The 57,671-nt window shown below is 37.1% G+C and carries 40 protein-coding genes and 1 pseudogene; 4 read left to right on the forward strand and 37 right to left on the reverse strand.

Going from position 1 to position 57,671, the window contains the following annotated elements; translation table 11 throughout:
* Positions 1–270 precede the first annotated feature (270 nt).
* From rho to QME45_01290, 28 genes are all read right to left on the reverse strand, one after another.
* Positions 271–1,755, reverse strand: a complete 1,485-nt coding sequence (gene rho / locus QME45_01155) for a transcription termination factor Rho (protein ID MDI6617267.1) — start codon at positions 1,753–1,755, stop codon at positions 271–273.
* Between the two features lie 154 nt (positions 1,756–1,909).
* On the reverse strand, positions 1,910–3,067 hold the full coding sequence (locus QME45_01160; GenBank protein ID MDI6617268.1) for a hypothetical protein: 1,158 nt from the start codon (positions 3,065–3,067) through the stop codon (positions 1,910–1,912).
* A 421-nt stretch (positions 3,068–3,488) separates the two neighbouring features.
* A complete protein-coding gene (locus QME45_01165; protein MDI6617269.1) occupies positions 3,489–5,114 on the reverse strand; it encodes a CTP synthase in 1,626 nt (541 codons plus the stop codon).
* A 504-nt stretch (positions 5,115–5,618) separates the two neighbouring features.
* On the reverse strand, positions 5,619–6,257 hold the full coding sequence (locus tag QME45_01170) for an MBL fold metallo-hydrolase (protein ID MDI6617270.1): 639 nt from the start codon (positions 6,255–6,257) through the stop codon (positions 5,619–5,621).
* An 88-nt stretch (positions 6,258–6,345) separates the two neighbouring features.
* Positions 6,346–8,019 (reverse strand): hypothetical protein, encoded by a 1,674-nt coding sequence (locus QME45_01175; protein MDI6617271.1) that lies wholly within the window; start codon positions 8,017–8,019, stop codon positions 6,346–6,348.
* On the reverse strand, positions 8,016–8,741 hold the full coding sequence (locus QME45_01180; protein MDI6617272.1) for an ABC transporter ATP-binding protein: 726 nt from the start codon (positions 8,739–8,741) through the stop codon (positions 8,016–8,018). Before QME45_01180 ends, QME45_01175 begins: the two co-directional genes overlap by 4 nt.
* Before the next feature lie 170 nt (positions 8,742–8,911).
* Positions 8,912–10,069 (reverse strand): hypothetical protein, encoded by a 1,158-nt coding sequence (locus tag QME45_01185; GenBank protein ID MDI6617273.1) that lies wholly within the window; start codon positions 10,067–10,069, stop codon positions 8,912–8,914.
* 165 nt (positions 10,070–10,234) lie between these two features.
* Positions 10,235–11,923 carry an arginine--tRNA ligase gene (argS, locus tag QME45_01190; protein MDI6617274.1) on the reverse strand — a complete coding sequence of 563 codons (1,689 nt, stop codon included), beginning with the start codon at positions 11,921–11,923 and terminating at the stop codon, positions 10,235–10,237.
* A gap of 12 nt (positions 11,924–11,935) precedes the next feature.
* Positions 11,936–12,358, reverse strand: a complete 423-nt coding sequence (locus tag QME45_01195; protein ID MDI6617275.1) for a DUF1934 domain-containing protein — start codon at positions 12,356–12,358, stop codon at positions 11,936–11,938.
* A 59-nt stretch (positions 12,359–12,417) separates the two neighbouring features.
* Complete coding sequence (murI, locus tag QME45_01200) at positions 12,418–13,224, reverse strand: glutamate racemase (protein ID MDI6617276.1); 807 nt, start codon at positions 13,222–13,224, stop codon at positions 12,418–12,420.
* A 14-nt stretch (positions 13,225–13,238) separates the two neighbouring features.
* Positions 13,239–14,219 (reverse strand): tRNA 4-thiouridine(8) synthase ThiI, encoded by a 981-nt coding sequence (locus QME45_01205; protein MDI6617277.1) that lies wholly within the window; start codon positions 14,217–14,219, stop codon positions 13,239–13,241.
* 148 nt (positions 14,220–14,367) lie between these two features.
* A complete protein-coding gene (locus QME45_01210; GenBank protein ID MDI6617278.1) occupies positions 14,368–15,552 on the reverse strand; it encodes a D-alanine--D-alanine ligase family protein in 1,185 nt (394 codons plus the stop codon).
* Positions 15,553–15,589: 37 nt separating this feature from the next.
* Entirely contained in the window at positions 15,590–17,206 is a 1,617-nt protein-coding gene (gene murF / locus QME45_01215; protein MDI6617279.1) for a UDP-N-acetylmuramoyl-tripeptide--D-alanyl-D-alanine ligase, read from the reverse strand.
* A gap of 1 nt (position 17,207) precedes the next feature.
* Positions 17,208–17,972 (reverse strand): alpha/beta hydrolase, encoded by a 765-nt coding sequence (locus tag QME45_01220; GenBank protein MDI6617280.1) that lies wholly within the window; start codon positions 17,970–17,972, stop codon positions 17,208–17,210.
* A gap of 170 nt (positions 17,973–18,142) precedes the next feature.
* Positions 18,143–19,297: a DUF2264 domain-containing protein gene (locus QME45_01225; GenBank protein ID MDI6617281.1), complete on the reverse strand. Its 1,155-nt coding sequence runs from the start codon at positions 19,295–19,297 to the stop codon at positions 18,143–18,145.
* A gap of 55 nt (positions 19,298–19,352) precedes the next feature.
* Positions 19,353–21,320 carry a glycoside hydrolase family 127 protein gene (locus QME45_01230; protein MDI6617282.1) on the reverse strand — a complete coding sequence of 656 codons (1,968 nt, stop codon included), beginning with the start codon at positions 21,318–21,320 and terminating at the stop codon, positions 19,353–19,355.
* An 85-nt stretch (positions 21,321–21,405) separates the two neighbouring features.
* Entirely contained in the window at positions 21,406–22,680 is a 1,275-nt protein-coding gene (locus QME45_01235; GenBank protein ID MDI6617283.1) for a glycoside hydrolase family 27 protein, read from the reverse strand.
* Between the two features lie 72 nt (positions 22,681–22,752).
* Positions 22,753–24,651, reverse strand: coding sequence for a hypothetical protein (locus QME45_01240; protein MDI6617284.1), 1,899 nt, complete (start codon positions 24,649–24,651; stop codon positions 22,753–22,755).
* Positions 24,652–24,814: 163 nt separating this feature from the next.
* Complete coding sequence (locus QME45_01245; protein MDI6617285.1) at positions 24,815–28,102, reverse strand: DUF5107 domain-containing protein; 3,288 nt, start codon at positions 28,100–28,102, stop codon at positions 24,815–24,817.
* Between the two features lie 204 nt (positions 28,103–28,306).
* Positions 28,307–29,680 carry a right-handed parallel beta-helix repeat-containing protein gene (locus QME45_01250; GenBank protein ID MDI6617286.1) on the reverse strand — a complete coding sequence of 458 codons (1,374 nt, stop codon included), beginning with the start codon at positions 29,678–29,680 and terminating at the stop codon, positions 28,307–28,309.
* A gap of 166 nt (positions 29,681–29,846) precedes the next feature.
* Positions 29,847–30,752: a carbohydrate ABC transporter permease gene (locus QME45_01255; protein ID MDI6617287.1), complete on the reverse strand. Its 906-nt coding sequence runs from the start codon at positions 30,750–30,752 to the stop codon at positions 29,847–29,849.
* A 26-nt stretch (positions 30,753–30,778) separates the two neighbouring features.
* The gene (locus tag QME45_01260) at positions 30,779–31,726 is read right to left on the reverse strand and encodes an ABC transporter permease subunit (GenBank protein MDI6617288.1); all 948 of its coding nucleotides are present in this window, start codon (positions 31,724–31,726) and stop codon (positions 30,779–30,781) included.
* A gap of 94 nt (positions 31,727–31,820) precedes the next feature.
* The gene (locus QME45_01265; protein ID MDI6617289.1) at positions 31,821–33,494 is read right to left on the reverse strand and encodes a hypothetical protein; all 1,674 of its coding nucleotides are present in this window, start codon (positions 33,492–33,494) and stop codon (positions 31,821–31,823) included.
* A 288-nt stretch (positions 33,495–33,782) separates the two neighbouring features.
* Complete coding sequence (locus QME45_01270; GenBank protein ID MDI6617290.1) at positions 33,783–34,511, reverse strand: response regulator; 729 nt, start codon at positions 34,509–34,511, stop codon at positions 33,783–33,785.
* A gap of 22 nt (positions 34,512–34,533) precedes the next feature.
* Positions 34,534–36,255, reverse strand: a complete 1,722-nt coding sequence (locus QME45_01275; GenBank protein ID MDI6617291.1) for a histidine kinase — start codon at positions 36,253–36,255, stop codon at positions 34,534–34,536.
* A gap of 85 nt (positions 36,256–36,340) precedes the next feature.
* Positions 36,341–37,696 (reverse strand): sn-glycerol-1-phosphate dehydrogenase, encoded by a 1,356-nt coding sequence (locus tag QME45_01280; GenBank protein ID MDI6617292.1) that lies wholly within the window; start codon positions 37,694–37,696, stop codon positions 36,341–36,343.
* Between the two features lie 195 nt (positions 37,697–37,891).
* Complete coding sequence (locus QME45_01285) at positions 37,892–38,158, reverse strand: DUF6171 family protein (protein MDI6617293.1); 267 nt, start codon at positions 38,156–38,158, stop codon at positions 37,892–37,894.
* Positions 38,159–38,160: 2 nt separating this feature from the next.
* Positions 38,161–39,645 carry an alpha-N-arabinofuranosidase gene (locus QME45_01290; protein ID MDI6617294.1) on the reverse strand — a complete coding sequence of 495 codons (1,485 nt, stop codon included), beginning with the start codon at positions 39,643–39,645 and terminating at the stop codon, positions 38,161–38,163.
* Between the two features lie 246 nt (positions 39,646–39,891).
* On the opposite strand from QME45_01290, the gene QME45_01295 reads away from it, so the two are divergent.
* From QME45_01295 to araD, 3 genes are read left to right on the forward strand one after another with little or no spacing between them, the layout of a single operon-like run.
* Positions 39,892–40,986, forward strand: coding sequence for a GntR family transcriptional regulator (locus QME45_01295; GenBank protein ID MDI6617295.1), 1,095 nt, complete (start codon positions 39,892–39,894; stop codon positions 40,984–40,986).
* 3 nt (positions 40,987–40,989) lie between these two features.
* Positions 40,990–42,669, forward strand: a complete 1,680-nt coding sequence (araB, locus tag QME45_01300; GenBank protein MDI6617296.1) for a ribulokinase — start codon at positions 40,990–40,992, stop codon at positions 42,667–42,669.
* A 22-nt stretch (positions 42,670–42,691) separates the two neighbouring features.
* Positions 42,692–43,384 carry an L-ribulose-5-phosphate 4-epimerase gene (araD, locus tag QME45_01305; GenBank protein ID MDI6617297.1) on the forward strand — a complete coding sequence of 231 codons (693 nt, stop codon included), beginning with the start codon at positions 42,692–42,694 and terminating at the stop codon, positions 43,382–43,384.
* A gap of 110 nt (positions 43,385–43,494) precedes the next feature.
* On the opposite strand, the gene QME45_01310 is transcribed toward araD, so the two are convergent.
* From QME45_01310 to QME45_01325, 4 genes are all read right to left on the reverse strand, one after another.
* Positions 43,495–45,381, reverse strand: a complete 1,887-nt coding sequence (locus tag QME45_01310; protein MDI6617298.1) for a heparinase II/III family protein — start codon at positions 45,379–45,381, stop codon at positions 43,495–43,497.
* A 95-nt stretch (positions 45,382–45,476) separates the two neighbouring features.
* The gene (locus QME45_01315; protein MDI6617299.1) at positions 45,477–47,039 is read right to left on the reverse strand and encodes an extracellular solute-binding protein; all 1,563 of its coding nucleotides are present in this window, start codon (positions 47,037–47,039) and stop codon (positions 45,477–45,479) included.
* A 74-nt stretch (positions 47,040–47,113) separates the two neighbouring features.
* Positions 47,114–48,067, reverse strand: coding sequence for an ABC transporter permease subunit (locus QME45_01320; protein MDI6617300.1), 954 nt, complete (start codon positions 48,065–48,067; stop codon positions 47,114–47,116).
* Between the two features lie 40 nt (positions 48,068–48,107).
* Positions 48,108–49,010, reverse strand: a complete 903-nt coding sequence (locus QME45_01325) for a carbohydrate ABC transporter permease (protein MDI6617301.1) — start codon at positions 49,008–49,010, stop codon at positions 48,108–48,110.
* A 576-nt stretch (positions 49,011–49,586) separates the two neighbouring features.
* Between QME45_01325 and QME45_01330 the strand changes: the two are divergent.
* A pseudogene (locus tag QME45_01330) lies at positions 49,587–50,875 on the forward strand (IS110 family transposase).
* Between the two features lie 842 nt (positions 50,876–51,717).
* On the opposite strand, the gene QME45_01335 reads toward QME45_01330, so the two are convergent.
* The 5 genes from QME45_01335 to QME45_01355 all read right to left on the reverse strand — a co-directional run bounded on the left by QME45_01335 (position 51,718) and on the right by QME45_01355 (position 57,593).
* Entirely contained in the window at positions 51,718–51,858 is a 141-nt protein-coding gene (locus QME45_01335; protein ID MDI6617302.1) for a hypothetical protein, read from the reverse strand.
* 566 nt (positions 51,859–52,424) lie between these two features.
* Entirely contained in the window at positions 52,425–53,420 is a 996-nt protein-coding gene (locus QME45_01340; protein MDI6617303.1) for a carbohydrate ABC transporter permease, read from the reverse strand.
* Positions 53,413–54,333 (reverse strand): sugar ABC transporter permease, encoded by a 921-nt coding sequence (locus QME45_01345; GenBank protein MDI6617304.1) that lies wholly within the window; start codon positions 54,331–54,333, stop codon positions 53,413–53,415. The genes QME45_01340 and QME45_01345 overlap by 8 nt, the downstream gene beginning before the upstream one ends.
* Positions 54,334–54,346: 13 nt before the next feature.
* Positions 54,347–56,800, reverse strand: coding sequence for a DUF5696 domain-containing protein (locus tag QME45_01350; protein MDI6617305.1), 2,454 nt, complete (start codon positions 56,798–56,800; stop codon positions 54,347–54,349).
* A gap of 178 nt (positions 56,801–56,978) precedes the next feature.
* Entirely contained in the window at positions 56,979–57,593 is a 615-nt protein-coding gene (locus QME45_01355) for a YIP1 family protein (protein ID MDI6617306.1), read from the reverse strand.
* Between the last annotated feature and the right edge of the window lie 78 nt (positions 57,594–57,671).

The following is a 57,671-nucleotide window of genomic DNA, read 5'->3' on the forward strand; positions in this document are numbered from 1 at the left end:
ACTTTCATAATGCTCATTCGTTGATCAAAATAACATAATTCTATTTATGGCTGATTTCAAATTACGAATTGAAGTAAATTATTTCTTCGATTCGACGGACCTAAAGATTCGTCAAACTCCGGGTTTGTCAAATCTTCAGTTTGTGACATGAACTGTATTATTTTGGGCGCCTATATCACAGCTGATTTTATTATTTAAAAGCATACTTGTACTAAAAAAATTAATTTGTAACAACAGGATTTAAAATTACAAATTACGAATTGATGTTGGTTAAGCTCTATTAAAAAGCTCTATAAATTCAGAATTTGTCTTTGTTTTCATCAGCCTGTTCAATAAAAGTTCTGTAACTTCGTAAGCAGGAGCTTCATTGAGCTGTTTTCTCACAGAAAGTGAAGCTTCAAATTCCCTAGGAGTAAGCAGAAGATCGTCTCTTCTTGTACCCGACTTGTTTATATCTATTGCAGGGAATACTCTTCTTTCTTGAAGTTTTCTATCAAGATGAATTTCCATATTTCCGGTGCCCTTAAACTCTTCAAATATAACATCATCCATTCTGCTTCCTGTTTCTATTAATGCAGTTGCAAGTATGGTAAGGCTGCCTCCCCCTTCGATGTTTCTCGCAGCTCCGAAAAATTTCTTCGGCATATGGAGTGCCCCGGGATCAAGTCCACCTGAAAGAGTCCTGCCTGTAGGCGGTATTGTAAGGTTATAAGCTCTAGCAAGTCTTGTTATGCTATCCATTAGTATAACAACATCTCTTTTTTGCTCTACTAACCTTTTCGCCCTCTCAAGCACCATTTCAGCAACCCTTGTGTGATGCTCGGGCTCCTCGTCAAATGTCGAATAGACGACTTCACCCTTTATTGATCTTTGCATATCCGTAACTTCTTCAGGCCTTTCATCTATTAAAAGTACTATTAAATGAACATGGGGATGATTTATAGACATAGCATTAGCGATCTTTTTTAATAGCACTGTTTTCCCTGCCTTAGGCGCCGCAACTATTAAACCTCTTTGCCCTTTTCCCATAGGAGCAAGGAAATCTATTATTCTCGTTGCCAGCTCATTCGGGGTGGTTTCAAGTGTTAACCTTTCGTGCGGATATATTGGAGTAAGATTTTCAAAAGGAATTCTCTTGATTGCCCTATCGGGCTCTTCATCATTTATAGCTTGAACATAAAGAAGTGCCTGAAATTTTTCACTTTCTTTAGGAGTTCTTACTTTCCCTCGTATTTTGTCTCCTGTTTTTAAATTGAACCTTCTTATTTGAGATGGTGAAACATAAATATCTCTCTGACTTGGAAGATAATTCTCTAATCTTAAAAAACCATATCCTGTATTCTCGATAAGTTCGAGTATCCCTTCAGCTGTTTCAGAACCCTGCAATATTTCTTGAAGTCTTTCCCTTTTTTCAACATTTACATCTGAAAGATCCATATGACCATGACCTGTAGTTCGGTCTGTTTTTTCAGTATTAATCATTTCAGGTTTAGGTTTTTCATACTTTCTTCTCTCTTTAAGTTTTTCATCCTGTACTTTAGATTCCTCTACCTCTTCTGTTTTATCTGATTCTTCGGGAGTTTCAACTTCAACCTTCTCTTTATCCTTCTCTTTTTCTTCTTTTACAGCACTTTTTTGCACTAGCTTTTCTATAAGCTCGCTTTTTCTGTATTTTGTAACGCTTTTTATCCCTGCTTCCTTCGCAAGATCCCGAAGTTTAAACAGCGTCAACTTTTTTAATTCCTCAAATTCCAACCTATCACCTCCTGCATAGTTTTGAACGAGGACTCAATATATTATAACTTAATATAACAATAATAGCAACAATAGCAAAAATAAAAGTTGGGAAATGGCGGATTCTTTATATAATTTAGTCTTATCCATATTTCAACAGTTTTATACAATTATGCTATTTTTTTATTTCCTGCCTGTAATTTACCTGCTGTGTTGAAAAAATTTTTAAATTTTCCTGTTCATTGGTAATAAAATATTTCCACGAGATATACTGGTTCTGTTCAAGCACTTTTTCCCCATTTGCCTGGAATATCATGTTCTGGCCTGTTATCACCTCTTTTAAGTGCCATGTCTCGTCTACAGAATAGCATGCTGTTTTTTCATCCGTAAAAGATAAATCTTTAAAGTTGACTTTAAAATCGCTTATCTGATATTTGCTCCCATTGAACCTTTCGGTATCTTTCATATATTCTTTATATAATTTATCGCTCAGATATTGTTTTATATAATCAGATTTTTGCGTCATACAATAATCCGACCATCCTTTGCAAAAATTAAATATCAATTTCTGAGCACTGCTCTTAAAGTCTTCATCAGGCGTCAAATCTATATTTATTTCATATTCAGGCTTTTCTATATCATATGCCGTATCTGTTTCTTTGTTTGAAGCCATATTTGAAAGGTTAGCTTTAATATCATGTATTCCGAATATGACACCGTTTATATTCAAGCTGCCCGCCTTTACAGTTCCTGCGTAAGTCCCGTCGATGTATATTTCCGTCCCGTCAATAGAATTTATACAAAGATTGCTTAGCTTAAACGGGAATATAACCTTCCACTCCCTCTTCAATCCCAAAAAGCTGCTTTTGGTATTATACAGCGTGATTTTATCCATGGATGGAGCTTCTTTCCCGGGCAATACGATATCTATATTTTTTGTTCCGCTACCGCTTCCATCCGTTATTTTTTTTATAGCAGCATTTGAAGTATTATCATACTTTTGCTTTAGTACGTTTATTATATCGTTTTCCTTGACCATCATGCCATATGGAATATCTATATAATATTTTATTGCTTCCCGGTAATCCCTTTTGTTCAATAGCTCAATATATTTCCCGGCAGTAAAAGCAGGTGTCGATGGTATTATGACTTTGATAATAAATAAATCGGCGGCTGCTAAAATAATCATCGATGATAAAACTACAGCAAAAATCTTTTTAAATGATCTGCTTTTTATCATCTGCAATAACCTTTTGAAAATATTCTCGGCCATATTCGCTATCTTATTTGATTTCCTTATGTGAATCGCCGTAATGTTTGTTTTACCTCTCAAAATATCGTATCCTTCTTTCATAAAGTTTTATATTAAAGAATATTCATTTTGTGGATATAAAAGAATATATGTTTTTATCACTTCTCAAGCTCTTATATAAAAATTCCGGCTATCCCTGCCGACAATAATCTGTATACACCTGGAGCCGGCAACATCAAACTGCTTTTTTGAGTATATCCAGATACATCGTTTCCTATAACCTCGATTCGTAATATGAAATCAGTCATAAATATAATTATGTTATTTTGAACAACGAATGAGCATTATAAAAATTTTGATAAGTTCTTGGCTTTGCTGCCATAGGGAATCGAAGTCCCTATAACCTTATACTTGAATTTGTAAACAAAACACCACAGTTCATATTGCGGAAATGGAAAGAAGATGGGCTTATTTATTTTCGGGCAAAAAAATAAAACAGCCTTTAAAGGCTGCTTTGCTGTTTATTTTTTCTGTTCTCAAGCGATGCCCGTATAAAATCTTTGAATAAAGGATGAGGCCTGTTTGGTCTCGATTTAAATTCAGGGTGGAACTGTACCCCGATAAACCATGGCTGATCCTTGAGCTCAACTATTTCTACAAGTCTGCCGTCAGGTGATATGCCCGACAATTCCATGCCATGTGATACAAACTCGTCCCTGTATTGATTATTAAATTCATACCTGTGCCTGTGCCTTTCATATATGAGTTCATCATTATAGCACTTCTTCGCAAGGCTGTTTTCCTTCAGTTTGCATGGATATAAACCAAGCCTCATCGTGCCGCCCTTTTCATCGATATCCCTTTGTTCCGGCATCAGATCGATTACAGGATACGGTGTGTCCGCATCTATCTCTGAACTGTGCGCTCCTTTTAGACCCAATACATCCCTTGCGAATTCAATAACGGCACACTGCATTCCAAGGCATATTCCGAAAAACGGCACCTTATTTTCCCTTGCATACCTTGCCGCCAGTATCTTTCCTTCAATACCTCTGTCTCCAAATCCTCCGGGAACCAGTATCCCATCGGCATCCTTCAACAATTCTCCCATATTGTCCACAGTAACGTCACATGCATTCACCCAGTCTATCGTGACATCGCAGTCGTTGTAAAATCCGCCGTGCTTCAGTGCCTCTACGACAGACAGATATGCGTCATGCAATTCCACATATTTACCTACAAGGGCTATCTTAACTTTATGTTTTAAATTTTTAATCCTATTTACAAGTGCACGCCACTCATCCATATCATCAGGCTTGCATTTCAATCCAAGCTTTTTGCATACCATCTCGTCCAAGCCTTCATCTTTTAGAAGAAGTGGTACTTCATATATGTTTTCCACATCCACATTCTGAATAACAGAGTTGCTGTCGACATTACAGAACAAACCGATTTTATCCTTCAAATCCCTCGATAGCGGTTTTTCCGTCCTACATACTATAATATCCGGTTGTATGCCGATACTTCTCAATTCCTTGACGCTGTGCTGTGTCGGCTTGGTCTTAAGCTCTCCGGTTTTCTTGAGATAAGGAACCAGTGTCACATGGACAAAAAGTACATTCTCCATCCCAACCTCATATTTAATTTGCCTTATGGCCTCAAGAAATGGAAGGCTTTCTATATCTCCCACTGTGCCGCCTATTTCAGTTATAACAATATCGACACTGCCTTCCTTTGCCACTCTGTAAACCCTCTGCTTAATCTCATTTGTTATATGAGGGATTACCTGTACAGTACCGCCGAGGAAGTCTCCCTTTCTCTCTTTTGAAATAACCGACCAGTATACTTTTCCTGTAGTAACATTGCTGTTTTTACTCAAATTCTCATCGATAAATCTTTCATAATGCCCAAGATCCAAATCTGTTTCAGCCCCATCATCTGTTACAAATACCTCGCCATGCTGATATGGACTCATAGTACCGGGATCTATATTAATATATGGATCAAATTTCTGTATCGAAACCTTAAGACCGCGATCCTTAAGGAGCCTTCCCAGGGATGCGGCTGTAATGCCCTTACCGAGTGAAGAAACGACTCCACCTGTTACAAATATATATTTAGTGGCCAATTTTACCCCCTCCTCATTTTAACTTTAACCTTTATATTTTACATTATATAAAAGATTAATTCAACAATTTATGCTAAAATAATTATGTGTCATGCTGAACATTTATGAGTGCAATGTATATATATCTTCGATTTGTAAATTTAGCTTATGTTATTTTGAACGCTCATTCGCCAGATTCAATCTTTGTAAGTTCTAAGACCTGATTTCAAATTGCGAATTGAAAGTATATATATTTCTTCGAATATAAAATATGCACTTACACCCGGCATTTATTCGCTATTTTAAATTTAGAAGGAGAGTGGATTTATTGGCCAGCTTTTTTACAGACGCTCCGCAATATATACTTCAACTTGTCGACCTATTTTACAAAATATCGTTAATAATAGCACTCTTTTATGCAACAAGGGCATTAAGAATCTATATCGATAAAAACCAGAAAAAATAAACTTTATAAATGCCCAAGGGGCTGCAAATTTTATGTTTTGCAGTCCCTTGGGCATTTCTTTATTCGTATCTTAAAATGTACACTTTTTTCGATCCCTTAAGATCATCCTTTTTGATCTCTATGGTGCGCTTATCGCTTTTCTCCGCATTGCCCATCATTTCAATAAATTTGTCAGCCGTATCAATAGGCATCTGAACCATAGGAGTTTTATAGTGCATGGGGATTACTATAGCTGGGTTCAACTGAGATACAACCTTCACAGCTGTCTTTGCATCTATTGTGAAATTACCTCCCACAGGAATGAACAAAACATCTATTTTCCCTATCGAATTCAATTGCCTGGCATCAAGTATATGCCCGAGATCACCTAAATGGCATACATTCATCCCATCAATGCCAAAGACATATATTATATTGCTTCCTCTCTTTTCACCGTTTACATTATCATGGAAAGATGCAATACCTTTTATATTTATATCCTTGACCTGAAAGTTTCCCACTTTTTTTATTACCTTGAAATCACCCTTTACCGCATGGATATAATTATGATCAAAATGATCATGGCTTACGGTAACTATATCCGCCCTTGTATCCGGCAACCTGTATCCCACGCTGCTGTCAAAAGGGTCCGTTACGATTGTCACGCCATCAGTACCGTGGATTTCAAAGCATGAATGCCCAAACCATTTTATTCTCATATAATCATCTCCATCAATATTATAAACTTTATTGCAGGCGTATAAAGACTATTGGAATAATATTCTTCAAATATAAATATGCACCACTTTATGGCTCAATTTTTACATAACGCCTTGAAGCATAATTTATAAGAAGCGGATACAAAAATGCCCCGAGTACCGCATATACAGCGACCAGCAGCAGATATCCCAATGTGATATTCCTAAGCCATTTTACTACGATGAAAATAAGGACACCGTTCCATAACAGATTGAAAAATCCGCTGACTAATCCGTTCATGTTCTGCTTTACCGCCTTTTGCGGGTCATCCCATACTAAAAGGGGCCTGAAAACATCTATAAAGATCCCTATCTCGGTCACACATACAGATGAAAGAGTCGATATTACAAATATGGTAAAAATATTTATAAAAGAAAGCTTTGCAATGGCACCCAATGCAACTGTACAAAATATATTGCCAACGATCATAAGAACCAGAGAATGTACCATTTTGCCCTGTATCTGCTCTTTTGGGGTAACCGGTATGTACTTGGATATATAAAAATCAGAGCCCTCCCTTGAAAGCGATGTGGGGGGAGTCATATTAAAAACTACAGAAAACAGTGTGATACAAAGAACGACTATGCTTGAAATATAGCTCCCGTTTACATTGCTTATCAAATTCTCATTATTATTCATCGCAAGCCTTCCTGTAAAAAGGTAAGTCAATATGAATATGGAAGGCACAAGCACTATTGGCAGGACATTGTTTATAAAAAATGCGGGCACTCTCAGCAAAATCCAGAATTCCCTCCAGAATATCGCCATAACCTTGCTTTTAGTTTTTATTTCGCCATTAAGCTCAGCTTCGTTTATTTTCTTCCTCTTTGATGCCGTTTCGCTGGATCCTATATATCCGCCGAAATAAAGCATCTCGCCTAGGTACAAAAACAGGCAGACAAATGCAATGGATGCTGCGACAAATAATATCATATACAAAAATCCCTCTGCGACGCCGCTTTTGACTAAGGATAAGCTTATCCAGGCTGAGGGGGGAAATATTGAGGACATTTGATTTATCAGACCGTTTTCCGCAAATATCTTTTTCATGATTTCCTGTGGATTTTCGCTTATTGACATCTTTTGAATATAAAACTCTACGCCGAGTATTGCGAATATCGAAATTATCATCCCTATAATCCTGAAAAGATCTCTCCTTTTCCCTATGTTGGTCGCTTTCATGACAAGAATCGAAAGTATCGATGCAATCGAAAGCGGTATTAACGGCATAAGGGCAATATCCATCACGGAATAGATCCAGAATAATACGCCTGCTTTGCTGTTTATGCCATATACTATTACCGGAGGCAGTACAAGCGGAATCTCAAACAGATATTCAGCCAATAGCACTATCGAAAATTTTGCTCCCAGTATATATGAAGGCTTCAGCGGCAGTGAAACAAGATACTCGGTATCATTTGTAAAATAAAATATGCTTATGACATAAAAAAAACCAAAAAACAATATTATAACGCATGATGTGGCAACCCCTAATGTTATAATGGCACCGCCCTGTCCGTTAATCTCTGATAACATCTCATATGCTTTTGCCATGAAGAAGGAATACCCTGCTATTATGGGAGAAAAAGAAATAATCAATATGGCTATAATACCTGCGAATTTAAAAATTTCTTTTCTGTCTTTTTTTGCTTTATATTTTAGTGAGGATATACCATATGCAGTATTGAATAATATTTTGAACAATGATACGGCCTTATTCATTTTTCAGTCATCTCCAGGAATATATTCTCTAAGGATTCGTCACCCTTCGCATATTCTCTTATCTCATCCATGCTGCCGCAGAATATAAGTTTCCCTTTGTTTATAATTCCTATCCTGTCACATAACTTTTCTGCGACTTCAAGTACATGGGTGGAAAAGAATACCGTTTTCCCCTGAAGGGTATGTTCGCGCATCATTTCCTTCAGCGTAAAAGATGACTTGGGATCAAGACCTGTCATGGGCTCGTCGAGTATCCATACAGAAGGATTATGGAGCAGCGCTCCGATAACGATGATTTTTTGCTTCATGCCGTGAGAATAGCTCTGCAACAGATCATATACGGCATCCGACAGTTCAAACCTTTCAAGCAACGATGTCATTCTCTCTTTCCTTAAGTTTAAAGAGACTTCATACACATCAGCCATAAAATTCAGATATTCTATGCCCTTTAGTTTATTATACATATCCGGGTTATCCGGAACATATCCAAACTGCATCTTGGCTTTTATAGTATCTTTTGCAATATCATACCCGTTTATCTTTATGCTGCCGCTGTCAGGATTCAATATTCCTGTCATCATTTTGATCGTTGTCGTCTTTCCCGCGCCATTCGGCCCTAAAAATCCGAATATCTCCCCATCCTCTATATTGAGGTCAAGGCCATCTACGGCCTTCGTTTCGCTTCCTCCATAACTTTTTGAAACATCTTCTATTTGTATCATTCTTTCATCCCCCACTTTTCTTGTACGCATTTATCCAAACATAATCTTCAACTAATATATTACCATATTTAGTTAGATACATCTATAATAGATATACCTTTCTTCGATTCGTAATTTGAGCTTATGTTATTTTGAGCACTCATTCGCCAGATTCAAGTTTTGTAAATCAATTACCTTAAGATGATGTATCTGTTTGTTTCGGATATAGTTTTGCCGGTTTTGGGGGTAAGAAAATGATCCGTATAAAGAAGCGTCTTGCCGAACAGTTTTATATTTATAAGGTTGTTGTTGGCATCGCTTGTATTCTGGCTTTTTTTCAGATCATATATTTTATCCTTTAAAATATCGTATACTGTAACGGAATCCAGATAACTATTGTTCCATGTTATATAGCCATTACCCGCAAAATAGTCATGGACTTCTTTCTCTGGAAACTTTGTATAATCAGATTTGGCTATAGTCTTTTTCTTGCCTGTAACCGTATTCAAAATTACTATGGATGAACCGTCGATATCGTTGGATAAGCATATTACATAGGTTTCCCATATAATCGGACTGCTCAAGTTATCATCTTCAGTCAATTTTACAAAGCCACCGGATTTTATACTGTATATATAAACATCGCTTTTTTGATTCTTTTCATCATTTATGTCCTTGCTTACGCTCCATACCACATAATTGCCGTTTATATAAGGATCGCTTATGCCGATATCGCTATTATCAGCTTGAGTAAAGATCGTTTTGGCGCCATCATTCTTTATATCATAAAGTTTTATGAGATACCCTTGTTTGTCGACCCCGGGAATAACATCGTGTATTCTATATACGAGATAATCCCTTGAGGCTGACATTCCTTGAGGAGACATGGCGATCCCTTTATTTTCCGCCGCTGTATCTCCATCAATTTTAATTATCTGGCTGCCTTTTTTGATATATAAACCCCAGTTTGTCATATCTTCGCTCTCATCATCGTTGTCCTCTTCCCATATATAGCAGTCATTAGATATTGTAAAAAAGTTTATTTTGTTACCTGGCTGCAGCGCATCCATGATTGTTTCCGATTTACCCGAAGGGATGTCGTAAACTTGTATGCTTTTCTTATCGCTGTATTTTGTATAATATATTTTTTTATCTTGCGCATATTCATAACTTATATTCCCGGTGAAAGTCCCCTCTTCAATTATCGGACTTATCGTGCTGTTATCCTTGGATGCCATAATGTCAACCTTTTTAAGGCTAAGTGTCGATCTTCTACCATAAATATAAGCGGCAGTACAAATCGATGCCGTGACAGCCAAAACTATGACGCATAAATACCACTTTTTCAAAATAACACCTCGCTTTACCTTTGAAAATATAAAACAACAGACCTTTTCTCCATGTTTGTCCATTATTATTATTTCCTTATTTAGCCAGTTTAAACATTAAAAAAGAATCTTCCCTTAAAAACTCAGGAAGATTCTTTTTAACAACTTAATAATCAACCGGCCAAATTACATTCTCTCCGGTGCGCTGACGCCGAGTATACTTAAACAATTTTCAATAACAATCCTTACGGAATCGATAAGCACCATCCTCGCATACATCAAATTTTCATCTGCACCCTTCACTCTGCAGCTGTTATAAAATGTATGAAAACAGGACGCAAGATCTATAACATATTTCGTTATCCTGCTCGGATCCAGCGTGTTTGCCGACTGAGCCAGCTCATCCGGAAACTCTGCAAGCTTTTTAATGAGCTCAATCTCATTGTTTTCCTTCAACAAATCAAATTTTACGGAAGATATTTCAGGGAAAGCGATATGTTCATCATCAAGCTGTTTTAATATGCTGCAGATTCTGGCATGAGCATATTGGACATAGTATACTGGATTCTCGTTGGATTTTTCAACTGCAAGATCCAGATCAAACTCAAGATGGGTATCTGCAGACCTCAAATCGAAGAAAAACCTTGCAGCATCCTTCCCGACTTCTTCAATAAGGTCCGACAGCGTAAATATCTGGCCTCTTCTCTTCGACATCCTTGTAACCTTGCCGTTTCTTATAAGCCTTACAAGCTGCATTATAATAACCTCAAGGGATCCGCTTTTAACGCCCAATGCTGCCATGGCACCCTTCATCCTTGGTACGTGGCCATAATGATCCGCGCCCAATATGTCTATAACCTTGTCAAACTTCCTTACAATAAATTTATTCCGGTGATATGCAACGTCCCCGGCAAAATATGTAGGAATTCCATTTGTCCTTACTAAAACTTCATCCTTCTCGACTCCGAAATCGGTAGCCTTAAACCAAACAGCATCATCTTTTTCATAAGTATTCCCCGATTCCTTGAAAAATTTTATAGTATCTTCTATATCACCGTTATCATAAAGACTCTTCTCAGAAAACCATACATCGAATTTGACACCGAAAGCTTCCAGATCCTTCTTCATCCTGTCGATATTTATCTTTAAGGCATAATCCACAAGAGCCTTTCGCCTTTCGTCAGGCTTTGCATTCAGATACTTATCCCCATTTATCTCTTTGAATCTTTTAGCATGTTCCATTATGTCCTCACCCTGATACCCGTCTTCCGGAATTTTTGCCTCAATTCCAAAAAGCTGTAGATATCTTGCTTCAAGGGACCTTCCGAATTTCTCTATCTGATTTCCGGCATCATTTACGTAAAACTCTTTCTCCACATCGTATCCTGCCCATTTCAAAACTTCCGCCAGAATATCGCCTATGGCTCCTCCCCTTGCATTCCCGATATGCATCGGTCCTGTGGGATTTGCACTTACAAATTCCACCTGTATCCTTTTGCCATTGCCTATATTGCACTTTCCATAATTATCTCTTTCACGCTGTATTATTTTAAGCCCTTCATACAGCCAGTCATCCTTCAATTTAAAATTAATAAAACCCGGGCCCGCGATTTCGATGTTTTTTATATACGTATTATCGATATCTATATTCTTCAGTATTGTTTCAGCGATCACCCTCGGAGGTTTCTTCGCCTGCTTTGAAAGAAGCATAGCGATATTAGTCGCAAGATCGCCATGTTCTTTCTGCCTGGGAACCTCGAGCATTATTTCAGGTATATCCGTAATATTGATTTCTCCCTTTTTAATCGATTCTTTAAGGGAATCCATTACCGCGCCCTGTACGTTTTCCCTTACGATACCCGTTATATCAGCCATTAAATTCACTCCTTAATTGCTTTTTTGAATTTTTATATATAATTCATTTGAACTCGCATTGTATCCACACATTTCAAGCTCATATAAGAGCTTTACTTCTCCCCCTTCATCCCCCACATTTATATCAACTAAAGAAGGGTTTATAACAAGCTCTGTTATTCCAAACGGTGTCTTGTACAAGCTTATATCCTTTTTACCTTTTTTAAAACCCAATTTTGCACTTATCGTGCCAAATCTTATAAGGTCAACTTGATCATCATCTATTTTAACAGTCGTTGTAGTCCCTTCCATACCGGATATTTCGGTCTCATCGTATACGACAAAATATGAACTTTCCTTTTTATAAAATTTACCTGTCGTTATCAGCTCGATTTTTTCGTCTTCGCCATCTATAACTTGTTTGCTTTTTACATTTACAATGACCTTTTTATTCAAGCATAACCCTTCTTTGAGGTGTATTTTTTATATACACTCTTCTTTGGCATTTTTATAAGTCAATATTTCTCTATATCTATTTTCTCTATATTATCAATTTTTCTTTCAAGAAATCGTGCACCGACCTTCACAAACTTTTCAGGATCATCACTTACATAATATCTGTATACAGGTGAACCTTTATCCTCTCTTGCAAGATTGTATCCCTTCAAAAGCTTTATAAATTCTTTTGCGGTCTCGCAGGCAGGATCTATAAGCGTAACCTTATTCCCAGCTATATCGCCTACAACCTTTTTAAGAAGGGGATAATGAGTACACCCCATCACCAATGTATCGACATTTTTTGAAAGCACAGGCTTCAAATATTCTCTTGCCACAATAGAAGCCACTTCCGTTTCGGACCAGCCTTCCTCGACAAGAGGCACAAACAGGGGACATGAGTTTGAAATTATCTCCTTGGAGCCGTCAACTTTTTCGATGGCATCCTTGTATGCTCCGCTCTCTATCGTAGCAGGCGTACCTATAACGCCGATCCTGCCGTTTCTATTTGCTGAAACGGCTGCGGCCGCCCCAGGGCCTATAACTCCTATAACAGGCAGCAAAAAGTGCCTTTTGACTTCCGGCATAGCGATTGCGGATGCCGTATTGCAGGCTATGACCAACGCCTTGATATTTTTTGAAAGCAAAAATCTTATAGATTGAAAAGTATATTTTATTATAATGTCCCTCGATCTCGTACCATAAGGAACCCTGGCGGTATCCCCAAAATACACTATATTCTCATTTGGAAGACCCCGTATCAACTCCTTTAGCACTGTAAGCCCCCCTATGCCGGAGTCAAACACTCCTATAGGTCTATTATCCACTTAAAAACCCCCAATCATAACATAAACGCTGCAATATTTTTATCTGAAGCAGGTTTTACGTCTATAACTTTAAAATTTTGATCGTTTTTTAATCCATATCTTACTTCCACACAATCCATCATGTTTCCCTTGCTGTACCTTGCTGCAATTTCCGCAGCCAGCAAAATACCTTTTTCATCTGGCACTCCTCTTAATATTACAGTTGAACCGCTGTATTTTACAGCATCGAATATAAGGTCGTCCTCTTTTTGAAGACTTTCCAGCAACTTATATTCATCTGCATTTCTTGTGGATATCAATTTAATAAGAGGGGATATCCTGAAATGTCTGCCTATTTTTAGCACCTCTATATCCTTTAAATCAAAATCCTTTTCATAAGTGAATAGGTCTTTCAGCCTTCTTGAAAATTCTATCTCAGTTAGCTTGCATCCACCAGCCGGTGATGGATAATCGTTAATGCCAAGCTTTTTTGCAAGATCCATCTGCGCCTTCCTTGATCTGCCTTTTATGTCAAGCAGCCTTTCTCTGTCGACCAGCCCCTGTTTTTCCATTTCGGTAGGAGGCAGGTTTTTTGCACATAACGGACGCAGTATTTTAGATGCGTAACCTGATTCATTCTTTACAATATTAAGAGACTGCAGATTTTGTGACATCGGCCTCTCATTCAGCACCTCACCTGTCAATAAAAAATCCGCGCCGACATTTTCCATGAGCTCCCCTGCCTTTTTCAGCATAAGGGCATGGCAGTCGATGCATGGGTTCATGTTTTTGCCATACCCATGCTTAGGATTCCTTACCATTTTGATATGCTCTTCTGTAAAATCTATTACTTTTAAAGGTATATCTATAGTCTTAGCCATCCTTACGGCATTTTTAGACCCAAAAAAAGCGGATTTAAAACAAACTCCCAGGACATCTATCCCCTGATCCTTGATAATCTTGGCTGCGATTGTGCTGTCAAGGCCCCCTGACATCAGCGCTATAGCCTTTACCATAATATAACCTCCCGTATTTATAATGTTAACCTGTTGTTCAAAATAGCACGACTCTATTTATATGTGATTTCATATTACAAGCCAAAATTATATAGAACAAGGAAACGGGCAAATAAATATGCCCGTTCCCCCTTTTATTTGCTTTTTACTATTTGCTTCCCTTTACTCCACCCAAACTTGCCTTTTCCAAAAGCTTGGTATCGTAGGTATAAATATTCTCATTCATTTCATCATATCTCTTCAGCGAATACTGTATAAGCCTGTCTGTAAGATCTTTAAAGCTTATGCCAAGAGGTTCCCACAGATAAAAAGCAAATGATCCGGGTATGGTATTGATTTCATTTACATAAACTTTCAGCGAAGATTTTTCCATAAGAAAATCTATTCTCGATACACCTGAACAATCCAGCGCCTTAAAAACCTCGGCAGATAATTTTTTTATCTCTTCAGATTTCTCTTTTGGAATAGGTGCCGGTATTTTCCTTGAAGCGCTTTTCATTCCCTTGGAACTTCCCTGGCGCATGTATTTATCATCAAAGCTTAAAAATTCCTCCCATGATACGGGCATCTCGCATACGGAAGTTAAAACTTCGTCATCCATCCCAAGACACGAACAGTTTATCTCGACAGGATCCAAAACTCCTTCCTCCACGATAATCTTTCTGTCATATCTTATGGCAATCTCTATCGCATCCACAAGACCCGCCCTGTCCTTTGCCTTGCTTATCCCTATACTTGAGCCAAGATTGGCAGGTTTTACGAACATGGGATATTTGACTTTGCCCTCCACTTTGTTTAAAACAGACTCCCTGTCCCTTTCATAATCTTTTCTTAAGAACCACGTATAATTCACAATAGGAATTCCATTTGCCTTAAATATATCCTTCATTATAATCTTATCCATTCCGACTGCCGAGCCTGTAACCGCACTACCTACATAGGGAATATTCGCAAGCTCGAAGAGTCCTTGCATTGTCCCATCTTCGCCGTGCATGCCATGAAGTGCAGGAAAGGCAACATCCACCTTGATCGATTCAGCTTCCTTTTTGAAAAGCCCCGCTTTAAACGGATAAAAGTACAGACATTTCATGGATGGCACAGGCGGCAGGAACACCTTTTTTACACTGCTTAATAGTCTTTTGATATCTTTATAATTCTTAATATTTAAAAGCTCTTCACCTGTATACCAATCTCCATCTTTGCTCACATAAACAGGCACCACATTATATTTTGACCTGTCTATATTGTCCATCACCTGAAGTCCTGTAATAATTGATACCTCATGTTCTACAGAACGTCCGCCAAACATAACGGCAACATTTAGTTTAGGCATTTTTTAATACTCTCCCTTAAATATAAATTTACTTCGATTACTTTTCATTATAATTATCCGGAAGATCATTTTCAAATAAAACAACATCATTTACCTTTACTATCTGCCCTATCTTCTTTTGAGCCTCATTCAAATCAGGCACGACTATTATCTTATCTTCCGGGAAATTCCCCATTTTGAGCCCTTCTATGATGGGTTTCGATCTTTTTATTCCAACAAGTATAGCAAGATCACAACACTTAGACATTACCTTGCCAAACTTTTTATTTTCCTCATATTCAATGGAGCCAAGCTCCACCATGCCCGGCGTCACGACTATCCTGCTGCCGTCGGTAAATTCCTTTATAGCTTCCAGCGCTTCTCTTGAACCAACAGGATTTGAATTGAATGCATCGTCTATTACAGTAACACCGTTATTTGTCTTGAGTATTTCCAATCTGTGAGGGACAGGTTCTATTTTCGATATTCCCCTCTTTATCTCATCTGGTGTAAGACCGAGTTTGAGGGCTGCACAAATTGCTGCCAGCAAGTTGCTTACATTATGCTTCCCCAGAAGCCTCGTCTGACATTCAAACTCTATTCCATCCTGGCTCTTAACCTTGAATCTCAATCCTTCCTTTGAAATTTTTATACCCTCGGCAGTTAAAAATATATCGCTGTCGCCGCCTTTTATGCTGTATATAAGCGTTTCAATGCCTGTTTTCCTCGCAAGGTTCAAGCAGTATGAATTATCTCCGTTAAATATGGCCGTTCCATAATAAGGCAAGGCCTGTATAAGTTCGTACTTTGTCTTAACGATATTTGCAAGAGATTTAAATGTTTCAAGATGCTGCGGCCCTATGGATGTTAAAATGCCGACAGTAGGATTTACCAATTTACATAGCGTTTTTATATCTCCAACATTCCTTGCGCCCATCTCACAGACAAATACTTCATGATTATCTTTCAACTGTTCTCTTATTACCCTTGTTATACCCATCGGAGTATTGTAACTTTCCGGAGTCATAAGCGTATTGTATTTTTCAGACAGTATTGTCTTCAAAAAATACTTCGTACTTGTCTTCCCATAACTTCCGGTAATACCTATAACCTTTAGGTTTTTCATTCCTGCGATTTTAAGCTGGGCTATCCTGTAATATCTATAATGCACCAGCATTTCAAATGGGTATATTAAAAAAGTCGATAGAGCCATATTCAAAGGATGAAGAAATTTTATTAAAGACAGATACAGTATAAAAAATATTATATTCTTGGCTAAAAAGCAAGCCGCACCCGTCCATAACAATAAAAGCAGCAGGTTAGTTATAAAAAGCCTTATGGCTCTGGGTGTGAACCTTAAAGGTTTTTTAGCCTTTCTTTTAACGGACATGTTTTTATAAATCATATAGACGTTTACAAAAGCCCATACGATAAAAGCGCTGTAGCCCAATAAAACTTCGTTCTTGGTTACATAATACAAAGCCAGAAAAAGTCCGGCAACAGCAAGCACAATAAGCTCCTTTAAAAACAAAGAACATATATTGTTGGTTATCCACCGTAAATACTGGGTAGGTTTGTATCCTTCAAGCTGTGCCATATGCAGCTGCCTGATACTCAGAAGGTATACAGCCCAAGCGAATATTGAAGCGGATAAAATATATAATATTACAGTCATTCTATTCATTCCCTTCAAAATATTTGGAAACAATTATATTGAAATCATTTATCTTATCCAGATATGAAAAATGTCCGGCTCCTTTGAATACTACAAGCCCTGCATCAGGTATTTCCCTTTCCATTATCTTTGCGTTATTAAGCGGTGTATCCTTATCGTTTTCACCCCATATCAGAAGAACAGGGGCTTTGATATTCTTAAGATACCCTTTTAAATCCTGGTTTACCACTTTTACAAAGGTTCCTCGCAGATTCGCCGATTCTCTATAATCTTTTGAACCATACTTTTTATAAAATTTTTCTAATTTGGCATTTTTATCTCTTTCAGGCGTAAACATAATATATAACTTTTTCATAATCTTAAATCTATAAACCCTAAAATAATATTTTATAGTCCTCTTCGGAAGTATTCCCGCACTGTCCACCAGGACCACCTTATCCACTTTTTGCGGATACAGTGCCGCAAACATTATGGATACCCTTCCTCCAAAGGAGTGCCCTATGATATTTGCTTTTTCGATTTTAAGTTCCTCAAAAAATCTAACGAGCATTCTGGTATAATCGTCCACACCCCACGGTCTGTCTGGCAATGTCGATTGTCCAAACCCTGGAAAATCCAGAGCGTAAACTTTGAACTTTTGCGACAGATAGTTAAAAACAGGCAAAAAACTATCCGCTCTGCCCCCCCAGCCATGAAGAAGCACAACATTCTGACCATGGCCAGCCTCTTTATAATATATATCCATATTATCTATTTTTAAATACATCAAACTCGACCTTTCAAGCAGCCGCGCTTTAAACGCACAGCCCACCATAATATGATATGTATGAATACTACTCTATATTATATATAAAGACAGGTTAAATTGAAAGAGAATTAGAAAAAGGTGCATGTTTTATATTCGAATATAAAACATGCACCTTTCCATATGGATATTCAAGATTCAGCATGATCGGAGGCTATGTCTTCCCCGCTCCATATTTTCTGCTGGGTCCATTTTTCATCCTCATCTGTCCAGAATTCATCTTTATAAGAAAGGCCCAGCGGGAGGAACACTGTTGAGCATAAATAAAGGCTTCCTGTTGAGATATATCCCTCTCCCAATCCGGGCTGTCTCCCATACAACCCTATTTTAAGCCAGCCATTTTCATCAAACGTGCCAGGCGCTTCAAAACACTTTTTTATAACTGCCTGCAGTGCACATCTGACCTGCGCAGGCAGCAATCCATCAGGCAATTCCCTTTTTAATGCCATTTGCGCAAGAAGCTGAAAAGCACCGCACCTGTATGTAATCGATCTTCCTAGAGGTGGAAAAGTACCATCTGGGGAAATCAGCCTTTCCAGTACAGCAGAGTATCTTCTTGCCCTGTTTAGAATTTTTTTCTTTAATTCATCTGGAAAATTCATCTCTTTGTACATATTCGCTTTTATCAGAATAATATCCACAAGCATCGGCTGTATGACATAACTATTATAATAATTCCAGACGAATTTCGGCCCATCGCCATATACTCCATCGCCCTTATACCATTGCTCATGCTCTTTTATTGCATAATCTATCCTGACCTCATCACATTCGCCTGTCATTATATAAAGGGCAGTTTCGACCATCGCTGAAAAAAGCAGCCAGTTGCAGTAAGGCGGACGTATTTTCCGTGTCGATTTAAGAGCCCGCACAAGATTGTCCTTAACCCTACCTTCAAGTTTTTCCCACAGTTCCCGGGGAGCCCTTACAATAGCATTTGAAAGGAACCCGGTATCAACTAAATATTGTGAAAATACCCTTTCGTTCCCGTCAAAGGTGCAAAAGTCGGATGAAGATGGATCCGTTGCCGCATCGATAGCTTCTCTCGCAAGTTGGGCATATTTTGACCTTAACTCTTCCTCTTCCCCCTCGCATAGATCCGATTCAAGCCAGGGTGCAATTCCTGTCAATGTGCGTCCCAATGCCTCGAGATATGTATATTTTTCTCTGCCATCTACCTTCATCTCGACGGGCATCCGAGCCTTAAGATTCCTCCTTGACATATTCTCAAGTACAGGATCAATAATTTTTATCATCATATCTAGCCAGTATTTCCTATTGTCCATTTATTGCTTCCTCCCCTTATAACAATTTGTAAGGAATTCATTTAAACTTTAGATGTCATTTTTCATTTACCCAGACAGTCATTTCCCCTGTTCCACGATTGGCCCAGGCGAAATATGGAATAAATTTAATATTTTCCTTATAGACCTCAGCCGAAGTATTTGCTTTATACAATTGGTCACCCCAGTTATTGTTTACCCGTTCAGCTTCAGCGGCAATAACAGGGATCCCGCCTAAAAGGTCATTATCAAATTCAACTCTTAATTGAGATTCTTTAGGGAGTATGATTTCATGTAAGTTTGCCCCATTATCCGCCTCTTCAAGGCAATACACAACAGGTCCTCTTTGTACGGCAACCTTCCCCATATCTTCCCTGACTTTAGGATTTGCCCTAACGCGAAGTGCAGGCATTGTAAATAGCAACTCTATAGTATCTCCATCTTTCCACGTCCTGCTTATTGTTGCATAACCGTCTACGATTTTACTATAAAGCTGTATATTTTTTCCGTTTACATTTACCGACGCATTACTGCACCATCCCGGAACGCGCAATGCTAAATCAAAGTCCTTTTCTTCCTTTAGCGAAATTTTCATGATAATCTTACCATCCCACGGATATTGAGTATCTTCAGATATTTTTATTTTACTTCCATTTAATTCAGTTTCCACTTCCCCGCCCACATATAAATTTATGTAAATAGTTGAATCATTTTTGCTGTAAATATAATATCCAAGAGATGTAAGAAGCCTTGCTATATTAGGGGGACAGCAAGCGCAGCCGAACCACTTTTGCCTTTCGGGCTTAACATGGAATTTTGTCTGATTTTTTTTACAGGCCTCAGGTACTACTTCCAGCGGATTTACATAAAAAAATCTTTTCCCATCCCTGGACATTGCACTTATTATTATGTTGTATAAAGCCCTTTCCATAACATCTGCGTAAATGCCCTTGGGTTCTATATGCATCATCCTATTGGCAAAAAACATTAAACCGACAGATGCGCAGGTTTCAGCATATACTGTATCGTTAGGAAGATCATAATCAAAGGAGAAAGCCTCGCCATACGCCTGCGAACCTATACCCCCGGTTATGTACATTCTCTTTGACACTATATTGTTCCATAGTCTCCTGCAAGCATTTAAAAGCTCTGCATCCCCTGTTTCAGCCGCCACATCGGCCATTCCCGAGTACATATATACCGCTCTAACTGCATGTCCGACTGCGGCAGATTGCTCTCTTACGGGCAAATGCGTTTGATTGTACTCGCTATTCTTGCTCGGCCTATTGGAAATCCTGCCGGTCCAGTTAGATATCCTCCCGCGCTTTTCCCACTCGATATCAAAATAATATGGCTTGTTTCCACGTTCATCAATAAAATATTTGCCGAGTTTAAGATATTTTTCTTCATCTGTAGCATGATATAATTTTACCAGCGCAAGTTCAATCTCTTGATGTCCTGGGTACCCTCTTTTCTTCCCAATTTCAGGCCCGAAAACCGAATCTATATGATCTGCAAGTTTACATGCCACATTAAGCAGCTTTTTTTTGCCTGTCGCCTCATAATATGCCACGGCGGCTTCAATCATATGGCCGGCACAATATAGCTCATGGCATTCGCAAAGGTTAGTCCATCTATTCTCCGGCTCTTTGATAATGAAATATGTATCGAGGTATCCGTCTTTTTGTTGGGCTTTCTCGATTATATCTATCACCCCATCGGCTGTTTTTTCAAGCTCGCTATCCGGATGCGTCTCAAGACTGTAAGCAACAGCTTCCAACCATTTTGCCACATCGCTGTCTTGAAAAACCATACCATAAAATTCGCCTTGTTCCATTCCTGCTGCGATTTTGAAATTTTTTATGGCATGGCTGGGGTCTGCACCGGGTATTCTATCGTTGAGCGCATCCCACTGATAAGGCAATACCACATCACGAACCAAATCGATATACTTCGACCAAAAACCATCATTGATCTTTACATTTTTTAGAGGTAGCGATACCGAGTTCTTAAATTTCGCCTGCATCTTTATTTTCCCCTTTCCATAGGTTCATTTTTTATATTGAAAATATTATAAAAAGCCCTTAGAGTCTGCATGCACCTATTTTCCATTATTTGATTTTCGTCAGTTTAAATAATTTCGAACTATGAGGTTTGAATTCAAATCTTACATCTGAATTAACCATGCCTGAATTTTGATGACTCCAGAGATTTCTAAGCATATATTCCCCATGTAGCCCAAGATCGGAAAATTTAATACTTATATCCTGAACCGATTCGTTTAAATTAAACAAAGCAACATAAATTTCGTCATTATCGCCTGCAGCCGTCCATACAACTTTATCATCTTTTCTATATAGTTGCCTGTTTGAATTGGAATTTTTCAGTATAGATAATACTTCCTCATTTGTTATAAGATCCAGTGTCCACTTATCATTATGAGTCATCTCTCCTCCGAACATTAGAGGTGAACGAGCAATGCACCACAGGGACATCAATGTTACCTGCTCATCCTTGGTAAAGCCGCTCCATTTTCCCTTGCCGCCAAAAGAAGCTTCTCTCAAGCAAATATGTCCGAGGGGAAGCATATCTGCATCCGGCCAGCGGCCTGGTCCCATATGTTCATTCCAGTCAGCCAAAAGTTTAAACTGCTTATAGAGCTGTTCCCAGTTATCCCAGAAGTCTCCTGAAATACGCCACATGTTTGCATGTGCTTTCAAATGCTCGGCAAATTCCAACGGAGCAGGCCCCGGTGAAAGGCTGAGTACTATATCTCTGCTGCAATTCGATATCGCATTCTGAACTAGCTCGACTTCTCCAGCGGAATATGGGGAACAGATATCATCGACTTTAATAAAATCGATTCCCCACCCGGCGTACATGTTGATTATAGAATTATAATATTCCTGTGCGCCTTCTTTAGACGCATCTATTCCGTACATATCGGTATTCCATGAACATACAGAGTTGATATTTGCAATGTCTGCTGCATGTTTATCCGAGCCTAATACAGGCGTATTGGCCTTAACCGCTTGCCTGGGTATGCCTCTTAATATATGTATCCCAAACTTAAGCCCCAATGAGTGTACATAATCGGCCAGTTTTGCAAAACCCTTTCCATCCTTTGCACAGGGAAATCTATTTGCTGAAGGAATCAATCTGCCATACCCATCCATATCAAGATGAGCATATGGATGGTACTGAGTCGAGTCTGCCGTAGGCTCATACCATTGTATATCCACAACTATATATTCCCAGCCAAACTTTTTGAGCTTCTCCGCCATATAACCAGCATTTCCACGCACTTCCCTCTCGCAGACACTTGCTCCATAGCAATCCCAACTGTTCCACCCCATCGGTGGGGTTAGTGCTAAATTTTTATTCATTTATTTTCGCCTCTATATATTTAATATTATATCTAGATAAAAAGTATTTTCCTCTATTCAGCTTTTTTATTACTATATGCGCTTTAAACATAAAAAGCTCAATGGAGGTATACTGATTTTCGTATCTTCCAGCTTAACCATGCATTTTGTTATACAGCTTGTTTCGCTTGTTTCATGCACCATGCGCCCTTTTCCTCTTAAACCATCCTCACAGATCCAATCTTTAGAAGGAAGAAGTGCTTCAAATTCTTTACCTGAATGATTAATGATAAATAATTGCTCTTTTCCCATTATAGTTTTGGTCGCCAGAGCAAATACTCTGCTATCCCCTGTATCTACCTTTGCTGAAAAGCAAGGTTCAAACACTCTTGCAAACATGGCAAAAATCTGTCCCATACAGGATAGATAACAAGTTTCCTTTGTAGCTTCAATAATATTCTGTCCCCATGTATTGCACATATTATTGAAATTCGCCAGTGCAAATTCCCCGCCATAACTCATATAATCCAAAAGTCTGTGGGCTCCGTTCAATGCATAATTCCAGCTTATCTGCTGTGTGGAAAAAATATTAGCATAATCGTTGGTAATCTTGCCACTCCATACAAAATCCAAAGGCATATGTGGATCCTCAAAAGGCTCTATGCTATGACAAGACGGCAACCATTCCGTATTAACAAGTTTTAAGTTTGTCTTGTTTTTTAGGTTATATTCTCTTATTACCGGAAGTATCTTTTCTACAAATTCCGGATTGCCATTCCTATAAATCACATAATTGATGTCTCTGCCAGCAATCTCAAGCATTTTGGGAAGCAACTCAGGGGCATATGAATATGCCGCCATCATTAATTCAATAGAACAATCTGCCAAGCGCATTTCTCTGGCAAATCTGACACATTCTTTTGCATACTGTTCTGCCGTCCATTTTCTTCCAGGTTCATTATCCATTTCAAACAGTTTAACACCATAAGGCTCTAAATGCTCATTCAGCATACGGAGACGTCCCATACCCATATCAGCATCAGCATTTAGATATTCCACCATCTGTCTTGCCTTAAAAGGTATAGATGTCATCATATTAAAACATATCTGCGGTTCAAAACCAACCAGTTGCGACAGGTGTAAAAATTCATCCAACCCTACATCGTTTTCTTCCAGTCCTCCCCAATAAAAACTCGGCTGTGATTCACGGACATTCCTATCACCCACAGAACTCTCCCAATTATAAAAGCTTGTGAAACATCCTCCTGGAAAACGTACCACACTTGGTGCCGCTTTCTTTAACTTTTCCACTACATCCTTTCTCCATCCATCCATATTATCTGCAGGCATTAAAGAAGCGAAAGAAAGTATCATGGTCCCCTTAAACGAAAATGTAATGCGGATATCAGCTATCATGCTCTCTTTTACTTTAAATATCCAATCATAATTCCTTGAAACAGTAGTTAGCCCAAATACAATTTCCTGGCTACCTATCTGCACCCTCACTTCATGTTTCTGAGTGCTATGTATTGTATCACCGAATCCATTCAGTCCGGCCGCAGCAATATCTCCCTGTACCCCTGCAAATAATTTAAAGCAGTATTCTCTCCCCTTCTGCAGATGAATCTCCTTTTGGACCAATCCGCAAAGCTTACCCTCTACCTCATTCATTAAGGTACAAGCAGTTATCCCTTTGTATGTGTGAGTACCGCATGTATGTCCTATTTTAGGCTTTCCAAAGGGTTCCCAGTCAAACTCCTCATAACCGCTGTGCCAAAATGGCGCTCTGCTATCATAATGTTCTTTATCCAGTCCCAGCCATTCCCATGTTGGGCTCTTGTATTCCGGCACAATGCGGAAAGAACGATTATAGAGCATTTCGCTCCACATGCCGTTTACCTGTCTGCCAAAACCGGACTCTATAAAATTACCGAAAATCCTTCTATCAACAGGAGTCTTGGTCCATTCTGACAAAATCTTCAACTGAATCATCCCATTCAACCTTCCATTTCAATTTTTTTATTTCTTTTATTCCACTAATGAAAACCTTAAGCAAGAATTTTTACATTTTATATTTTTAAACTTTTTAATCAAAAAATAGCCACAAAAAGACATTAATATAAAAAGTTATCATCCCTAGAATAACTTTCTATATTTAATACATTCCACTTACTATAATTTTAGGCCATGGCAGTTCATCAGTAATCTCCAATAATTTATTATACTTCTCCGTAACTTTATTCTTATTGCCAAGTCCTACATAACCATATAATGCACCAACAGTATATTTTATTTGATTTAATCGTCGCATATCCTGTTCAAAGGGTAAACCTACTGGAAAAGCTTCAAAATATTTATAACGGCAACTACTCCTAAGTTCATTCTCACAAATATCAATCATTTTCATATAGACTTTCTGTGCTTCTGTTTCCTCTCCTAACTTCCGATATGCCAGACCTTTAAAATATTCTGCTTCATCAATATCAGATGTCTCATTTATTATTTTTTGCAAACATGCTTTATAGTTATCAATATCGCCTATCGATTCATATACAGATGCAATATAATAGTACACATGGCCTTCACGAGCATGATATTTACGACCTTCATTGTAATTTGATGGATAATCTAGGGCCTTTTTAAATATAGATAATGCTTCCTTATATCTATTGCATCTAAAAGCTTTATATCCAAGAATAACATAAGAAAGAATATGCAGTTTGGGTAGTATTCCCTCTCCACCTTCATACGGATGAAATATATGGTTTTTTAGCTTTTCTACCGCACCTTGCACATTGCCCGTAGATATTAAAAGTGTAATATATTGAGTATACAAATCATCTCTTTCATCCACCAGGTTTATATTATCCTCAAGCAATTTCAATCTGGTTTCAAAAGAACATTTTGCAACTTTATAAACTTGCAGAAGTTCTAAAAGAAATCTTGAATTGCAACCATCCAATTTAAAAGCTTTTTCCATCTCTGAAACTGCACCTATTACATCATTTCTTTTTTCAAAATAAGCAATAGCTAAATTTCTATGAACTATAGCGATTTTACAATCAATTTTTTTCGCATTTTCCCAGCATTTAATTCCTTTGTCAACGTTGCCACGAGCATAATACATATTTCCAAGATAATAATACGCTCTTGAACTTTCAGGCGCAAATTTTATTGCACTTCTCAGTATAGTAAATTCTATGATTTTATTTGGGAAGCAATAGTCCATACAAAGTCTATCTGCTATTTCAAATTCATTTAAAGATTTTTCAATAGAATTTTGTATCCTATAAATATAACCTAAATAATAATGCTTCATCGGGAAATCATTATTACATTTTTCAAGTACACTCTGGGCTTCACTGTAAAAACCTGCGTTTATATAATCTGCTGCTAACCCGATATATGAAGAAATCTTCCCGTTTAAAATGAACTTTAAATTTTCAAGAGTATCCTCAGCCTTTTTTGTTTCATTTAATGCACATTGTATTAAATACAGTTCATATCTTGAGCCATAATCCAATTTATCATATGAATTTGTTTCCTTACATAATTCTAATGCCTCCGAAAATCTGCCTAGTCTTCTAAGCACCGCTGATTTTAGATCCCTTGACTTAACGCTCCATATATTAGTATTCAAACAAATCTCTATATAATTCAATGCTAAATTATAGTTGCCATATCTCGCCTCAATCTCTGCCGACTGATGCATAGCAGCTGACCGCCAGCAATAATTCCATGAAGCTTTTTGAAACGCATTAAGCGCGGCATTATCCTCTCCTAACTGTCTTAACGTTATGCCTAAATTGTAATATGGTTCCCCATCATATGGATTATAATTCCTCATAATTAATCGATTTATAGACTTTTGAAAATATTCTTTTGCAAGATAAAAATTTGCTCTTTTATATTCCCTAATACCCATAGCATTATTACAGCGATAATCACCAGGATCACGTTTTAATCCCTCAAGATAATATGGATCTGGATCATAAGTAGGATGCTTATACTGTTCAATATGTAGACCATTTAAATATAGTTCATCTACTGTTTTAATTTGTTCTGGATCTTTTGCTGCTTCAGTAGCTTTAGGAGGTTGCTTATCTTCGAAGAATTTCGGTAATTTCTTATACGAAATAATTTCTTTACCTGAACTGTTATATAATCCGATAAATAAATCATCCCATGATATCTCTTTATGTAAATCTATATCATATTTGAATGGCATCTCAGGGGATATGTCAAATGTTCCTTCTCTAATAACATGATCTTTATTTTTTAAGACAAAATGAACATCTTTTCTTTCACATGTGGAATTAAATGCTAATTTTACTATAGTTCCATCAATATCAATACTTACAGCACCTTCTATATTAGCATTCTTAAGATAAGGCATATCTTTTAATGGATACCAATAGTCATTAAATGTCTTTGTTTCATATGGTTGTAACCATGAAAAATCAGGCTGATTATCTGTATATTGACCAGTCATTATCTCTATATATGGACCATCTTTATCTGTAAGGTTTTTCTGCCAGACATCGCCAAACTCACCATTACCCCATGTAAAAAACTTTTTTCCTGGTGATGTGTTTCTATCAGCAATGTGTACAGTACCAGAATTTTTTGAGTAATCATATCCCGCCATAAAATCATAATTGGAGTTAAAAATAAAAAACGAAGCAGGAGCGTGAATATTTTTATACCAGGTAATATCAGTGCCACTACCAAAATCAATCCCTGCGAATATACCTTTTACCTCTGGGAACTCTGACACGTTAAGCTTGTTATGATAAGTTATATAATCTATATCAGAAGGAAAGATAACTCTATAGTCATCATTCACATGTACTGCAAGATTTGACCACCAATGAAAGGTCTGTACATAAGGAGTTCTATTATAAATTTTAATTTTTGCCTGTAAATAGGATCTATCTGGATATATTGTAATACCTGCCATACCCTTTGTCCCATATAATGGTTCTATTTCGCCAACCCAAACTGTTTTACTTCCATCAGGGTTTTGCTCTATTGTCGAATCTACAGGCATAAACGTTGTAGGCCTATGATGCTGAGGCCAATTAAATTCAATTCCACCCGAAATCCATGGACCACATAGCCCTATTAATTGTGGTTTTATCACATTATTATGATATACAAAATTATAATTATTTACTTTATCAAATCCCTCATAAATTCTTCCTCCAAGTTCTGGGAGCACTATAGTTTTTATATATTTATTCTCAATTTTAATTGCATCATAAGTTTTAACAACTTTTTCATCTGTTATTTTATCGGTCATTGGAAGTGGATAAATATTTCCTCTAGTTCCTTGATTATTTCTTAACTCAAAAAACATCGGCATCTTTTCGGGTTTATCTACTAAATATGTTGGTATTTTAAGTTGTTCCCTATATGCATCAACACAATTTTTACTTCTCATATCTGACAACCCATATTCCCTCCAATACAATTGACATATATTAAATTTTAGAAAATCTCCTGAAGAGCCATGTAAATCTGCTCTTTTATATCATAAACACAGTAAAGCTCAACTTTGTTGCATATTTTAAAATATAAAAGCCGAATTTTATCATTTTTATTTGATGAAAGCAATAAATAAATATATATTTAGCCACTTAAACAGTCATATAGTCCTTTGGCTATTTTGTACCGGTTTTGTCAAATTACACAGTTTACCCCATACAGACCCACACCATTCCATTCCATCTTTTGGACTGACATCTTCTATGGAAAACGGCAACTTTCTTATGGCTAACGGATCGTAAGGCAAGTTTTTCATATTTCCGTACCAATTCCCATTAAAATGCGAACTCTGCCATCCTTTTACCGGACTTTCCTTAAATGCAAAAATATTTTCATGAAAATAATGGGACTCTCCATCTTTATGGCAACATATTTGAAGAGCACTTTTATTATTTACAAAAAGATTTCCATAGAATTCGGCGACAATTTTTTGATCATCCTGTACTAAGCACCTTTTATCATCGATACTAATATTATAACGCAGAATTGTTGAACTACAATTTTTGTTATAATTAAGTCCCATACAATCAAGCCAGAAACCTCCTTGATTATCATGGCTATAATTATACTGAAAGATAGTATCCCCACTAGTTCCCCAATCGGTATCAAATGCCGTTCCATCATTTTCAAATAGCCTTGTTCTAGCTACTTCATTATACTGAATCAAAGCATTTTCAGTGGCACATACCCAAATACCCGCAATAAGGTGCGTATCTTCCAAAGTGCCCAAAGCACCTGCATCAAGGCAACGGTTCCCATCAATTAACGGGGAAATAGAATTAGCCACGATTATTCCATCACTTCCAGTTCTTTCAATCAGGTTATTCCGTATTACCACATGCGTATGATGTATATCATTTATGAAGTCCTCCTGCTGGTTTACCCTAATTCCACTAGTTAGCACATCATGTACATAATTATTGCTTATGATAATATCATGCAAATGGTTTGTACTTGAAGACCTTCCATCCATTGTTATATAGATCCCCGAATTCCAATACATATTCCTATATACTCCCAGGTTTCTCCTATTTTCTCCTGTTACATTACTTATTTCACAGCTTTCGATCAAAATTCCCTGAGTAATTCCAGTAGCACTACCGCATATGCAGATACCCTGACGAATAGTACGCTCATTACTGTGATTTGTAAAGGATAATCCCTGGACGATCCAGTAACTTATTCCCTTTAAAAGAAGTGCAGCATATGTACCTTCTCCATTTATTACCGGCTTATTCCCATCTCCATAGGACTCCATAATTATTGGATTATATTTTTCTCCCGAACCTTTAGGAGCTAACATCCCATACCATGCTCCGCCAGATCGAAATCTTATTATGTCTCCAGGCAAAAATGTATAACTATTTACGTTATTTAGGCTTTTCCATGCTTGTTCTTTAGAAAGTCCTATATTGAAATCATTTCCATTCCTATCATCTATATAGAAGCATCTTCCCTTATCATATCCCATCATAGCCATTCTCCCTTTGAGACAGATTTTATACTATTCACTTTTATAACCATTCTCTCTTAACATCAAATTCAGATGTTTATTTTTTCTCTCAGATTTCCAGATTGTTTTTTCCATTCGGTCTTATGTGTCTTTTCTTCATCTTTTAAATAAAATCCTAGGTTTCCTTTCACCCTTTTATAGAACCGATCATAACACCTTTTTCAAAAAATTTTTGCGCAAACGGATATGCCACGATCAAGGGAATGGCCGAAAGTACCATGCATGCAAGCTCAATAGTTTTGTAGTTAGCAGCACTATTAGAAAGCGTTGTCAATATAGAAGATGTCCCACTTGACAGAGTACTGCCCAGCTTTGCAGCAAATTCGCTTGATTTTGTAATTGAAAGCGTATAATAAGATAACGTCTGTATTGCCGTCGACTTAGTATAATATAAGGTCTGCGTATAATCATTCCACATAAATACTGCCGTAAAGATTCCAAGAGCACTGATTACGGGTTTGGAAAGAGGGATCACTATTTTAAAGAATATAAAATATTCTCCTGCCCCATCCATCTTCGCAGATTCGAATAAGGCATTGGGTATCGTCTTGAAATTAGCATTAAAGATAATGACATTATAAAATCCTCCGAATAGGCAGGGAATGATATAAACCCAAAAAGAATTATAAATATGCAGCGCATTAAACAGGATAAAATAAGCAATCACTCCTCCATTTAGATACATGCTGATAAATCCAATTATGGTATAAAATTTTTTGCCTACCAAATTACTCCTTGAAAATCCATAGGCAAACATGGCCGTAATCAATGTCTGCATAACCGTAACAATGACAGTCCTTGCACAAGTAATTCCAAAAGCTTTTATAATATCAGCATTATTTAAGACTGCCTTCCAGCTTTCCAGAGAAAAGTCATGTATCCAAATGAGTGCATATCCATTCTTAGAGATATCCTGTGCGCTATTGAGTGAATTAATAACCGAATACCATACCGGATAGACTGTAATAACCATAATAAATATCATCAAAATCGTTAAAAATATATCGAACCTGTTTCTACGTCTCGATCTCATTCTATCTCGAGTCGCCTCCTCACATTCTAAAGCAGCCCGTTATCTGTCAGTTTCTTAGATAATTTATTTGCCAGCAAGAGCAAACCTATCGCTAAGACGGACTTGAATATATTGACTGCTGCTGCCATGCCAAACTGTAGTTGTGTCAAACCTACTTTATAAATATAGGTATCAATGACTTCACTGCGCTCCAGATTAAAAGGATTCTGAAAAACATAAATTTGATCAAAATTATTGTTCATGATGCCGGCTACAGCAAAAATAACCATAATTACAATTGTTGCCTTAATACTTGGCAAAGTAATATACCACATTTTTCGGAAACGTCCGGCGCCATCCAAATCAGCCGCTTCATAAAGTTCCTGGTCAACTCCTGCAATGGCTGCTGTATAAAGGATAGTACTCCACCCCAGCTCCTTCAACAAGTTTGAAAAAATTGCGATCCACCAGAAATATTTGGGGTCTGCCATAAAGACAATCGGTTTATCGATTATTCCCAGTTTCATCAGAATTTGATTAGCGAAACCCCCATCTCCACTTAACAGTGTCATTATAATTCCTCCGAAAACAACCCATGAAATGAAGTGAGGCATATAAGTTACCGTCTGAACGAAGCTTTTGAATTTTTGACTTTTAATTTCATTAATCAATAATGCGAAAAAGATCGCCAATGGTATGGTGATCAGATTACCAATCAAGTTAATACCAAGTGTATTTACCAGCATTCTTCGAAAATCATGATTTCCAAAGATAATCTTAAAATTCTGCAATCCATAAAATGGGCTAGTAAATACACCCTTGAATCCCTCTGTCACATCATAATTTTTAAAAGCTAGAATCAGGCCAAATAGCGGAACAATATTAAACAAGATCAACAAGACAGTTCCCGGAAGCATCAGGGAATGCAATTGAAATTGTGTGTGTTTATCATAGCCCAGTCGATAACTTTGAATTGTCCTTTCATCCTTTTTCATTGAAAAACACCTCTATTCAAATGACGCTCGAAAACTGCCTCATCCGCAGCAGCACTCATGTTTTTTGCATTAAAATAGTCAGCAATTATCAGTATTATTTATACAAAGATGCATTTACATCCTCAATTTTTTCTCCTGTCTTTTCACAGTTTTCTTTGAAAGCTTTATTGTATTCTTTATCAACCGCATTTATATTATAGGTTTGCAAAGTATTTATCATATTAGCGTATTCTTTTTCAAATGCACTATCAGACTTGGCCGTAACTACTTTTGCTTTCTGCTGTTCTAAATATGTCTTGATCTGCGACAGCTTTACACCTAAATCGCTGGAAGGCTCAATGACATTACTGTTCAAAAAGCCCAATAAGGATTGATCATACATATATGTTTTCTCATATTTGCCCAGCGCTGGCATCAAAGCAACTTCAACTCCACGATTAGTTTTCGGGTCAGGAACCGGTTCCGTATTTCTTTCAAAAGATGTATTGGCAAAGGGCCATAAAAGTACATTATTTTTATAATCATCATTAAATTTCTTTGTCTGGGATTCCGTTTTCGTAACAATTCCTTTTTTGTCAATCGTATAATCCTTGTTTTCTTCTCCATAATAATTGATCAAAAGCCCTTCGCGGCTGGAAGCCCAGCTTATCAATTTGGCAAGCTTCTCAGGATTTTTGCAATCTTTAGAAATCAAAGTCTGAATCCAGCCTGTTCCTGCAGATTTATTAACTGGCATAGCAGGACGTGCATTATTATCTGCTACAATTGGTCCATAAGATACCCACGGCATATTATCTTTTGCCTCATTAGCCTGATTTCCGATCCAGCAAAATACCCGTTTAGCATCCAAATAAGTCTTTACCGCCGTCGAATCGATGGTAAGAGAGTTTACATCCAGATATCCCTTTTGGATACATCTATTTATGAACTGTAGTGCATTTTTATAACCGGGGCTCAATTCAAGATGCCGATAATTCCCATCAGCATCAACAGGAACAGCTCCGAAATTCCACGCTATTATACTATCCAGGCTAGCATCTATCCACATATTACCATCGAATATCAATGGAATTACTGCTTGACCATTCACTTTATGACCTGAATTCTTCACCTTTTCACAAGCATTCAAAAAACCTTGTTCTGTGCTTACATCTGCTTGTGTTATACCAAGAGCATCCATAATCTCTTTATTAAACATGATACATGAATTGCTTCCCTTTTGAGCTACATCAACCCATACCTGATCATCCGGTGGAAAAATTTTTCTGTTATCTGTTGATTCCATATGGCTTGGATAAGAATACCAACCTCCATAGCTATCGGTTAAAGCTTTCTTAACATCCTCGGGAAAATCCTTTAGTAAATGAGAATCAGGGTCATATTTTGTAAAAAAGCTTTTCATATCCCACACCTTGTTTGATTTTATCAGTTTCTTAATCGTATCCTGATCCGTTACAGATATCATATCAGGAAGCTGATTGGAAGCAATCATCAACCCAAGTTTTGTATCTGCATCTGTAGGAGGCTGTTCAAGATTGAATGTAATGCCAATCTTATTTTTAATATAATCCAGCGCAGGAGAACTATCAGTGTTCCACGCACTTGGTCCATATCCTGTTACATCTGAAAACCAGTAAATCTTATCTTCCTGACCTACTTCCTTTTTACTATTTTTCGATATCCCTTTATTGCTGCCACAGCCAACCATGCTTATCACCATAACTATTGTAATGACTGTCGTCAAGCCTTTCATCAATTTCCCTTTCATGATTTTTTATTCCCTCCCATTAGAATTTTAAAAACAGGTTTAAACATATTATTACTGAATCTTTTTATTTTTCTTTATATATCTATTTAACTATACATATTGTATATATAAATTGACATGTACTTATTTTTTTATTTTGGTATTTATTTAATATCTGTCTAAAATAATTGCAGAGGAAAAAGAAAAAAGCTGAATGTCCGATCTCCTTATTCATATCCAGCTTTCTTCATAAAATCTATGTGCTTGGAAATTTAGGTACGGAACTCATATTGGCGTCATAGAAATTATCTAAAATTGTTTTCGATAGGCAGCTGGGGTTAATCCAGTCACTTTTTTGTATACCTTTATAAAATAAAAATAGTCAGAATATCCGACATCTGAAGCAATCTCAGCAATGCTCTCATTCGTTGTCCGAAGTAGCTCCTGTGCTTTTTGAATTCTGCATTCCATTATGTGTTCACTAAAGCTTTTCCCAGTTTTCTTCTTAATCAATGAACTAAGATAGCATTCACTCAACCTGTATTTTTCAGAGAGTTCTGATAAAGAAATAGGATTTCGGTAATTATTTTGTATAAAAGAAACACTATCCTTAGCAATTACATTATCAGAAATATACCCGTTTTTTTCACTGCCGCCTTTACTCAAATCGAATCCATCTTTTATTTTATCTAATGCCTTTTTTAGTTCCTCCGCTTCAATAGGTTTAAGTAAATAATCTGAACAACCAAGCCGTATTGCTGCCCTTGCATATTCAAAATCTGAATATGCACTGATAAATATCACTTTTGTCTGTAGCTTCTTATTTCGGATTTTTTCAAGCAATTTAAGGCCATTAAAACCTGGCATACGTATGTCTGATAAAATCAAGTCCGGACCAATGTGTAAAATCCTTTCCCATGCGCTTTTCCCACTATCTGCCTCTCCACAAATTGTATAGCCGCATCCATTCCAGTCAATCAGATTTTGCAAGCTAATCAAAACCCATGGTTCATCATCCGCCAAAAAAACCCGATACATACAATTTTCCTCCTTGTCTCCATTAGTTTATAGGGATCACAAGTTCAATAATCGTTCCTATATTGGCCTCGCTTTTCACTCTGAAATCTGCTTTCTCTCCATAATACAAATGGAGTCTATGATACACGTTCAAAATTCCGATACCATGTTTCTTCGATGATAGGGGCTGATTTACACTATCTCCTTCTAATGTTTTACGAAGCGATTGCAAAGAAGCATCAGACATCCCGCATCCATTGTCAGTAACGGTAATGACAATACTCCCAGCCTTTTTCTCTACGCGAACCTCTACAGCTCCCTTGCCAGGTTTAAGCTTAAGCCCATGAAATACAGCGTTTTCCACCAATGGCTGTATAAGCATCTTGGGAATTTTTACAGATAACACTTCTCTCCCTGCAGTAACATTCAATTGATACCTCCCCATAAACTGAAATTCTATAATCCGTGCATATTCCCTAAGATTTTTCAAAACTTCTTCGACAGTTACCCACTCCCCGCCTTTTACATTATAACGGAAAAGATGAGAAAGCAACTGAGTAAAATCAGCTATTTCCTTTTGCCCATGGTATAATGCCATACCACGAAGGCATTCAAACATGTTATATAAAAAATGCGGATTAATCTGACTCTTATAAGCAATCAATTCTGACTGTTTCTTTGCATACTCCAATTGCAGATACTTTTTTTGTGATTCCATAATTTTGGCATTAAGCCGCTCAATATCATCCAACATCTGGTTCATCTTTTCCGCCATTTCGCCAATTTCATTGTGCTCTAAAACGTTAATACGCTGGTTGGTATCTTTTGTATATCTTGCCATAAAAGCTGCCTGCAGTCTGATTGGCCGAATGATTCGCTTATATACCATAAAACACATAAAAATAGATATGATAATAACAGCCATGTAAGTCATATAGTTCAATCTCTTCATTTGACTTATCCCATGTATTAAAGATTTTCTGGGAATCACATTCACTAAATTCCATTGACATTTTTCCAATCGCTTATTGTAAACAATTTCATCAGCTTTCTGCTTTTCACGTTCTGTTATAGAACAATATTCCTTTTTCCATGCTCCTGCCTTAACTAGCACATTCCCGTTTTGATCCAAAATCGCTATAGTTGCTTCTTTATTAATCAAGGATTTGTCTAAAATCTCCTGTAAATTTTTAACATCAAACAATAAAACGACTGTTCCAATATAGTCACAACTTTCTTTTTTATATTCATATACCAGCATTTCTGTTATAAAATAGTTTACGCCTTGATCATTTATCCTCCCGGAGTAACTAACTAATTTCTGATGTTTAAGGAATTCAGGTTTTGGGATAAATATATCTCCTTTGGATGCAATAAGGTTATCATCTGTGTCATACAATGCAACATTAACTAGATCCTTATTTATCCTACGGTTACTTCCAACCATCAGGTAAAAATTATCTAAATATTCAGCTCTAGTAGGATAATCAGACGCTTTCAAAAACGATATCACTGATTCATTATATATAATATTGCTATACATATTATTAATATCTTCTTCATAAAGTGCCGCCTGATCCTCTGCTTGTCGAAAAATAACTTTACTGGATTCTCTTGACTCTTTCATACTCGAATAGTCTGCAACATCATTTGTAATAATAAATGAAACAATTAAAACAAAGAATATTATTAATACAAGTAAAACATACTGTTTCATAAGACTATTCTGTTTTTTCCCAAAAAGCCTATCCATTTCCCTTAACATATGGTTTTTGCCTCCCTATGTAGTAAAATGATCGTGGCAGAGCAGATAACGAAATATTATATAAAAAATATTTTCCCCATCGGACCTAATCATAATACTTGTCAGCAATAATCCCAGCGGCTTCTTCTATCTTCCCAATGTCCTCCAAAAGCTGCAAAATACCATAGCGTTTTCTTATATCTTTGGCTGCGATAAAACTTTTTTTAAAAAGTTCCTTATCGAGGCCTAATTCCGAGGGTTTGTAAACAGCGCCCACATCTTTCAATACATTTCTTACATAATCAGCATCCGGCAAATTTGAGTCACAAAGTTTCTTTACTTTATCCCATTTATTCACTATATTTTTAACGTTTTCTTCTCTTTCGGTCTCATCAAAACAAATATAGCCTTCCTTTTCTTTGATGATTTTTGGTGCCGTCCTGCCATAAACTTCGTTAAGATTTTTAATCCATTTATCCCTGCTGAAATGCCTGTATTCTCCCTGTGAATATATTTTTTGTATATCAAGACCGCCCGCATATTTATAAGCCTCAATAATAATCCCGACGCCTACTCCTACATTGTTCCCATGCAAATACTCGGGAATTTTGCCTTCATTCATAAAGATGTTCTCCCAGCAATGGGACAGATGATGCTCTCCTCCCGATGCCGGCCTTGAAGTTTTACACATTCCAATAGCTATTCCGGAAAGAATCAATGCTTCTGTTATGCTTTCAATGGCTTTGCTGTCCCTTTCGGGTATTCCCTTTGAATACTTTATGCAATTTCGTAAAGCCTTCATCGTCACTTGCGCTATTGTATCGCAGAAATACTCACCATTTAAAATCCTGGACAAGTTCCAGTCAGCTAAGGCTGTATATTTGCCCAGAATATCCCCTAATCCGGACTGAAGCATCTTCATCGGTGCTTCCCTTAAAATATCGATATCGGCTATGATCGCTTGCGGATATACTGCATCCAATGTCGTTTTGACTCCATTTATTATCAATGGGGACACTACGGAAGCATACCCGTCCATGGAAGGAGCCGTACATACGATTGCATACGGAATACCTGTTTTATAGCTTAAAAACCTGCACAGATCATTTATGGTTCCGGAACCTATGGCCAGAATAAGCTCAGCATCGTGCGGAATCCCGATAATCATTCTCCCAAGCGCTTTCTCATCCGGCACAAGGCGCTCATCTTCAAATACCAATTTAGTTATGCCAAATTTCTTGTTTAACTTCTCCTCGACGATTTTACCGGCTGCTTTATATGTGTTTCTATCTTCGACAATGAAGATGCGCTTAACATCAAATTTACTCAGGATATGTTCAATTTCATTTATTACTCCGCTTCCAATTTTTATGTCCTTAATCTCCACACTATGGCTGCGGCCGCACGAGCAGTCAAAATGTATGCCTGCCATATCTTCCACTTTCAAAGACAATAAATCCACTGTAATCACCTCCCTAAAATAATAAAGTCCAAGCCATCATGTAAGTATATTTTATTTGTGTTATCTTCGATTCGTAATATGAGCTTATGTTATTTTGAGCACTCATTCGTTGCTCAAAATAACATAAGCCTATTTATACCTGATTTCATATTGCGAATCGAAGTTGTGCCATGAAGCTTCAGTATTTTTATATATTTACCGCCATCTGGATGTTGAAGGATAAGGACAATCCTTATCCTTCAACAATGCCCTGATCTGTACAATGCATCCGCATTGGCTGCAAGTCGTATCATATTCCATGTACTTACAGCATTTGCACTGCTCAAGCCTTTTTGTATATTCCTCCCCGGATATTATATTGAAATTTTTGCTGCTTATAATTTCATCGACCATTTTTTCTATATCCTCTGGAGAAACTCTGACGCTTAAGTTGCAACCTCTGCAATCCCTTAAATGTTCCATGATTATTTTATTTCAAGTGTGACAATCGACATAGCAGGGATCGATAACCTCAGCGTGTTATTTTCTACGCTTACATCGTTAAATGATGCCGGCACGACTTTATCCGGATTTTCAAATGTATTGTGGGCATTCATGCTGTCTGCAGTCAAAATTGTTCCATTTACCGACGCTTCAGTTTTTGCTTTTCCCCTTAATTCACACTCAACAGGAGCCGCTTTTTCCGGATTCAAATTGCATATCGAAATATGAATCTTTCCATCCTCATCGGAAGAAGCCGTTGCGGAGAGCTGCGGTATGCTGTCATTTCCATATTCATATTCGGGAGACTGCATATATAACGAAAGCAATTCAGCATCCTGATGAACTTTATACATATCAAATACATGATATGTCGGCGTAAGTACTATCTTATCCCCTTCCGTAAGTATTACAGACTGAAGTACGTTTATCGTCTGGGCAATATTGGCCATTCTTACTCTATCACAATGTTTATTGAATATATTAAAATGTATTCCGGCAACTAAAGCATCTCTCATGGTATTCTGCTGGTACAAAAATCCCGGATTGGTTCCAGGCTCGACATCAAACCATGTCCCCCATTCGTCTACAACCAGCGCTACTCTCTTTTGAGGATCATATACATCCATGATAGTGGAATGCCTTGTTATAAGTTCATCCATCTTGTAAGCTTTTTTCATCGTAACAAACCAATCATTTTCATTGAACTTTGTAGCCGATCCCTTATGGCCCCATGAATCTCCAGGTACAGTATAGTAATGCAAACTTAATCCATCCATGAATCTGCCTGCCTGTTTCATAAGGACCTGCGTCCAGTTATAGTCATCAGCGCTTGGACCGCACGCTATCTTGAATATTTTATTTGAGCCGAAGTTTCTTACATATGACGAATACCTGCGGAAAAGGTCTGCATAATACTCCGGGCGCATATTGCCGCCACAACCCCAGTTTTCATTGCCTACTCCGAAATATTTAAGCTTCCACGGCTTACCCCTTCCGTTTTTTGCCCTTAAGTCGGCCAATGGAGATTTACCATCGAATGTCATGTATTCAATCCACTCTCTCATTTCCCGAACTGTTCCGCTTCCAACATTCCCGCATATATATGGCTCCGCGCCTAAAAGCTCGCATAATTCAAGAAATTCATGAGTTCCAAAATGATTGTTCTCCGTTACTCCGCCCCAGTGAACATTTACCATTTCAGGTCTGGTTTTATAATCACCTATCCCATTTTTCCAGTGATATTCATCTGCAAAGCATCCTCCCGGCCATCTTAAAACCGGAATATTGATCTTCCTCAGAGCCTCGACTACATCCTTTCTTATTCCGTCTATATTTGGTATGTCCGAGTCTTTGCCTACCCAGAAGCCTCCATAAATGCACCTTCCCAAGTGTTCAGAAAAATTACCGTAAATGTTTTTGTTTATTTTTCCCTTTTTGATATCGGTATTGATGATTATTTTCGGCATGCTAATTCCTCCCCATCAAAATAAATAATGTACGTACAAGTGTGATAATAGATATGCAGTTTATAATATATTGTCCATACATTACAGCCCTATTTTAATCTTTTTTATATGATATTTCAATAAAATTATAAATATTTATAAATGAAAATGTTTTCTCAAATATACTTGTTCATACAATTTTATGATGCTATAATTATTATAAATGTTAATCTATCCATATTTAATGCATAAGCAGGTGTAACATACATGGCAAAGATTGAAAAACCAAAATATCAAAAATTGATTGATTATGTTATTGAAACAATAAAATCCGGTAAAATTGATGCCGACGAAAAGTTATATTCTGAAAATGAGCTGGCAAAAACATTCGGCATCAGCAGAAACACTGTAAGGCAAGCCCTTGGTGACCTTGCAAACGAAGGCTGGCTTTATAGAGTCCAGGGGAAAGGCACATTTGTGAGCGGTCGTACGACGTCGGATAAAGATCGTGAAAAATCCAGGACAATAGCGGTAGTAACTACTTATATCAACGACTATATTTTTCCTTCAATAATTAGAGGAATAGATAGCATTCTCTCTGTAAACGGATATAATATGATTTTAAATTGCACTTATAACCAGCATCAGAAAGAGGGCTTATGCCTTGAAAACCTTCTGAATCAAAATATATGCGGCATTATTGTCGAACCCACCAAGAGCGCACTGCCAAATCCTAATATCGGCCTGTATAAAAAATTTACCGAACTTCATATACCGATACTGTTTATCCACGGCTGCTATAGGGAGCTTAACTACTCCTATATTGTCGAAGACGATGTTGAAGCCGGCTATATAGCTACAAAACATTTGATTGGACTCGACCATAAGAGGATCGCCGGCATTTTTAAAATGGATGATATACAAGGCCATTTCAGATTTTCCGGATTCCAGAAGGCTCATGCAGAAGCCGGACTTCCAATTTCAGATTCCAGAATAATGTGGTTCGAGACTGATAATCTGGAGACAAAATTCAGGAGCAATAACGTTCAACTGGAAAATTTGCTGTCGCAGTGTACGGCTCTTGTCTGCTATAATGATCAAATAGCACTAAAAATTATTGATCTCTTAAGGGAAAAAGATTTAAAAGTCCCTGAAAATATATCTTTAGTAAGCTTTGATGATTCGGAGCTTGCTTTAGCTTCTGAACCAAAGCTTACGACTGTTGCTCATCCAAAGGAGGCTTTAGGTAGGGAAGCAGCAAAAGCAATAATCAATATGATTGAGGGTAAAAAAGATTATTATGACCTGAAAATTAAACCTAAATTAATTGTACGAAACAGTACGCAAAAATGGGGTGAATAAAAAATGGATAAAAAGTATACTATTGGAGTCGATTTTGGCACTCAATCCGGAAGAGCGGTACTCGTTGACATAGCAACGGGTGAGGAAGTCGCATCTGCTGTAAAAGTATATCCTCACGGAGTCATTGATAAGTACCTTCCTGATGGGCATACTAAACTTCCTCCCGATTGGGCTCTGCAGCATCCGCAGGATTATCTGGACGTTTTAAGCGAAACTATTCCATCCGTTTTAAAGGAATCCGGCGTTAGGCCGGAGGATGTCATCGGCATCGGCATCGATTTCACTGCATGTACAATTCTTCCTACGGATAAAGAAGGAACTCCCCTTTGCTTCTATGAAGAATTTAAATCAAACCCGCATTCCTATGTAAAACTATGGAAGCATCATGCTGCCCAAGGGGAAGCAAACAGGCTCAACAAAATTGCCGAAGAAAGAGGAGAAGATTTTCTGAAACGTTATGGCGGAAAAATTTCATCTGAATGGATGATTCCGAAGGTATGGCAGGTCTTGGACGAAGCTCCGGAGATCTATGAAAATGCTGATAAATTTATGGAGGCTGCAGATTGGATTGTAATGCAACTTACCGGAGTTGAGGCAAGAAACAGCTGTACCGCAGGGTATAAAGCGATCTGGAACAAGCATGAAGGGTATCCTTCAAAAGAATTTTTCAAGGCTCTCGATCCGCGGCTCGAAAATATTGTAGAGGAAAAGCTGAGTTCAGATATCCACCCAATCGGCTCAAAAGCCGGGGAAATAACCGCAAAAGCAGCCAGACTTACAGGCTTAAAAGAAGGCACAGCCGTAGCTGTAGCTAATGTTGACGCTCATGTTACGATACCGGCCGTGGGAATAACCGATGAGGGCAAAATGCTGATGATTATGGGAACTTCAACCTGCCATATACTTCTCGGTACCGAAGAAAAAATGGTGCCCGGCATGTGCGGCGTCGTTGAAGATGGAGTTATCCCCGGATATTTTGGCTATGAAGCCGGTCAATCCTGTGTAGGCGACCATTTTGAATGGTTCGTTAAAAACTGCGTTCCGGCAAGCTACACAGAAGAAGCAAGAATAAGGAAAATCGATATACATACGCTTCTTACTGAAAAAGCCTCAAAGCTTAAAGTTGGAGAAAGCGGACTGGTTGCCCTCGACTGGTGGAACGGCAACCGCTCAGTGCTTGTTGACGCGGACCTTACAGGAATGATTTTAGGATGCACGCTGCTTACAAAACCTGAAGAAATATATAGGGCTTTGATCGAAGCTACCGCTTACGGCACAAGGTTGATTGTCGAAACATTTAGAGAAAGCGGAGTCCCCATAAAAGAACTTTATGCCGCCGGCGGAATAGCTGAAAAGAACAAACTTATGATGCAAATATATGCCGATGTAACCAACATGGAAATCAGGATTGCAGGCTCAACTCAGGCTCCTGCCTTGGGCTCGGCAATGTTCGGCGCATTGGCTGCCGGAAGGAACAGAAGCGGTTATGACTCGATAGTTGAAACTGCAAAGCATATGTCCAAGGTAAAGAAAGAATACTTTAAACCAATCCCTGAAAATGTAAAAATATACGATAAGCTATATGCTGAATACAAAATCCTCCATGATTACTTTGGCAGAGGAGCCAACGATGTCATGAAAAGGCTCAAAAAGATCAAAGCTGAAGTAACGCAAATCCGATGAAGGATGAAAGGAGCTCTTTATAATGCTGGAACAATTAAAGCAGGAGGTTCTTAAAGCCAATCTGGAGCTTCCCAAAAAAGGTCTTGTCACCTACACATGGGGCAATGTCAGCGGTATAGATAGAGAATCCGGTTTAATAGTTATAAAACCAAGCGGAGTGCCTTATAATGAACTTAAATTAGAATATATGGTTGTTTTAGACCTTGACGGCAATAAAGTTGAGGGAAAGCTCAATCCTTCTTCCGATACCCCGACACATCTTGTTATTTATAGAAACTTTAAGAGAATCGGAGGAATCGTACACACACATTCAAGATGGGCTACCATTTGGGCTCAGGCCGGAAAGAGCATCCCGGCACTCGGGACCACACATGCGGACTCCTTTTATGGTGAAATCCCATGCACAAGAAAAATGACTGCTGAGGAAATAACAGGCGAATACGAAAGAGAAACCGGGAATGTCATTGTTGAAACATTTAATGGCAAAAATCCCATGTATATTCCAGGAGTCCTTATAAATAGCCATGGGCCCTTCACCTGGGGCAAGAATGCACGCGAAGCGGTTTACAATGCAGTCGTCTTAGAAGAAGTTGCTATGATGGCTTACCATACCCTTTCTTTGGCACCCGGCACAGGCGGCATCGACCAGTCCCTCCTTGACAAACACTTTTTAAGGAAACATGGACCCAATGCTTACTATGGACAGGGAAAGTGATAACCTCTGCCTCCAAGCATCTGGCCAATAACCATAAAGGCGATAGATGCCGTTTTGCATCTATCGCTAATTAATTTTGTCCGTTTATGGATATTTTTATTAAAAAATTGCTATTTATCAAAACAGCATATGCTCGTCTGCTGTGAAAATTGGGTATCTTTGCCATAACGTCGCAGCATTATAAACGATAATATATCAGTCTTATCGGCCCCATAGCACTTGCCAATTATAACTCTAGTATTTTCTTCTCCTTCAAAATGAATGTTAAGCTTCTGCCTTTCATTTATAAAAGATATGTTGAATTCCTTATCATAAACAGTTTGCCTCAAATCAAATAATTGGTCATATCCATTATCTTCCGTAAAGGGTTTGCATATCTTTAGCGGCAGCCGAGTCTCTATTCTCCCCCTGCAATGGAAAATCCAATCGATCTGTGAATTCACCCTGCAGTTGACTGCATAAATATCAATGAATCCATCATCTTTCAAAGATATTTTCCGTTTGAGGGAAACTCCCCTATAAGCGTCTTGGGCTTGCACACAAACACTTTGGTCATTATAGTCCAGCACAGTTGCGCGTGAATTCTTCTGCAGCAGATTGTTTATGCAAACCATGTTATGAGAAATAGAAGTACGGCTCCATTCCCTGGTAAATGAAATCCCATAACCGGATGTCCCCGGATCATAACTTAAAAGTTCATCATTTGCATATACTTCGATGGAATTTTTATCATTATGGTCATGTCCTCCTCCATTGCCTGTGAATTTAAGAGATACCCTTATTTTATCATTTTGTAAAACTGCGATACCCGTATCCTCATAAATAAAACTTTTTCGTACCGGTTCCTCAGGCTCCGGCAGGCTTACAGGCCCATATATAAGCGCCGGTATTGAAGCGCGTGCATAACCCGTTTCTTTTGTAGCATTATTGAATAATGAATGTAAATATGAGTACGGTCGTGGGCTTGCATTTTTATATATCCATGATAGTAAGGACCCGAAGGAATGATCAAACCTCGATAATTCTTCATAAACGGTACACGAACCGAAAATGTTCGATTCAAACCAACCATCATTGTAAGATGGAAACTTCCCGTTTGGATAAACTAACGGCACATAATTCGATGCCATCTTTTTCAAGGTGGGATTCTCGAACAAATCAATATCATTTTCAAGAGCAATCCATGCCAGGCTTAATAACGCATTTAAGGTATAGTAATGATAAGTCGGAGATATTTCATACCAGATCCCCTCCTTGAATGTCCCCTTTTCTAATTGATTCAGCCATCCATATCTGCCATAAATAGTATCCTTCAAAATATCCCGGTCATCTAAAAAGTTGGCGCAAGCAGCTATTGAAGCCTGCATCCATGCATGAATATTGTTGATTTGATTAATCTGGGGTTTAATCAAATGCAAAGCCGGAGTAAAGAATAATTTACCGATTGCATCATATTCCGACTCGTTAAAGATGTTTAAATCGGCACTCATGCGCAAAATACGCTCAATTGCTATGACAAATATCGCTTCGCTGAGCGCTTGTGGATAAACTTTGCCTATACCTGCATATTTTCCGTGTTCAGGATACTTGTCATAATTATTCGCATAAAAAAGTATGGTATCATGGATATAGTTTTTATATCTATTATCAGCCTGTGGAATATGGGCCAGAACTGCAGCTCGCTCCATGTTGCTTACAATAACCGAATGCATGATCTTGCGCCACGCACCATCATACGGCCATCCTGAATAATCCTTATGGCATTTCGGGCATGTATGAATATGAGGCTTGGTAATATTAAAATCCAATCTGATTCCACATGTTTTACAAAAATAATGATGCCCCCATTCGGACTCTTCCAATGGCGGATCCTTGGGTCCCCTATGGATCTGGTCTTCAAAATCCTGTCTCATTACATTGACCAACGATGATGCCCATGGCTGTGTTTTAATCTTCTCCAGTATTTGATCCCAGTAAATTGTTTTACTTCTTCTCATAATATAAAATGCTCCTTTAATATGGTATATATACCCAAAATTGGCGTGCTTCAGATTATTATACCAAAGCACGCCTAAAGTTTACAGCAGGCGCTTTATTTCTTTTTATTTATGCCTGACTTGCTGACAATATCCATATAGCCCTTATATGCCGGGACATATTCTTTTTGAATAAAATCTACAAATTGCTGACGCGTAATCTTGCCGCAAATATACTTTGTCACATACTCGGTATATTTAGCTGGAATCCCTGAATTACTAATATTAAAATTTTCATCATTGATACCTGCCAGTGAACCTTCAGGCAAATAGGTAATTCTGTTAGTTTGTTTCCCTATTTCATCAAATGCTTTTGTGAATATATCCTGTTCATCAGCAGTAGAACCTGTGGCCATCAACAACCCTTTATCCTGACGCTGATAATTGATGGTTGCATATGTGGCGCAATATTTATCAGCCGCCGTTTTTTGATCGGCTGTCTTTATAGCAAATCTTGTCGTTTTATCAAAGCTCGTATAAGTTACGCCTTGAATTCCTGCCGCCAGCAATTCGTTGCATTCATCCGTATACCCATAGTCGAGGAATGCTACAGCCTGATCCTTATTCTTGGTGCTTGCGCTGATTCCATAGTTGCCCCAAATCTGCGGAGCATAGTACACATCGGAAACTGTTTTCCCTTCCTGCCTTAGCGGGGGCCCTGCGACCAATTCAGCCTTTGGGGCGACTTTCCTGACATCATTGGTTTTAGTTGCAGTCATATGTTCCGTAACCTTATTATCATATATGGCGCCGGTTAAACCTGCGGCCCATTTATCATCATCCTCGTACATTTTAGTATTATACCATTCAGAATCAAGAGATCCATTAGCATACATATCATGCAGCCAGTCCATATATTTCATGTATCCGTCCTGGGCCTGCATTAACTGGTAATTTCCATTTTCATCAGGAACTGAGGTGGGCCTGATTCCAAAACCGTTAATTAAGTTACGGTCCATCGGACCCATAACTATATTATATGAAAATCCAAATGTATCATTTTTACCATTTCCATCCGGGTCATCCTTGGCAAAAGCCAGCATTACCTGTTTAAATTCTTCCGGTGTCGTCGGTACTTTCAGGCCGACTTTATCAAGCCAGTCTTTGCGGTATACAATGTTATCCCAAGGTTTTGTCTGGACGCGGGGCAATGAATATAATTCATTGTTCATGTTTGCGACTCTTGTGAAAGACAATTCTTCATCTGTCAAAACTTTCTTGGCATTAGGCATCTTTCCATTGTTGAAATAGTCATCTAATTTTAGCAAAAGCCCGTCTTTTGCCCACTGCTGGTATGTTGTACCCGTGCCGCCCAGCATTATAATATCGGGTAAATCCCCCGATGCCATCACAATATTCAGGCGATCATTATAGTTGTTGATAGGCGGAGCCTCAATGTCCAAAATAGTATTGGTTCGTTTTTCCCACTCCTTTATTACCGGGTTGTCCTGTACAACATATGTGGCAGGCAAACGTTGAATCATCCTCAGTGTTATCGGTTTGCCCTCCTGGTTTACATCTCCCTTTGCCTCTTTTGATTTATTGCAGCCCATCAATGAAATGGACATCACAAAAACAAGTATTGCCGCTAACAAACTTTTGACACTTTTTCCTTTCATCCTGAGTCCCCCCTCTTATTAAAATGATTTATCACACATAAAATAGGCAAGGCGCCTAATATATATGATCATCCTTAAAATAATGAAGTCCCACGGAGTTTATTGGCTATGCGGTTGGTAAAGAGCAGCAGCACTGCAGCTATAACTGATTTAAAAAGTTCTACTGCCGTTGAATAGGAGTACCTGCCTCCCACAATACCTATATGATATATATATGTTTCAAATACCTGCGATACAGATATATTTAAACCATTCTGGAAAAGATATATCTGTTCAAAACCGTTATTCATAATACCTCCTACCGACAGGATAAGCATAATTACTATGGTATTTGCCAGGCTTGGCAGCGTAATATACCATAACTTTTGAAACCTATTGGCCCCGTCGACAGTGGCCGCCTCATAATATTCCGGATTAATAGCCGATAATCCGGCAAGATAAATAATCGTCCCCCATCCTGCTTCCTTCCAGATACTGCTGCCTATGATTACAGTCCTGAACCATTTTGCGGAACCCAAAAAGTTGATTTTGGTACCGTCCAGTTTTACGATAAACGCATTAATAAGCCCATCATTCATCGAAAGGAAATTTGTAAGAATACCTCCTAGTACAACCCAGGAGATGAAATGTGGCAAGTACATCAATGTCTGTGATGTTTTCTTAAACTTCAGCGACTTTATCTCGTTCAATAGCAGGGCTAATATAATAGGTACCGGAAAAGAGACAACCAATCTTGATATGCTTAACAGTATGGAGTTTGAAAAAACGGTATAAAATTGTTCGCTTCCAAATAACTGTTTAAAATTTGCAAAATTGTTAAACTTGCTTCCAAAAATGCCTAATCTAAAACTGAAGTCCTGAAATGCCATTATGATACCATACATCGGTATATATCTGAAAATAATGATATATGCAAGTCCCGGTATGCTCATATAATATAGATATCGTCTTTTAATCATATAATGCTTAGCATCATTTAACTTTTCACGAAAACAATTCTTTTTTGGCTTCACTAGCGATGTTTCCACTGCTTTTCCCCCCATTATATCGATTTTTTAAAACTTATATTTATTCCTTAACTCCTCCCAAAACCAGTCCTGTCATAAAATACTTCTGCAGGAACGGATAAACACACATAATTGGCAAAGTAGCTATAACTATGGAAGCCATTTTTAATATGAACGGCTGTGTTATGCGTTCCTCGGCCTCCATTCCCTGCTGCATCTCATTTGCCCCTGATTCAAAGACAATCTCTCTCAAAACTAACTGTAACGGCCACATTTGCCGTTTTGTCAGATAAATAATTGCACTAAAGTAAGTATTCCAGAAACCGACTATTGTAAATAGCCCCAGTGTGGCTAAAATAGGCAGGCACAGCGGCAAAACCACACGGATAAGTACTTGCATATCATTCGCCCCGTCAATCAATGCCGCTTCTTCTATGGATGTCGGAAGATCTTTTATGTAATTTATCATCAAAATTAGATTAAATGCTCCCAAAAGGCCAGGCAGAATCATAGCCCAGAGATTGTTAAGGAGTCCCAAACTGCGAATTAAGAAATAATTTGGTATCGTCCCGCCGTTGAAAAACATCGTAATAACCCAGAGAGTCATTATAAATCTGCGTCCTTTAAAATCATTTTTAGAAAGTGGGTATGCCGTTAATACCAATAATATCATGGCACAGGCGGTGCCGACAAAAGAAATAAATAATGTATTTTTATAGCCCGACCAGATATACTGATAACCCAGTGCCATTTTATATGCAGCAGTTGTTAATCGGTCAGGTATCAGGCTGAACGGGTTTTTAAGATATGACTCATAAGGAGATAAAGAATATTTTATTACATACAAAAACGGAATAAAACAAATAATAGCGAAAAAGCCTGATATGCCATACGCTATGCAGGATAATGTTATATCGTCCCACCCTGCCTTAATAGAAGCTTTCCTTTTCAATTTTTGCTCCATGAGCACTCTCTCCATTCTTTTTATTTTTTTATCCCAAAATCTACTTTGATATGCTAATATCTCCCTCATTGGATTATTCAGATCTGTTTTTATAGTCAAATATAAATTATATTTCCTAAAACATTGTATTCGAATGGAAATAGTTTCATGAGTAACGATTAAGATATTTTATCCTCCTTGTACAATTAATATTGTAACAATCAGTGAATTAAATCACTGTTTTACCTGCAAATTTCATAGTTAACCATGATAAATAAAATTCAACTCTTTTCTAAACATCAAGCACATCTTTTAGCTTCTTACCTCAGCTAATTCACCAGCACATGTTGGCCTGAACCTTGACAAGCATGTATAATATAATCCGGACTTGGAGAGTAAATGAGACTCCTCCTGGGACGGACCTAAAGGGCCGATTACCCGTAGGAAAGAGTATTTATCCATTCCGGTAAGTCTACATGTTTTGGCTGGTTGAGGCCAGCTTTTTAGCTGGTTTCTCGTGTCACATGCAAGGTTGTTTGCTTACATGGAAAGGATGGAGGCTTTAAGTCCAATTAATCTTTAAAGGAGGCATTTTTTATGAATTATAGACCCATTGCAGGAATTGATGTGGGCAAGTACTTCAGTGAAATAGCTATTCTCTCACCATCTAATGAAGTTGTTGCTCGCATGAGGATTAACCATGATTTCTACGCTGACGTAAAAAGGGCCGTTGAACTGCTTAATAAAACGGAAAAGGACTTTGCTTCAAGGCCTTTTATCGTCATGGAATCCACCGGGCACTATCACAAAATCCTTTTCCATTCACTTTGCAAAAATGGATTTGAGGTTTCTATCATAAACCCCATCCAAACTGATTCTATCAAAAATATTGGAATCAGGAAAGTGAAAAATGATAAGGTAGATGCCCGAAAGATTGCCCTGCTCTATAGATTTCAGGAGCTCAAAGCTACCAATATACCAAATGAAGATATTGAGTGTCTAAGGAACCTTTGTCGCCAGTACTACAAGCTAAATGATAAAGTCCTACCTACAAAAACAGGCTTACCGGTACCATTGACCAGCTTATGCTCAACTTTAAAGATGTTTTTCCAAACGCCTGCTCCAAGACTGCTATGGCTGTCCTGAAGGAATACCCTACTCCTGCCCTGATAGTTAAGGCTGACAAGAATAGACTTGTCTCTCTGATCCAGAAGGACTCTCGAAAAAACCTTAAGTGAGCAGTTGCAAAGTATGAATTGTTAATCTTAAAAGCAAGAGAGTTTGAGCCTTTAAGTATTAATAATCCTGCTAATATTGCAATGTTGGGTATATACATATCCATGGTCAAAAATCTACAGGAGAATCTGGGCAAAGTGCTCAAAGCTATACATCAGTTAATTGTTGATAATATGTCAAAGGATATACCAATGATGTCATTAACACTTGAACTGCTCAAGATTATCCCTGGTATTGGCCTTCTGACAGCCGCTACAATTATTGCTGAAATTAGTGACTTCTCAGCTTTTTCAAAACCAAGTAAGCTAGTTGCCTATTTTGGCATTGACCCTTCGGTCAAGCAATCTGGAAAATTTACCGGTACCCAAAACAAGATGTCTAAAAGAGGGTCAGGGCTACTTAGAAGGGTACTATTCACAATTGCACTTGCCAATATACGCACAAAACGGAATAAAGAAGCTTGTAATCCCGTATTATTGAAGCTCTACAAACAGAAGTACCAGAGCAAACCTAAAAAAGTAGCTTTAGGAGCTGTTATGCATAAGCTCATTTATATCATCTTTGCCGTTCTAAGGGATAGAAAACCTTATCAGTTGCGTACTCCTGAAGAACACGCCAGGATGCTTGCAGCAAAGCATACTGCAGCTTAATAGTATATGTACTTGATGCTCAGTTTTCAAGGTTCAAACTACTAACTGTGGCCAGCTATTTTATGCCTACTTAATTTAGATGGTCTTGTTGCTATACATTTTTTTGATTTTGTCATACAAAATAATTTTTAAAACTTTTAAAACAATCTCCCAAAAGTCACTTGACTTTAATTAGCTGGTCTTAATATATGGAAAAACATGAAAATGAATTTCAATTGGGTTACAAAATGCACTATATTATTTTTGTTTTAAGCTAATTGTATGATTTTATCATTATTAAAAAATTTCGTTATTTCCAATACTTTCAACAGATATTTCAACAAATCGGAAACCATCTATATAACTCTTGTGCAACTAATTCATGGTCTTTCTTGTTGGGATGATTGCACTGTGCTAATAGATCGGTTAAATCTCCGCCATCTTTGACATAACTTTTAAAAATCTTGAAACTATCTACCAGACCGACCCCATATTTATCAGCAATTTTTCTTATTTACTCAGCATGTTGTTCCAATTCAACTCAATTCTTCGAAAGTTCATTATTTATTCCACTATAATCGGCTGTAGGAGTCAGTAGTATTACTTTTATACTATGTCTAAGCGCCTTTTCAACCATAGAGCACCAGGAATATTCCGCCCTTTTAAGACCTATTTACCTGTCATTCAATCCATAATCTATAGTCAAAATATCAGGTCGGTGGCATAAAACTTCCGAATCAAATCACTTCTCACCTTGCTCAGAATTTTCGCCACCGATGATAGTTATTATAATATTAATAACTGAAAAGGGAAATCTTTCTTTTAGTTTTTTGAGCAGCAAATATGGATATGAACTAAAAGTATTAACAGTAGGTGTGAGAGAATGCCCCCGACGGTACGCTATGACCATGGAAAACTATATTTATTGTACGGTTTTCCGGCCATTGTTTATTCAATTCTTTTATGATGCTTGATAAATAAATCCTCTTATTTGCTATACTCATAACATTCTTCCTCTCCCAAAAATCATTTGCTAAATACGGGCAAGTATAACTAAATTTAAGATGCCTTTACCAAAAAATTACATACCTATTTATTAAAATAATATATACTAACTGTTGTGAAAATTGGCTCTCTTTTCCATGACACCACAGCATTATAAAGGATATCGAAAAATCTATTGATATAATATTCCTTATACCAGTAATTTATTAGATATCACAATGAATTAAATTAAACTTGGATTCGGCAAGTAAATATACCGAATCTCATAGGTACTGACCTTGCTCAATATATTTAGTGCAAATTATTTTGCAAATAAAATAGGGATTCTCCCACTGTTTTCTGATAAAATAGTTTTGACAAATACCTAAATTCAGAAAGAAAGGAAAATCCCTTACATGATTTTATCACAAAACAGAAAAAACAAAAATAGTAAGTTTTTAAAATTAAATATTCCTGCAACCTTTGATAATAAGACAGTTTCCGATAATGTTGCTTTTACATATATTGAGGCATTCAAAACACTGATAGGTATTAAATCATTGATAAAAGATACAATTACCTAATATCACCCGACAATACCTGATTGTTCGAAATTCTCGATAATATGTCTTTGTATTATAAAGTATACAACAAGAAGCGGTATCAAGTATAATAACGCTGCAGCCTGTTTAACAGCATCATATGCTAACATTCCGGCTCCTGGTACATCATACCATGTCCTTATCGCATATAAGATGTTACTGCTGTTTGCAGGAATAAACGTTTTCGATAGTGTATTGCTCAAATATGGTCCGTTGGGATTAAAATAGCCTGTATAATATGTATCTCCATAATTCCATACAAAGCCTAATATGCCAACAGTCATTATAGCAGGTACGGCATTCGGTAATGCTACTTTTAAAAATGTTTTATAAAAACCACACCCATCTATAAGAGCTGCTTCTTCCAACTCATTTGGCAGTCCTTTGAAAAACTGGCGGAAAATAAATATAAACAGGTTCTGCTTAACTCCAAAACCTAGTAATGCTATAATATACAACGTGTATGGCTTATTTATTATATCAATAGTACTGCCATTTATTAATGTAACTAAACCGAAAACATCAAAATGTTTAAAACTCAGATACTGCGATATTAGAAGCGACTGGGGAGGCACTACAAATGTAAGTATTACTAGAAAAAATATAAAATTTCTACCCCAAAATTTTACCCGCCCAAGGGCATACCCTGCCATAGCACTTATGAAGATTTGTATTATACTGATAGTTATGGCATATCCTAAAGATTCCAGCATTGTTATTCCATTTCCAAATGCCAGCCTTATAGCTGCTTTAAAACTGACAAGTGAAAATTTTATCGGTATCCATATCACATCAGGATTCCCGAGATCCTCTACATTATTAAATACTACTGGCAGTAATTTTAACAAAGGATACAATATGGCAAAACATAGACCTATTACTAAAGAATAAAATATAATCCTGTATAGAATTTTTTTAACCATCGCAATTACCCTGTAACCGCCTAATGTACTACCGATCTTTCTCCTATTATCAGGCATGATTAAACTTCACCACCTTATTAAGTATAAACATCATTATAAGTAGATCGAACAGAACATTAATCAAATATACTAATGATAGTGCAGAACCTACTCCAATGTTATTTTTATTAAATGCAAAATTATATATTTCAGTCGTAATAGGCGATCTTAAAAACATATCAACAAAAGTATAAACCAAAGCAAAGAGAAAAATATTTGACAACAAAGGCAGCGTGATTTTCCAGAACACTTCATAAGTAGTGGCCCCCTCTATTTTCGCCACTTCGTATAGCGACTGATTTATTGATTGCAGTCCTGCGAGGAATATAAGCGTTTGTACCCCTGTCTGAGATATAAGGCTAAAAACATTGCTGGCTAAACTGAAAATAAATGTTGTAACAGGCTTGGGAAGAAAAGTATAACTATGCAAAAAAGTCATTAATAACCCGTTATCAAGCTTATTGCTTACTGCCATATCAATTACATCATTACCGGTAGTTGCCGTAATCAGATTTATAACAACATCCAGTCCTAATATTATCGGTAAGAAAAATATTACTCTTGCGATTCCTCTTCCCTTAAATTTGGAATTAACAAGTATTGCACAAAACAGACTAAAGACTACTATAACAGGTGTATTAATAAATATTTTCGCATTTTCATCCAAAAACACTCTTAAAAATTGCCTCTTACTGGTTGATACTTCAACACTAAAAAGATTCAAGAAATTTTTCATACCGGCAAATTTAAGCTCCATACCTCCTGTCTCCCCTACACTTACATTATTAAAAGAATAAATTATAGTATTTATCAAAGGTACGATAAAAAATAATATAAAACCAATTATCCATGGCAACATGAATATAATGCCATTTATTTTTCTTATGTTCTGATATGAGATATGTTTATTCTTTACCATTGTAGTCTGCATTTCACCACCCCCATTATTGCCTTGCAGTAATCATATAGCCTAAGGCATCTATATGATATTCCTTCGTCGTTACCGGGAACTTATTGTAATTTACGATTACAGATTTACCGGATGCATATGTTGTTTCAAAAACATCTTTCTCCAGCATTTTATGATCAGTTATTTCTCTAGAACCTATCTTCTCAAATCCTTGTGAATACTCATTGTACAGAGACTTTATTTTATCTTTAAGCATAGAATATTGCATGGAGAAGTAATCGCTGTATTCAGAGTTTTTAAGTATATCTACATTTTGTGAGCATATCGTAAACTTAGGAATACTTCCAAGTTCAAATGCCTGCAACAAAAAGTAATTGCTTCTATCTGGGGACATATTTACATCAAGAGTCGTATAATCTGTAAGTCCATTCATAACAAGCTGTCTAAACGGAATTGAGCAGTACATGGTGCCATAGTTACTGCTCTCTCTGGATATATTTGTTGAGTACCTTGCATAACCTATTCTATTAATATTAGGATTGTCAAGAGCAATAGTTTTATTCTGTACCAATTTTTTAAGATTTTCGTCAACTATTGATGCAGCCTCGATTGGATTCACTATATCACGGCGATTATAGTTTGCATAATATGTAGAACCCATATCCTCTATAAAAATATTTTTATATTCTTTCGAATTCTTTATAAAATTATCTACAGTATCGCTTAAATATAACGGGTTCAAAAGATATTGCGTGCTTGTTTGAAAATTATACATGCCTGTAGCGTAATTATACTTCTTAAATTCAATTGGTTTTGCGTCATATCCATATAATGCATATGTTTTAGGTTTGAACCCCCCTCCCGTATCTATAATCCTCATCAAACTTGCATCAAAAAACAATTCATTTTTTCCATTATTAAAATATTCTATTAAATTACTTAAATCATTTTTATTCCCATTCTTAGCTATGGTGGCAACTTTGTTGAATACAGAATTGTTCATTCCGCCATTGAAAGCACCCTTATAATTAACTATGACACTGCTTATATCCTTTAAATCCTTAATTATATTTATAAGCTCATTGTACGTCGTCATCGAAACAAGTTTTTTATATGGAATACCTAGGAATCTGTTTTCAAGTGTCACTGTTCCAATTACATCCATAAAAATCTTCGGCGATGCACTATAGGATACCTTTAAATTATTATTTTCTATAAGATAGTTCCTGTATTCCTCAGCCATATCAAAATATGTCACATTTCCAGTAAATAATTTGTACCTTACAGTATAATCAACATCAATAAGTCCTGTAGATGCAAGATAGCGTGCATCATTATCACTATATGGGCCAAAAATTTTCACGCGTGAATACTGCATAGAATCGAAGGTGCTGCAGACTTTATTGTATATCGTACCTCCCTCTGAATTATCTTTAGTTCCAAGCTGTACTTTAATATATCCAAGCTCAGCCCCTTTTTCAATTATTCCCATATAGCCCTTGCTTTTTCCCTTACTGTTTTCATAGTACATCCCAAATACAGGCATGTTTAAATCTTCTGGAAATTCTGGCATGTCATAAAGTGTACTATAATAATTGTTATTATAGACAGGTCTTTCATAAACCGGATATCTTTTATTAAAAGTATTAAGTTTAAATAAAGCGCCTGAGCCATCCGGTACTAATATATATCCATTATTTACTTCATCTGCCGATGCATCTCCAAAGGAAGGCAGTACCTGGATATTTTGCATCGTATAGTAACCATTTCCGCTTTTAATTTCATAGGTCGGTATTCTTACTACCAAATCGCCTTTTTCTAAAGTAGCTTCCATAGTTACAATAAACCTTGCTGGTTTTGCAATAGCTACTTGAATTCCAAATTGTGAACTATCAGCAACTAGCATATCGGTTGTATATCCAACTGCTTTCGACAATTCAATAAGCTGTTTTACTAGGGTTAAAGGTGGCAATCCTGAAAATCTCATATAATAACAGTTGTTCTCTCTATCTTCTTGATACGTCATTTCCAATGCATCCTTATATTTCTGCGCTTTTACCATACTTAATTTACCCTTACTAACTTCTTGGTCCAATTTATCAATAAATTCTGTTTGATAATTTTTTATTGATATCTTGGATGGCATATATTCATTCAAACGATATGACTCAGTCTCAAAAAAGTCGAATATAATTTGCACTCCATTTTTAATTTTATTTATTGTATATCTGTTATTTTGAATACTGTATTTGTATGCATCCCATTCATATGAAGTGCTGTCCTTACCCATATATTTTATAATAATTGGAGATTTATCATCATCTTGGCTCTTCTCATTATTATAAATACTATTCCATTCCATACCTGTTTTTGTATCAACTATTCTAAAGTTCAATGTTTTAGTATCAATATATAATTGTCTACCTTCACTATCACTTACAAGAGCAGTTCCTGAATTTTTTTGTATCTGGCCTATAACCGATGACAACCCGACCTTTTTGTATTCAGGCAGCGGCTGCTTTTTAATATTCAGATTTGTAAACAATAAATAGATACAACAAAATGCAATAATTATTAGAATAGTGACAATTAATCTCTTTGTATTGATCTTTTTCAATGTTTTGTTTATTTTGGTTACTGCCATATCTATACCTCTTACCATCTTTTCACCACCTTTTTATCAATTCATTGAATGCTGTCGCAAAAAATCCGAATAACCTACCCATTAACGTAATGTACAGCATACATAGAAAAACTATAATTATAGCTGAAATAAATGAAGCAAGCAATGTAAGTATATTAGTCGATGCAGAATATTCATGAATAACACACAGTCCACAAAATACGAGAAAGCAAAACCATATAGTTCCGATAGCAGTAAAAGAATACAATAATGAGGCTTCCTCTTTAATAATAACATTACTGAAAATTATTCCTATGATATCAAATATAATTTTAGGGACAAGAGAATAGCAAATAACTATATAAATATCACTCATTGACCCGCTTCCATCAAAAAGCGTCGTTATACTCCAATTGCTTATCAAAAACAATAGTAATGGGAACAAAGTTGTAAAAAATACCTTTATACTGTTCATATGCTGCAAAGGATTATCATTAAAAATGAATCCGGTGTATTGATAATCTAGTATACCTATTATACCAAACAATACCAATACAACCGTAGCTATTATATAATTCTTTTTCCCACGGAATTTAACCTCATAAAATCCATCAAATGGATGCAAAAGAACATAAAACATATATTTTGTATCTTCCATAATATTGCTCATATACAAACCATACCCTTTCTCATGTATCATTATATAGAGCTGTTTATATTCCATATAATATTTGCC

The organism is Clostridiales bacterium (assembly GCA_030016385.1).
Classification (GTDB): domain Bacteria; phylum Bacillota; class Clostridia; order Clostridiales; family Oxobacteraceae; genus JASEJN01.

Bases quoted from the DNA above. Each gene is read 5' to 3' on its own strand.
- QME45_01170 (MDI6617270.1), bottom strand. From the start codon at position 6,257: ATGAGAATAAAATGGTTTGGGCATTCATGCTTTGAAATCCACGGTACT.
- QME45_01175 (MDI6617271.1), bottom strand. From the start codon at position 8,019: ATGAATAAGGCCGTATCATTGTTCAAAATATTATTCAATACTGCATAT.
- QME45_01180 (MDI6617272.1), bottom strand. From the start codon at position 8,741: ATGATACAAATAGAAGATGTTTCAAAAAGTTATGGAGGAAGCGAAACG.
- argS (MDI6617274.1), bottom strand. From the start codon at position 11,923: ATGGCTGATATAACGGGTATCGTAAGGGAAAACGTACAGGGCGCGGTA.
- QME45_01205 (MDI6617277.1), bottom strand. From the start codon at position 14,219: ATGGTAAAGGCTATAGCGCTGATGTCAGGGGGCCTTGACAGCACAATC.
- QME45_01210 (MDI6617278.1), bottom strand. From the start codon at position 15,552: ATGCCTAAACTAAATGTTGCCGTTATGTTTGGCGGACGTTCTGTAGAA.
- murF (MDI6617279.1), bottom strand. From the start codon at position 17,206: ATGACTGTAATATTATATATTTTATCCGCTTCAATATTCGCTTGGGCT.
- QME45_01220 (MDI6617280.1), bottom strand. From the start codon at position 17,972: ATGTATTTAAAAATAGATAATATGGATATATATTATAAAGAGGCTGGC.
- QME45_01225 (MDI6617281.1), bottom strand. From the start codon at position 19,297: ATGGACAATAGGAAATACTGGCTAGATATGATGATAAAAATTATTGAT.
- QME45_01230 (MDI6617282.1), bottom strand. From the start codon at position 21,320: ATGCAGGCGAAATTTAAGAACTCGGTATCGCTACCTCTAAAAAATGTA.
- QME45_01235 (MDI6617283.1), bottom strand. From the start codon at position 22,680: ATGAATAAAAATTTAGCACTAACCCCACCGATGGGGTGGAACAGTTGG.
- QME45_01240 (MDI6617284.1), bottom strand. From the start codon at position 24,651: ATGATTCAGTTGAAGATTTTGTCAGAATGGACCAAGACTCCTGTTGAT.
- QME45_01245 (MDI6617285.1), bottom strand. From the start codon at position 28,102: ATGAGAAGTAAAAATTGTGTTGATGCATATAGGGAACAACTTAAAATA.
- QME45_01250 (MDI6617286.1), bottom strand. From the start codon at position 29,680: ATGATGGGATATGATAAGGGAAGATGCTTCTATATAGATGATAGGAAT.
- QME45_01255 (MDI6617287.1), bottom strand. From the start codon at position 30,752: ATGAGATCGAGACGTAGAAACAGGTTCGATATATTTTTAACGATTTTG.
- QME45_01260 (MDI6617288.1), bottom strand. From the start codon at position 31,726: ATGAAAAAGGATGAAAGGACAATTCAAAGTTATCGACTGGGCTATGAT.
- QME45_01265 (MDI6617289.1), bottom strand. From the start codon at position 33,494: ATGAAAGGGAAATTGATGAAAGGCTTGACGACAGTCATTACAATAGTT.
- QME45_01270 (MDI6617290.1), bottom strand. From the start codon at position 34,511: ATGTATCGGGTTTTTTTGGCGGATGATGAACCATGGGTTTTGATTAGC.
- QME45_01275 (MDI6617291.1), bottom strand. From the start codon at position 36,255: ATGTTAAGGGAAATGGATAGGCTTTTTGGGAAAAAACAGAATAGTCTT.
- QME45_01285 (MDI6617293.1), bottom strand. From the start codon at position 38,158: ATGGAACATTTAAGGGATTGCAGAGGTTGCAACTTAAGCGTCAGAGTT.
- QME45_01290 (MDI6617294.1), bottom strand. From the start codon at position 39,645: ATGCCGAAAATAATCATCAATACCGATATCAAAAAGGGAAAAATAAAC.
- QME45_01295 (MDI6617295.1), top strand. From the start codon at position 39,892: ATGGCAAAGATTGAAAAACCAAAATATCAAAAATTGATTGATTATGTT.
- araB (MDI6617296.1), top strand. From the start codon at position 40,990: ATGGATAAAAAGTATACTATTGGAGTCGATTTTGGCACTCAATCCGGA.
- araD (MDI6617297.1), top strand. From the start codon at position 42,692: ATGCTGGAACAATTAAAGCAGGAGGTTCTTAAAGCCAATCTGGAGCTT.
- QME45_01310 (MDI6617298.1), bottom strand. From the start codon at position 45,381: ATGAGAAGAAGTAAAACAATTTACTGGGATCAAATACTGGAGAAGATT.
- QME45_01315 (MDI6617299.1), bottom strand. From the start codon at position 47,039: ATGAAAGGAAAAAGTGTCAAAAGTTTGTTAGCGGCAATACTTGTTTTT.
- QME45_01325 (MDI6617301.1), bottom strand. From the start codon at position 49,010: ATGGAGCAAAAATTGAAAAGGAAAGCTTCTATTAAGGCAGGGTGGGAC.
- QME45_01335 (MDI6617302.1), bottom strand. From the start codon at position 51,858: ATGAGTATAGCAAATAAGAGGATTTATTTATCAAGCATCATAAAAGAA.
- QME45_01340 (MDI6617303.1), bottom strand. From the start codon at position 53,420: ATGCCTGATAATAGGAGAAAGATCGGTAGTACATTAGGCGGTTACAGG.
- QME45_01345 (MDI6617304.1), bottom strand. From the start codon at position 54,333: ATGCAGACTACAATGGTAAAGAATAAACATATCTCATATCAGAACATA.
- QME45_01355 (MDI6617306.1), bottom strand. From the start codon at position 57,593: ATGGAAGATACAAAATATATGTTTTATGTTCTTTTGCATCCATTTGAT.